This is a genomic window from Achromobacter sp. 01N37, from assembly GCF_056399725.1.
This window is the reverse complement of record NZ_JBFTRX010000024.1, coordinates 1-57,671: the sequence shown is the minus strand read 5'-3', so window position 1 is coordinate 57,671 and position 57,671 is coordinate 1. Positions and strand designations below refer to the sequence as shown.

42 protein-coding genes (1 of these 42 running past the window's edge) are annotated in these 57,671 nt (G+C 64.8%); 30 read left to right on the top strand and 12 right to left on the bottom strand.

The window, feature by feature from the left end; genetic code table 11:
• The 3 genes from AC1DSJ_RS29250 to AC1DSJ_RS29240 form a co-directional block, all read left to right on the top strand.
• Nucleotides 1-1,191, top strand: part of the annotated coding region (locus tag AC1DSJ_RS29250; RefSeq protein ID WP_441372470.1) for a DUF2345 domain-containing protein (this coding region is incomplete at its 5' end). Its footprint begins 15 nt before the window's first position; 1,191 of its 1,206 annotated nt are in view.
• The gene (locus AC1DSJ_RS29245; protein ID WP_441372469.1) at nt 1,188-2,990 is read left to right on the top strand and encodes an esterase/lipase family protein; all 1,803 of its coding nucleotides are present in this window, start codon (nt 1,188-1,190) and stop codon (nt 2,988-2,990) included. The genes AC1DSJ_RS29250 and AC1DSJ_RS29245, both read left to right, overlap by 4 nt.
• Nucleotides 2,987-4,225 carry a hypothetical protein gene (locus tag AC1DSJ_RS29240; RefSeq protein ID WP_441372468.1) on the top strand — a complete coding sequence of 413 codons (1,239 nt, stop codon included), beginning with the start codon at nt 2,987-2,989 and terminating at the stop codon, nt 4,223-4,225. The genes AC1DSJ_RS29245 and AC1DSJ_RS29240 overlap by 4 nt, the downstream gene beginning before the upstream one ends.
• 18 nt (nt 4,226-4,243) lie before the next feature.
• Here the strand turns inward: AC1DSJ_RS29240 and AC1DSJ_RS29235 are convergent, their stop codons facing one another.
• The 8 genes from AC1DSJ_RS29235 to AC1DSJ_RS29200 all read right to left on the bottom strand — a co-directional run bounded on the left by AC1DSJ_RS29235 (nt 4,244) and on the right by AC1DSJ_RS29200 (nt 13,715).
• A complete protein-coding gene (locus tag AC1DSJ_RS29235) occupies nt 4,244-4,711 on the bottom strand; it encodes a YybH family protein (RefSeq protein WP_006225881.1) in 468 nt (155 codons plus the stop codon).
• A gap of 26 nt (nt 4,712-4,737) precedes the next feature.
• Nucleotides 4,738-5,736, bottom strand: a complete 999-nt coding sequence (locus AC1DSJ_RS29230; RefSeq protein ID WP_441372467.1) for an ABC transporter ATP-binding protein — start codon at nt 5,734-5,736, stop codon at nt 4,738-4,740.
• Entirely contained in the window at nt 5,733-6,722 is a 990-nt protein-coding gene (locus AC1DSJ_RS29225) for an ABC transporter ATP-binding protein (RefSeq protein WP_441372466.1), read from the bottom strand. The genes AC1DSJ_RS29230 and AC1DSJ_RS29225 overlap by 4 nt, the downstream gene beginning before the upstream one ends.
• Complete coding sequence (locus tag AC1DSJ_RS29220; RefSeq protein ID WP_441372465.1) at nt 6,719-7,663, bottom strand: ABC transporter permease; 945 nt, start codon at nt 7,661-7,663, stop codon at nt 6,719-6,721. Before AC1DSJ_RS29220 ends, AC1DSJ_RS29225 begins: the two co-directional genes overlap by 4 nt.
• Nucleotides 7,660-8,607: an ABC transporter permease gene (locus AC1DSJ_RS29215; protein WP_245636445.1), complete on the bottom strand. Its 948-nt coding sequence runs from the start codon at nt 8,605-8,607 to the stop codon at nt 7,660-7,662. The genes AC1DSJ_RS29220 and AC1DSJ_RS29215 overlap by 4 nt, the downstream gene beginning before the upstream one ends.
• Nucleotides 8,594-10,078, bottom strand: coding sequence for an ABC transporter substrate-binding protein (locus AC1DSJ_RS29210; protein ID WP_441372464.1), 1,485 nt, complete (start codon nt 10,076-10,078; stop codon nt 8,594-8,596). Before AC1DSJ_RS29210 ends, AC1DSJ_RS29215 begins: the two co-directional genes overlap by 14 nt.
• 145 nt (nt 10,079-10,223) lie before the next feature.
• Nucleotides 10,224-12,530, bottom strand: coding sequence for a molybdopterin-dependent oxidoreductase (locus AC1DSJ_RS29205; protein WP_441372463.1), 2,307 nt, complete (start codon nt 12,528-12,530; stop codon nt 10,224-10,226).
• A gap of 12 nt (nt 12,531-12,542) precedes the next feature.
• A complete protein-coding gene (locus tag AC1DSJ_RS29200; RefSeq protein ID WP_427946758.1) occupies nt 12,543-13,715 on the bottom strand; it encodes a M20 aminoacylase family protein in 1,173 nt (390 codons plus the stop codon).
• 193 nt (nt 13,716-13,908) lie between these two features.
• Here AC1DSJ_RS29200 and AC1DSJ_RS29195 point away from each other — a divergent pair, with 193 nt between their 5' ends.
• The 5 genes from AC1DSJ_RS29195 to AC1DSJ_RS29175 are packed head-to-tail and all read left to right on the top strand — an operon-like array spanning nt 13,909 to nt 18,984.
• Complete coding sequence (locus tag AC1DSJ_RS29195) at nt 13,909-15,438, top strand: ABC transporter substrate-binding protein (RefSeq protein WP_175168712.1); 1,530 nt, start codon at nt 13,909-13,911, stop codon at nt 15,436-15,438.
• Between the two features lie 6 nt (nt 15,439-15,444).
• The gene (locus AC1DSJ_RS29190) at nt 15,445-16,368 is read left to right on the top strand and encodes an ABC transporter permease (protein WP_054426809.1); all 924 of its coding nucleotides are present in this window, start codon (nt 15,445-15,447) and stop codon (nt 16,366-16,368) included.
• Nucleotides 16,368-17,183 carry an ABC transporter permease gene (locus tag AC1DSJ_RS29185; RefSeq protein WP_054426810.1) on the top strand — a complete coding sequence of 272 codons (816 nt, stop codon included), beginning with the start codon at nt 16,368-16,370 and terminating at the stop codon, nt 17,181-17,183. The genes AC1DSJ_RS29190 and AC1DSJ_RS29185 overlap by 1 nt, the downstream gene beginning before the upstream one ends.
• Nucleotides 17,180-18,178, top strand: coding sequence for an ABC transporter ATP-binding protein (locus AC1DSJ_RS29180; RefSeq protein ID WP_441372462.1), 999 nt, complete (start codon nt 17,180-17,182; stop codon nt 18,176-18,178). Before AC1DSJ_RS29185 ends, AC1DSJ_RS29180 begins: the two co-directional genes overlap by 4 nt.
• Complete coding sequence (locus AC1DSJ_RS29175; protein ID WP_054426812.1) at nt 18,175-18,984, top strand: ABC transporter ATP-binding protein; 810 nt, start codon at nt 18,175-18,177, stop codon at nt 18,982-18,984. Before AC1DSJ_RS29180 ends, AC1DSJ_RS29175 begins: the two co-directional genes overlap by 4 nt.
• Here AC1DSJ_RS29175 and AC1DSJ_RS29170 read toward each other — a convergent pair.
• The 3 genes from AC1DSJ_RS29170 to pgi all read right to left on the bottom strand — a co-directional run bounded on the left by AC1DSJ_RS29170 (nt 18,958) and on the right by pgi (nt 22,288).
• On the bottom strand, nt 18,958-19,689 hold the full coding sequence (locus AC1DSJ_RS29170; RefSeq protein WP_441372461.1) for a Crp/Fnr family transcriptional regulator: 732 nt from the start codon (nt 19,687-19,689) through the stop codon (nt 18,958-18,960). The genes AC1DSJ_RS29175 and AC1DSJ_RS29170 overlap by 27 nt on opposite strands.
• Nucleotides 19,690-19,727: 38 nt before the next feature.
• The gene (locus tag AC1DSJ_RS29165) at nt 19,728-20,444 is read right to left on the bottom strand and encodes a Crp/Fnr family transcriptional regulator (protein ID WP_175168709.1); all 717 of its coding nucleotides are present in this window, start codon (nt 20,442-20,444) and stop codon (nt 19,728-19,730) included.
• Between the two features lie 185 nt (nt 20,445-20,629).
• Nucleotides 20,630-22,288 carry a glucose-6-phosphate isomerase gene (gene pgi / locus AC1DSJ_RS29160; protein ID WP_441372460.1) on the bottom strand — a complete coding sequence of 553 codons (1,659 nt, stop codon included), beginning with the start codon at nt 22,286-22,288 and terminating at the stop codon, nt 20,630-20,632.
• 206 nt (nt 22,289-22,494) lie between these two features.
• On the opposite strand from pgi, the gene AC1DSJ_RS29155 reads away from it, so the two are divergent.
• From AC1DSJ_RS29155 to AC1DSJ_RS29075, 17 genes are all read left to right on the top strand, one after another.
• A complete protein-coding gene (locus AC1DSJ_RS29155; protein WP_441372459.1) occupies nt 22,495-31,251 on the top strand; it encodes a glycoside hydrolase family 94 protein in 8,757 nt (2,918 codons plus the stop codon).
• Between the two features lie 198 nt (nt 31,252-31,449).
• Nucleotides 31,450-32,181, top strand: a complete 732-nt coding sequence (locus AC1DSJ_RS29150; protein WP_175168706.1) for a FadR/GntR family transcriptional regulator — start codon at nt 31,450-31,452, stop codon at nt 32,179-32,181.
• Nucleotides 32,182-32,402: 221 nt separating this feature from the next.
• Entirely contained in the window at nt 32,403-33,908 is a 1,506-nt protein-coding gene (locus AC1DSJ_RS29145; protein ID WP_441372458.1) for an ABC transporter substrate-binding protein, read from the top strand.
• A gap of 102 nt (nt 33,909-34,010) precedes the next feature.
• On the top strand, nt 34,011-34,928 hold the full coding sequence (locus AC1DSJ_RS29140) for an ABC transporter permease (RefSeq protein WP_054426818.1): 918 nt from the start codon (nt 34,011-34,013) through the stop codon (nt 34,926-34,928).
• Entirely contained in the window at nt 34,925-35,797 is an 873-nt protein-coding gene (locus AC1DSJ_RS29135) for an ABC transporter permease (RefSeq protein ID WP_441372457.1), read from the top strand. The genes AC1DSJ_RS29140 and AC1DSJ_RS29135 overlap by 4 nt, the downstream gene beginning before the upstream one ends.
• Before the next feature lie 4 nt (nt 35,798-35,801).
• The gene (locus AC1DSJ_RS29130; RefSeq protein WP_441372456.1) at nt 35,802-36,812 is read left to right on the top strand and encodes an ABC transporter ATP-binding protein; all 1,011 of its coding nucleotides are present in this window, start codon (nt 35,802-35,804) and stop codon (nt 36,810-36,812) included.
• Complete coding sequence (locus tag AC1DSJ_RS29125) at nt 36,809-37,618, top strand: ATP-binding cassette domain-containing protein (protein WP_441372455.1); 810 nt, start codon at nt 36,809-36,811, stop codon at nt 37,616-37,618. Before AC1DSJ_RS29130 ends, AC1DSJ_RS29125 begins: the two co-directional genes overlap by 4 nt.
• Nucleotides 37,615-38,763 (top strand): YncE family protein, encoded by a 1,149-nt coding sequence (locus AC1DSJ_RS29120; protein ID WP_441372454.1) that lies wholly within the window; start codon nt 37,615-37,617, stop codon nt 38,761-38,763. Before AC1DSJ_RS29125 ends, AC1DSJ_RS29120 begins: the two co-directional genes overlap by 4 nt.
• A 118-nt stretch (nt 38,764-38,881) precedes the next feature.
• Nucleotides 38,882-39,823 carry a TRAP transporter substrate-binding protein gene (locus tag AC1DSJ_RS29115; RefSeq protein WP_425286119.1) on the top strand — a complete coding sequence of 314 codons (942 nt, stop codon included), beginning with the start codon at nt 38,882-38,884 and terminating at the stop codon, nt 39,821-39,823.
• Nucleotides 39,823-40,302, top strand: coding sequence for a TRAP transporter small permease (locus AC1DSJ_RS29110; RefSeq protein ID WP_427216593.1), 480 nt, complete (start codon nt 39,823-39,825; stop codon nt 40,300-40,302). The genes AC1DSJ_RS29115 and AC1DSJ_RS29110 overlap by 1 nt, the downstream gene beginning before the upstream one ends.
• A gap of 4 nt (nt 40,303-40,306) precedes the next feature.
• On the top strand, nt 40,307-41,590 hold the full coding sequence (locus AC1DSJ_RS29105; RefSeq protein ID WP_054426825.1) for a TRAP transporter large permease: 1,284 nt from the start codon (nt 40,307-40,309) through the stop codon (nt 41,588-41,590).
• Nucleotides 41,587-42,516, top strand: a complete 930-nt coding sequence (locus AC1DSJ_RS29100; RefSeq protein WP_175168700.1) for an HpcH/HpaI aldolase/citrate lyase family protein — start codon at nt 41,587-41,589, stop codon at nt 42,514-42,516. The genes AC1DSJ_RS29105 and AC1DSJ_RS29100 overlap by 4 nt, the downstream gene beginning before the upstream one ends.
• On the top strand, nt 42,513-44,234 hold the full coding sequence (locus tag AC1DSJ_RS29095; protein WP_342065549.1) for a thiamine pyrophosphate-binding protein: 1,722 nt from the start codon (nt 42,513-42,515) through the stop codon (nt 44,232-44,234). The genes AC1DSJ_RS29100 and AC1DSJ_RS29095 overlap by 4 nt, the downstream gene beginning before the upstream one ends.
• A gap of 14 nt (nt 44,235-44,248) precedes the next feature.
• Nucleotides 44,249-45,499, top strand: a complete 1,251-nt coding sequence (locus tag AC1DSJ_RS29090) for a Zn-dependent hydrolase (protein WP_342065550.1) — start codon at nt 44,249-44,251, stop codon at nt 45,497-45,499.
• Complete coding sequence (locus AC1DSJ_RS29085) at nt 45,496-46,995, top strand: aldehyde dehydrogenase (RefSeq protein WP_441372453.1); 1,500 nt, start codon at nt 45,496-45,498, stop codon at nt 46,993-46,995. Before AC1DSJ_RS29090 ends, AC1DSJ_RS29085 begins: the two co-directional genes overlap by 4 nt.
• 242 nt (nt 46,996-47,237) lie before the next feature.
• Entirely contained in the window at nt 47,238-48,254 is a 1,017-nt protein-coding gene (locus AC1DSJ_RS29080) for a Bug family tripartite tricarboxylate transporter substrate binding protein (protein WP_441372452.1), read from the top strand.
• A 16-nt stretch (nt 48,255-48,270) separates the two neighbouring features.
• Nucleotides 48,271-49,023, top strand: coding sequence for a class II aldolase/adducin family protein (locus tag AC1DSJ_RS29075; protein ID WP_441372451.1), 753 nt, complete (start codon nt 48,271-48,273; stop codon nt 49,021-49,023).
• Between the two features lie 18 nt (nt 49,024-49,041).
• On the opposite strand, the gene AC1DSJ_RS29070 is transcribed toward AC1DSJ_RS29075, so the two are convergent.
• On the bottom strand, nt 49,042-50,745 hold the full coding sequence (locus AC1DSJ_RS29070; protein WP_441372450.1) for a thiamine pyrophosphate-dependent enzyme: 1,704 nt from the start codon (nt 50,743-50,745) through the stop codon (nt 49,042-49,044).
• A 138-nt stretch (nt 50,746-50,883) separates the two neighbouring features.
• On the opposite strand from AC1DSJ_RS29070, the gene AC1DSJ_RS29065 reads away from it, so the two are divergent.
• The 5 genes from AC1DSJ_RS29065 to AC1DSJ_RS29045 all read left to right on the top strand — a co-directional run.
• On the top strand, nt 50,884-51,828 hold the full coding sequence (locus AC1DSJ_RS29065; RefSeq protein ID WP_054426833.1) for a LysR family transcriptional regulator: 945 nt from the start codon (nt 50,884-50,886) through the stop codon (nt 51,826-51,828).
• Between the two features lie 252 nt (nt 51,829-52,080).
• On the top strand, nt 52,081-53,013 hold the full coding sequence (locus tag AC1DSJ_RS29060) for a hypothetical protein (protein ID WP_441372449.1): 933 nt from the start codon (nt 52,081-52,083) through the stop codon (nt 53,011-53,013).
• Nucleotides 53,014-53,023: 10 nt separating this feature from the next.
• Nucleotides 53,024-55,867, top strand: a complete 2,844-nt coding sequence (locus AC1DSJ_RS29055; protein ID WP_441372448.1) for a toxin VasX — start codon at nt 53,024-53,026, stop codon at nt 55,865-55,867.
• Nucleotides 55,854-56,798 (top strand): DUF6708 domain-containing protein, encoded by a 945-nt coding sequence (locus tag AC1DSJ_RS29050; protein WP_175168692.1) that lies wholly within the window; start codon nt 55,854-55,856, stop codon nt 56,796-56,798. Before AC1DSJ_RS29055 ends, AC1DSJ_RS29050 begins: the two co-directional genes overlap by 14 nt.
• A 198-nt stretch (nt 56,799-56,996) precedes the next feature.
• A partial coding sequence (locus AC1DSJ_RS29045; RefSeq protein WP_476760446.1) for a DUF6708 domain-containing protein occupies nt 56,997-57,671 on the top strand: 675 nt, incomplete at its 3' end.

Sequence of the window (57,671 nt, the reverse complement as noted above, 5' to 3'; positions counted from 1 at the left end):
TTCCTGAATGGCGATCCAGACCAGCCGCTGATCACCTCGCGGGCATACCGCGCGACCAACCTTCCGCCGTATGAACTGCCCCGTCACAACATCCTGCACACCATCAAGAGCAAGGAACACAAGGGCAACCGGGCGAATGAACTGCGCCTGGATGACACGTCGGCGCAGATCAGCGCGGCGTTGATGAGTGAGCATGGCGCGTCTGAACTGCATCTGGGATATCTGACGCACCCAAGGCCAGCGGGCGGTGAGCCTCGCGGTGAAGGGTTTGAGTTGCGCACAGATGCACATGGCGCGTTACGTGCGGCGCAAGGGTTGCTGCTGACGACCGAGGCGCAGCTGCGTTCCAAGGGCGGTCAGCTGGATCGTTCAGAGATCGTCGGGGTACTGGAAGCCGCGCTGGAACTGGCTCGGAACTTGGGCGACTACGCAGGCAAACATGAAGGCGTGGCACACGACGTTCAGCCCCAACAGTCGCTAACCAACGCCGTGCGCGATCTAGGCCACGGCGCAAATGATCAGTCAGCCGGCGCAGGCCAAGGCGACCACGCCGCGATGGCGCTCAGCGCCCCTGGCGGCATCGCCGCCGCCACACCCGCCAGCCTGACCTTAAGCGCAGGCGAACACCTCGACAGCATCGCCCAGCGCAATCAGCAAATCAGCGCAGGCGAAAAAGTCGTCATCAACGCAGGCGGCGACATGGGGCTGTTCTCTCAAGGCGGCGCCCTGCGCCACATCGCCCACCAAGGCGAAATGATCCTGCAAGCGCAGCACAACGCCATCCGCATCCAGGCTGATCAAAGCGCCGAAATCACGTCCAGCAAACAACACGTACTGATCGCCGCCGACAAACACATCACGCTGCTTTGCGGCGGGGCTTATATCAAGATGGCCGATGGGAACATTGAATTGGGCATGCCGGGCACCTTTACGGTCAAGGCGGCACAGCACAACTTTTCGGGGCCGAACAGTGCGTCGATGGCGCTCAACACGTGGGATGCAGCGCCGTTTGACGACCGCTTCCAAGCCACCCTGTCGGACGGCTCCCCGGCACGCGACCTGGAATACACCCTCATCCGCCGGGATGGCGGACGCGTTACCGGAAAGACCGATAGCGAGGGCTTTCTATCCCTGCAACAAGACATGCGGATGGACGGCGTCCTGATTGAATGGAGGCACGACAACACATGACCAACACCACAAGCCCACCACGCGTCGCCCCGACTCACTATGACGCCCGAGGCCAGCAGTGCTTCACCTGGACGTTGACCGACTGCAAGCTCACCGACCCCGTGCAGCTTCGCATCGGCCCCGATCTGGTTCTGCCCGTGATTTTCATACCGGGGGTGATGGGAAGTAATTTGAAGTCGGTTCCGGAAAACCCGACGCAAAAGCCTATACCGGTGTGGACGCTGAACTACGGCTTCACCGGACAGCCTACCCACTTGCTTTCGCAATGGGGTCTGAAGGAAGCAGGCTTTCGCCAAACGGTCCTGCATCCCGACCGCGTCGAAGTCGACGATCAGGGCGCCGTGCCGCAAGTCGCCTCCGGCATGGTCCAGGAAAACCGGCAACTCCTTCCCGCCGAACGCAAAGCCGCGCTGATGCAACGCTATCGGGAACGCGGCTGGGGCGAGGTCGGCCAAACCAGCTACGAGCGCTTTCTGCTGTGGCTGGAGCACGCGCTCAACTCGCCCACTGTGCCGCGCCACGCGAATTACACGCTAGAGCTTGGAGCAGATCACTGGCTGGACCCTGAGGCGACGTATCCCCGGCTGAAGCCCGGTATGGAAGTCTTCATGCCGGGATTGAACGGCCTGGACCGGGGAGGTCACGAGACGGGCGTCAAACCCTTGACGAGCGATGACTTGATCGCAGGGGCAAGATTCAATATGCCTGTGCATGCGTTTGGGTATAACTGGCTGGCGTCGAACACGGATTCCGCGAAGAAGCTCAGGAACAGGATCAATACCATCCTTGATCAGTATGGAGACCGCTGCAAACAAGTCATATTGCTTACTCACTCCATGGGCGGCTTGATCGCCAGAATGTGCGCCACGCTACCAGGCATGGAAGCCGCGATATGCGGAATCATCCACGGGGTGATGCCGACCAACGGAGCTCCTGTCGCTTACCGGCGTTGCAAAGTTGGGATGGGCGATGAGAGTTTCGGAGCATCACTTGTCATCGGTAGTCGTGGGCAGGACGTGACAGCCGTATTTGCCCAGTCGCCAGGGGCCCTTCAATTACTGCCGACTCGCAGCTATACACCAAACTGGCTCAAGTTGACGCGAACTGATGGCGGCAGCGAAATTCCTGCCGTGTCGCAATGGCCGTCGGCCACGCAATGCCCTTACGAAACGATCTACTTGGAAAGAAAGCGATGGTGGGGGCTAGTGCGCGACTCATGGCTCGCTCCCAAAGCGGGTATTGCCATCGACTGGAAGGACTTTGAGCACAACGTTGGACGCGCAAGGCGCTTCCACGACGCGCTGAATCACTACTACCATCCGAACACGTACGCGTTCTATGGCTCGGATATGAAATACCCGAGCTTTGAATCTATCCGGTGGACGATACGACCCGGACTGCAATCACCAGGGTCAACGGTCGCCGGCCGTTCGATGGAAACCCTTGCGGACATGCACGCAGAAGGCGTTCGATACGACGGCCGCACTCCAGCCTATGTCGGCGGGAAAGCCGCCATTGGCTACGATCCGCGAAATCCCTTCGCTGCTACCGCAAGACCTGTGGAAATTGAGTACAGCGATTGGGAACTCCATTGCGAAATGCAGGATGGGTCCGGCGACGGCACGGTACCCACCAGCTCAGGCCGGGCGCCGATTGCACAGGCCAGAAATGGCCAAGTCCGCGAACAACTGCAAATGCGCGGTTTCGATCACGAAGGTCCCTTCCGCGATTCATTGGTTCAACTGATCACACTGCAATGGATTCTGAAGGTCGCGGCTCAAGCAGAAAAGCCGGCATGAGGTCGATCACCATCGCCGCAGCGCTCGTCTTCTTCCTTATTTCGGGAAGCAGCAGCTCCAATTTTCAAAACAAGGAAATGACCGTGAACGAACCGAACACCATTGCCCGTACCTGGATGTTCGGCCGCCACCTGATTGACCTGCCTTCCGATTGGGTTTTCAACACCGGCAGCACCGTCACGCTGTACTACGGCCTGGACTCCGATTTCAACACCGTCGACGTCAGGGTGCTTGGCATAGAAGTTACGCCTCAACGATTTGCTGAGGCGCTGAAGGACAGGGCGTTGCAGATTCAGCAGGTCGATCATGACGCGGGTGGATCTATGTTGCTGGCCAATATTGCACTGAGTAAGACCCAGGTCCTATTGCGCTTCTTCCGGACGCCGGAACAGAAGAACTATCACACTCACGAACTTCACCTGCTCGTCGACGACGTCTACGTCCTGATCAAAGCCCACTCCTATAAGAACGTCATGGCGCCGGTGGAAGCTCGAATGAAGTCGTTGGCAGAGACCATCACAACCGTCTCCGACCCCTCTCAGGCCGGCCCCGGCTTCGGCCTGGGACCCATCATCATCCGGGACTGGCATGATCAGGAATTCGGCATCGTGAAGTTCTACCCGCCCGCCTCAAACATCGCGCTTGAGGTCTGGATCAGCGCCCTTCAGCCGCAGGAAGACCTGAACATGGCCGAGCAAGAGAAGCGGTTCTTGCACCGCCTTCATTACGCTGTCCTGCGTTCAAAGCCGCTGACGCTTGCTGGCATGAGGTCCGAGCAACGGGGCATCAGCTATCGCAACGGCGATCATCACGCTTTTCTATTTATCGCGCAGAGCTATCGCGACACGCCCAGCTTTGTGCAACCGTCGATCCATCTCCGCTTACGAGGCGGTGGCGCGGTACGGCGACCGCTTGAGCCAGGGCAGTTGCCCGACCTTGTCCGCTGGACCCTTCCCCGCTTCGTTCCCAACAAGCACACCGTGCCGCTCTGGCAACGCCCGCCTCCCCCACCCAACGTAGACGCCACCCTGACCGACGCCGAAGCCGGCGCCGTGTGGGATGCAATGCTGGCCTCGATCCGCCTCCGTCATAACGCCGTGGCGCCCAAACCGCCTTCGGCGTTTGACCGCCCTGGCAATCCCGAAAAGGCGGCGGCGGACAAGCGGGCGTTGGACGAATTTCTCAGCACCGACGACGAAGGCATGCCTTGGTCGCCGCCGGCTGACGACAACTAACGGGCTGGTTCAGCCCCTTCAACTACGCGCCGGCTTGTTCCCATGCGACACGCTCGGGGTATCGCGGAACAAGGACATATGCGTGTGCGTCGCCACCCACGGCTCACCCACGGCTTCGCGTGCGAACGAGACGGTGGCGCGGCCGACGCGGTCGAAGGGTTTGCCGTCCGGGTGATAGCCGGTGGAATCCCACACGGCCAGGCCCACGGCGAACAGGCGGTCGGGCGAGACGAAGCTTTGCACGTCGTCCAGGCGCCAGATGAAGTCGTCGATGGTGAACCAGACGTTGCGCCACTGCGTCTTCTCGGCGTGTTCGCGGCCGCTGACGAAGTTGGTGTAGGTGCCAAACGCCACGAAGTCGTCGGCGAACAGGTGGCGGGCGGCGGCGTAGTCCACGGCCTGCACGTGGTCGGACAGTTCCTTGAACCAGGCGCGCACGGCGGCGGCGTCGGCGGCGTCAACGGGGGCTAAGGCTTGCACGGACATGACGGGTTTCTCCAAAAAGGGATGAGTTAGGGTGTAGCAGGAATGGGGTCGGCAAACCAGCACGCCACGGCATGGCCGGACGCGCGGGTTTCCAGCGGCGGCGCAGCCAGACGGCAGCGCTCGGCGGCCAAGGGGCAGCGCGGGTGGTAGCGGCAGCCGGATGGCGGCGACATCGGGCTGGGCGGCTCGCCCGACGCCACGGTGTACGCGGGCCGGGTATGGCCGCGTTCGGGCTCGGGGACGGCGGCGAGCAGCCCGCGGGTGTAGGGATGCAGCGGACGCTCGTAGATGTCGTCGCGTGCGCCGGTCTCAACCACCTGCCCCGCATACATGATGGCGATGCGGTGCGACACGTGCCGCACCACCGCCAGATCATGCGCAATCAGCAGGAAGGACAGGCCCAGCTCTTGCTGCAAGTCCTGAAACAGGTTGATGATCTGCGCGCGCACCGAGACGTCCAGCGCCGACACGGGCTCGTCCGCCACGATGAGATCGGGCCGGATGGCCAAGGCGCGGGCGATGCCCACGCGTTGGCGCTGGCCGCCCGAGAACGCATGCGGATAGCGTTCCGCCGAATCCGCTGGCAGGCCGACCTGGGCGATCAGTTCACCGACGCGGCGGCGCAAGGCGTCGCGGCCGTCGCTCCAGCCATGCACAATCAACGGTTCGGCGATGGCGTCAAAGACGGTGTGCCGGGGGTTCAGGCTGGTGGACGGGTCCTGAAACACCAGCTGCATGTGGCGGCGCAAGTCACGCAGCTGCGCGCGGCCGGCATGGGTGATGTCTTCGCCTTTGAAATGCAGCGAGCCGCTGGTGAGCGGCGTGCGCCGCAACACGGCGCGGCCCAGCGTGGTTTTACCGGAACCGGATTCGCCGACGAGGCCGAGCGTCTCGCCACGCGCCAGTTCCAGCGATACGCCATCCACGGCGCGCGCCAGCACCGGCTTGCCAAACCAGCCGGCCGAGCGCACGGGGTAATGCACGCGCAGATCGCGCGCCTGCAACAACGGAGTCGCGTCGCTCATGACACTTGGGTCCAAACCGGAGTAAAGGGGCGCACGCAGGCCGCCACCCTGCCCTGGCCGACGTCTCGCAAGGCCGGGCGCTCGGCGCAGGCGGCGTCGGCGCCGGGGCAACGCGGGGCAAAGTCGCAATGGCGGGTGCGGTGGCGCAGGTCGGGCGGGACGCCGTCGATGGCGATCATGCGGCGGCGCGTGTCGGTCAAACGGGGTGTCGCACGCAACAGCCCTGCGGTGTAGGGATGCGCGGGCGCGGCGTACAAGGCGTCGGCGTCCGACAGTTCCACCAGCCGGCCGGCATACATGACCGCGACGCGATCGGCCACCTTGGCGACGACGCCCAGGTCGTGCGTGACCAGCAGCATCGCCAGGCCCAGCCGCTGTTTCAGCTGGGCGAGCAGCTCCAGAATCTGCGCCTGGATGGTGACGTCCAGCGCCGTCGTGGGTTCGTCGGCGATCAGAATTTGCGGATCACAGGCCAGCGCCATGGCGATCAGAATGCGTTGACGCTGGCCGCCCGAAAACTCATGGGGCAGACGGTCCAGCCGTTCGGCGGGTTTGGGAATGCCGACCTGCGCGAGCAGTTCGATGATGCGGGCGCGTCGCTGCGTGGCGGTCAACGGCGTGTGGCGCACCAGCACCTCGTCGATCTGCGTGCCGATGGTCAACAGCGGGTTCAGCGCGCTCATCGGGTCTTGAAACACCATGGCGATGCGGTTGCCGCGCAAGTCTTCCAACACGCGCGGCGGCGCGGCCAGCAGGTCTTGCCCATCGAACCGCACCTGGCCGCCCGCCACGCGGCCGGGCAAGGTGGTCAGCCCCATCAAGGCGAGCGCACAGGCGCTTTTGCCGGAACCGCTTTCACCGACGAGCGCCAGCGTTTCACCGGCATAGAGGTCAAACGACACCCCGTCGACCGCTTTGACGGTGCCTTGACGGGTCAGAAATTCGACGCTCAGGTCGCGCACGCTCAGCAAGGGAGTCGAGTTCATCGGCGCACCTTCGCAATCAGGCGGCGGGCGAAGTCTTTCTCGCGTTCGCGCGGGTCCAGCGCCAGCCGCAGGCGGCTGGCCGCTACGTTCACGATCAACACCGTCAACGCAATGGACAGCCCCGGAAACGTGGCCAGCCACCAGGCGCTGGTCAGATAGTTACGGCCATTGGCCACATCCAGCCCCCACGACACGGCGGGCGGTTGCACGCCCACGCCCAGAAATGACAGCGCGGCCTCCGCCAACACCACCCGCGCAAACTCCAGCACCATCAAGGTGATAAGCGGTGCGGCCAGGTTGGGCAGGATGTGGCGAAACAGGATGCGCCCGGCGCGCGCGCCCGCCATCTCGGCGCTTTCTATATAGGGAAGCTGGCGCACGGACAGCACCACGCTGCGTATCTGGCGCGCATAAACCATCCAGCCGTTCAGGGCCAGCGCCAGGATCACGGTGCCGGGTCCCGGCCCAAGAATCACCAGGATGACCAGCGACAGCAGCAAGCCGGGAAACGCCACGTGCACGTCTACCCAGCGCATCAGCACCGCATCGACCCGGCCGCCAGCAAAACCCGCTATCAGACCAACCAGCACGCCAAACGATGCCGACGCCGCCACCACGGCCGCGCCGATCAGGATGGACAGGCGCGCCCCGTGCAGGATGCGGCTGAAGACGTCGCGGCCCAGGTTGTCGGTGCCCAGCAGATTGGCCCATGAGCCGCGCGCCTCCCAAACAGGCGGGCGCAGGCGTGCCGACAGCTTGATGGCGGCGGGGTCGTAAGGCGCCAGCCACGGCAGCACAATCGCAACGGCTGCCAGCAAGGCCAGCAATGACGCGGCCAGAACCCAGCCACGCTGCCGGTCCGACAGCGCGTGCCAGCCGCGCGGCGCAACGGTTGCGGGCGCAGCGTCGGCCGCGCCCATCCATGCCGGAACGGTGCTCATACCGCGATCCTCCGGTCCAGCAGGCGGTACAGAATGTCCAGACAGAAATTGATGATCACGATCAGGAACGCAATGAAGAAGACAACGGCCTGCAACAGCACCAGGTCCTGGCGCTCGATGGCCTGGACGGCGGTCTGGCCCAGGCCGGGCCAGGCGAATACGGTTTCCACGACGACGGTATGACCGGCCAGCATGCCGGCGAACTCCCAGCCCAGTAGCGCCACCGTGGGCACGGCGGCGTTGCGCAAGGCGTGCACCAGCACGATGCGGCTCGGGCGCAGGCCCTTGGCGCGCGCGGTGCGCACGTATAGCGAATTCAGTTCATCGATCAAGGCGGATCGCAACATCATCGCAATGCGGCCCAGCGCAGGCAGCGCCAAGGTCAGCATGGGCAACACGCTGCTGCCTGGCGCCTCTGAGCCCGACGACGGCAACCAATTCAACGTCACCGCGAACAACAGGATCAGCAGCAAACCCAGCCAGAACTGTGGCAACGACAAGCCGCCCAGGCTCAACAGCACCGACAAGCGATCCGCCCATTGCCCTGGCCGCAACGCCGCGATGATGCCCAGCGGCACGCCCGCCACGATGGCCACGCCCAATGCGCCCACGCACAGCGTCAGCGTGCCGGGCAGGCGTTCCAGCACGATGTCCATCGCGGGACGCTGCTGCCAGATGGAGTTGCCGAAGTCGAACAAAGCGATGTCGCGCAGATAGTGCAGGTATTGCGACCAGATCGGGCCGTCCATACCGAGTGCCTGCGCCAGCACGGCGCGGTCGGCGGCGGAGGCGTCGACCGGCAGCATGGCTTGCACCGGGTCGCCCACCAGCCGCGTCACGATGAACACGATGGTGGTCACACCCAGCACAACCAGCAGCCCCTGCATCAAGCGGCCCAGCAAGAAGCGCGGCAAGCCGCGCCCGGCATGATTATTCGACGACACGAATGTCCTTCACCGGAATCAGGCCATCGACGCGCGGCGCGAAGTCGATCCGCTTGGACAGGCCGAAGATCTCGCCGCCTTCCAGCAGGAACACCAGATAGGCTTCGTCGCGGCCAATCTTCAGCGCCTTGGAGTACAGGGCCTGGCGCTTGGCCGGGTCCGCTTCCTGGCGCGCCTGATCGATCAGGCCCTTGAGGTCGGCGTTGTCATTGGCCGCGGCCACGCCGCCATCGGCGTAATAGGCGCTAAGCGTGCGGTCGGCGTCCAGCAATTGGTTGGAATGGCTGCTGCTGATCTGCGCTTCGGTGGGCACGCGGTTCTTGTTGATGGCGTCCAGGTATTCCGCCCAGGCCAGCACGCGGAAATTCACTTTCAGGCCGGCGGCCTCCCAATAGGCGGCAATGGTCTCGGCCAATTCCTTGTCTTTCAGCCAGCGGCCGGACGGCGCAACCAAGTCAATGGACTTGCCATATGCGCCCGCGGCCTTCAGCAGCTCGGTGGCGCGTGCCGGGTCATACGGATACGGCTGGATGCTGGCGTCATAGCCGAACCAGCCCGGGGCCAGCAACTGGCCGTGGGATACGGCCGCGTAGCCGCCGTACAAGTCCTTGGCCAACGCTTCCTTGTCCACCGCGTAGTTCAGCGCCTGGCGCACGCGCACGTCTTTGGTCAGGCCCTTCAAGGCGTTCAGCGACACAAAGGGCAAGTCGGTGCCTTGCAGCGTCACGGCCTTGGCGACCCGCTTGGTGTCTTCGGGCAACACATTGGTGATGAAGTCGAAGTCGCCCGCCCGCAGGCCCGACAAACGCGTGCCCGGCTCCGCCACGAAGCGGTAGGTGGCGCGGTCCACATTGCCCACGGACGACGGGTTCCAGTAATGGGGGTTTTTCGACAGGACGATGCGTTGGCCCTTGGCCCATTCCGTCAACACATAGGGGCCGCTGCCCACGGGCTTCTGGCCCAGGCTGCCGTCGGCGGCGGCCGTGGGCGACACGATGGTCAGCCACGACAGCCGCGCGGGCAAGGCGGGGTCAGCGCCATTGGTCAGCACGCGCACTGTCGCGGCGTCGACCGCTTCGGCGCGCTTGATGCCCAGGAAGAACGGGCGCTGGCGCGAGGCGGTCTTGGGGTCGACGATGCGGTTGATGCTGGCGGCCACGGCGGCGGCGTCCAGCGCCTGGCCGTCACTGAATTTCAGGTTGGGGCGCAGCGTCACTTCCCAGCTGTCGGCGCCCGTCTGGCGCGGCAGCGCGGTGGCCAGTTGCGGCACCAGCTCACCCTTGGGCGTGCGCGTGATCAGCGTTTCGAAGATGTTGCGCGACACGGCGCGCTCGGAACCGTCTTGCGCCGTTTGCGGGTCGAGCGTGGACGGCTCGGTGCCCAGCGCCAGCGTGATATCGGCCGCGTGGGCGGCGGTGAAAACAGACGCGGACAGAGCCAGGCTCAAGCCCAGGTAGCGTGTACGGTTCATGCGCACTCCGGATCAAAGGACATGCGCAGCGGGGCACGATGTCGCAGTCGGTAAATAAGGAATCCGGAGTTTGCCGCGAGAAATCAGAACGTGCCGTTCTATTCATATGTCTGGGAAATGCTTGACGCGGTGGCCGACTACCGCATCAAGTCATAAGGCGAAGCACGCGATGTGCCGCCTGCACCGCCGGGCTTTCCCACGCGCGATGCGGCGTGGCCGGCCCCGCGTAAGGCTCCACCTGCACCAGCGCCGTCTGCGCGCTGGGCCCTTGCGCCAGACGCGACGTGCCGATGTCCGCCGTCAAGGTATTGGGGTTGCCATGGCGGTCCAGGTCGCCTTCCGGGTCGGACCACGCGCCGGTGGACATCACCACCACGCCCAGCATCAAGCCCGCGTCCAGCTTCACGCCCGCCAGGCACGCCCCGCGCGCATTGAATACCCGGACCACGCCGCCGTCTTGAATGCCGCGCGCGGCGGCATCGTCCGGATGCATGGCGATGGGTTCGCAGCCGTGGATCTTGGCCGAGCGCGACAAGGCGGCGGGGTCCAGCTGGCTGTGCAGGCGGTGCCGCGGCTGGTTCGTCAGCAAGTGCAGCGGCCATTGCCCGGCCGCGTCCGCGCCCAGCCATTCCGACGGCGCCAGCCATACGGGATGCCCCGGGCAATCGGCATAGCCAAAGCCCGCCACCACGTCCGAGGTGAGTTCGATCTTGCCCGAGGGCGTGCGCAGCCGATGCGCGTCGGGGTCGCGGCGGAAGGCTTCGAACAGCACGTACTGCGAGTCGGGCGGCGGGATTTCAGCGTGGCCGCGCGCCCAGAATTCGTCGAACGGCGGCAACACCACGCCCCGTTCTGCGCAGCCGCCACGCATGCCTTCGTAGACGTGCCGGCACCAGCCCATTTCATCGCGCCCGGCCGTGTACGTGTCATGAAAGCCCGCGCGCCGCGCAAGCTCGGCGAAGATATCGAAGTCGTTGCGCGCTTCGCCTTGCGGCGGCACGGCCCGGTGCATGGCGAACACATAAGGGTCGCGCGCGGAACCTCCCACGTCGCAACGCTCAAGCGAGGTCGTCGCCGGCAGCACGATATCGGCGCGGCGGGCCAGCGGCGTCCACCAGGATTCGTGCACGATCACCGTTTCCGGTTTGCGCCACGCGTCGCGCAAGCGGTTTTGGTCCTGATGATGATGGAACGGGTTGCCGCCCGCCCAATAGATCAGCTTGATGTCGGGATACGTGTGGCGCGCGCCATTGAATTCATATTCGGCGCCCGGCGCCAGCAGCATGTCGGTAATGCGCGCCACCGGAATGGCCAGTTGCGCGGGGTTCTTTGGCACAGGCACTTCGGGGCCAGGCACTTGCCTGCGCGGCTGGCCAATGCTGTTCAGCGACGCGTGGCCAAACGCAAAGCCGCCACCGGGCAAGCCGATCTGACCGGCCAACGCCGCCAGACCGATCAACGCCCAATACGGCTGTTCGCCATGCTGCGCGCGCTGCAACGACCACGCCGCCGTCAACAGGCTGCGCTGCGTGGCGATGCTGCGGGCCAAGGCGACGATGGTCTCCGCCGGCACGCCGCAAATCCCTGACGCCCACGCGGCGTCCTTGGCTTGCCCGTCTGCGGCGCCCGTCAGATAGCCGGCCCAGGTATCAACGCCCACGCAGTAGCGCGCCAGGAATGCGGTGTCGTGCAGCCCTTCTGCCAACAGGGTGTGCGCCATGGCCAGCATCAACGCGGTGTCGGTGTTGGGCCGGATGGGAATCCAATCGGCCGCGATGCCGTCGGGAATGTCGGCGCGCGTGGGGCTGATGACAGTGAGCCGGATGCCCGCCGCCTGCGCCCGCGCCAGCCAGCCGGGCAAGTTGTGCAGGCCCGCACCGCCAGAAGTGACCTGGCTGTTCTTGATTGGCATGCCGCCAAACGCCACGATGTGGCGCGTGTGGGCCAGCACGCTTTCCCAGTCGGTCACGTCGCCGCTGACGGGGCTGGTCGTGCCAATCACGTGCGGCAGCAGGAATTGCGCCGCGCCCCAGCTGTAGTTGCCCACCTGATCCACGCAGCCGCCGCCCTGAAACAGGAAGCGGCGGATCAGACTGCGCGCATGGTGCACGCGCCCGGCGGATGACCAGCCATAAGACCCGCCAAAGATGCCCGCCGGCCCGTGTTGCGCGCGCACGCGCGCCAGTTCGCCTGCGACCAGATCCAGCGCATGGTCCCAAGACACTTCAACGTATTCATCGCCTTCGCGGTCGCGGTTGCCGGCAAGCCAGCCCTTGCGCACCGACGGCCGCTGAATACGTAAAGGGGAATGCAGCATCTCGGCGATCGACCCCAGCATGGGGGATGGAGACGGGTCCGGGCCAAAGGGCTCGCAGCCCACGACGCGTTGGTTTTCAACAAGCGCGGTGAAGGCGCCCCAGTGCGCCAGGGACGGGTGACGGGTGCGGCTCATGGCGCGCTCCGTTCAGAGCGCGCCGCGGTCCTGGACCAGCCTGATCCAGAACGCCGCGCCATGGCTGATGGCTTGATCATTGAAATCGTAGTTGGGCGTGTGCAAGCCGAACGACGGGCCGTTGCCGAAGAAGACGAACGCGCCGGGCTTTTCCTGGAGCATAAACGAGAAATCCTCGCCGCCCATCACCGGTTTCATATTGTCGACAACGCGGTCAACGCCAACCAAGTCACGGGCAATGCGCACCGCATGCGCCGTCTGATCCGCATGGTTCAACGTCACCGGGTAGTCGCGCAGATACGTGAGCTTGGCCGTGGCGCCGAAGGTGCCGGCGATGCCCGCGATCACTTCCTTCATGCGCGTTTGCACCGTGTCCTGAATGACCGGGTTGAAGGTGCGCACGGTACCGCGCAACTGCGCCTTCTGCGGAATCACGTTGTCGGTTTCGCCGGCATGGAACATGGTGATCGACACCACCGCGCTTTCGTGCGGATGCACATTGCGCGACACAATCGTCTGCAACGCATTCACGATCTGCGTGCCGACGATGACGGTGTCCACGCCTTCCTGCGGGCGCGACGCATGGCTGCCCCGGCCTTCGATGTCGATGGTGAAGCGGTCAGAGGCGGATGTCACCGGGCCGACGGTCGTGGAGAATTTGCCCAGCGCCAGGTTCGGCATGTTGTGCAGGCCATACACCTCGTCCACGTCAAAGCGCGTGAAGAGACCATCGTCGATCATGGCCTTGCCGCCCGCCCCGCCCTCTTCAGCCGGTTGGAAGATGAAGACGGCCGTGCCTGCGAAGTCGCGGTCTGCCGACAAGTAGCGCGCCGCAGCCAGCAAGGTGGCGCTATGGCCGTCGTGGCCGCAGGCGTGCATGATGCCGGCGTGGCGCGACTTGTGCGCCACGTCGTTGGCTTCATGGATGGGCAAGGCGTCCATGTCCGCACGCAGGCCAATGTTGCGCCCCGGGCCCGCGCGCCGCCCGCGCAGCACCCCCACCACGCCCGTCTTGCCGATGCCCGTTTCAACGCGGTCAAAGCCGAACGCGTGCAGCTTGTCGGCGATGAAGGCGGCGGTGCCGTGCTCTTCATAACGCAGCTCGGGCGCGGCGTGGAATCGGCGGCGCCACTCGCCGGCCTCGGCGACGACCTCGTTCAAGGTGTCTTCTGCTACTGCGTTCATGCGGGTTCCTTCAAGGGCTGCGCGCGCCGTGCCGACGCTCGGTCACGGGCGAAAACAAAGACGCGGATTATGGCAAGAAAGGCCCGCACGCCGGCCGATCGATTCGACATATCGACATAGCAAATACGGCTAAGCGCCGCGTGTTGGCTCCTGTAGCATCGCTCGTCCTGTAAAACCTCAAGCGGTTGGTCTCATGTTCTCGTTTGGCAAGTCGGCAGTTCGTGGTGCGCTCGCAGCGGCGTTCATCCTGGGTCATCCTGCGTATGCAGGCCCGCAAGACAACACCGCCGTCGTGGCGCTGACGGAAGAAATGCCGAGCTTCGACGCGTACCTGAGCACGGCGCGCGAAGGCATCGTGGCCTCGCGCCAGCTGTACGACACGCTGATCGAACGCAATCTGGCAACCGGTGAGTACGAGCCGTCGCTGGCCACCGCGTGGCGCCGCATTGACGACAAGACGTGGGAATTCGACTTGCGCCAAGGCGTCACCTTCCACAATGGCGACGCCTTCACGGCGGACGACGTGGTCTTCACCTTGCAGTACTACGCCCGCCCCGAATCGGGCGCGCGGTCGGCCAACTGGCTGGACTGGATTGCCAGCGTGGAAAAGGTGGATGACCACAAGGTGCGCATTACGTCCAAGGCGCCTTTCCCCGCAGCATTGGAATTCGTGTCCGGGTCGCTGGCGATTTTCCCCAAGGCCTATTTCGAAAAGGTCGGGCAGCAGGCGTTTGGCAAGCAGCCGGTAGGCACCGGCCCCTTCAAGCTGGCCGCCGCACGCGGCAACGAATACGTGTTGGAGAAGAACAAGGCCTATTTTGGCGGCGCCAAGGGCGTGGCGAAACTGGACCGCGTGACCGTGCGCGTCATCCCCGATGAAGCCACGCGCATCGCCGAAGTGATCGGCGGCAGCGTGGACTGGACGTGGAACCTGTCCGCCGACCAGATTCCGGCATTGCAGGCCGTGCCGACGATCCAGGCGCAATTCGGTTCCACGCTGACCATCGCCACCATCCTGCTGGATGCGCGCGGCCGCGCCAGCGGCGAGAACAGCCCGTTGAAAGACGTGCGTGTGCGCCAGGCCATCAACCACGCCATCGACCGCAAGAAAATAGTGGAAACGTTGCTGGGCGGCGAAGGCAAGCAGTTGGCCACACTGTGCCATCCGCTGCAATTCGGTTGCGACGAAGCGGCTGCCGTGGTCTATGACTACAACCCGGCCCGCGCCCGCGAACTGCTGGCGCAGGCCGGCTACCCCAAGGGCTTCAAGGTCAGTCTGTCGTCATTCCGTGACCGTCCGCGCGCCGAAGCCGTGAAGGCGTATCTGGCCGCCGTCGGCATCGACGCAAATCTGGAAATGCTGCAATCGCGCGCCAGCTTCAGCAAGTGGCGGGAAGGCAAGCTGGACCTTTGGTATGGCGACTGGGGCTCGTCGTCGATGTTTGACACGTCGGCATCGCTGTCGGCCTTTTTCAACTTCAGCCCGCAAGACGGCTTCCACGACGCCGAACTGCGCGACATTCTGCAGCGCGCCGACAACGCCATCGACGAAAAAACGCGCCGCGCGGAATACTCGCACGCCATCAAGCTGGCCGCCGAACGCGCCTACTTCGTGCCGATGCACACCATTGTGGTGGGCTACGCCACCGACAAGCGTCTGGCCTATCAGCCGTCGCCCGATGGCATCCCGCGCTTTTATCAGCTGGGCTGGGCCGCCAAGTAAACCGCCATGCTCTCTTTGCTTTTGCGGCGCGCCGGCTTAGGCCTGATGGTGGCGCTGACGGTTTCCTTGTTGTGTTTCGTGTTGTCGAACGTGGCGGTGGACCCCGCGCTGGCGCTGGCAGGCGACAGCGCCACCGAGGCCGACCTGCAAGCGCTGCGCGTGCGGTATGCGTTAGACAAGCCGCTGCCTGAGCGCTACGCCGCGTATCTGGGGCGGCTGCTGGCGGGCGACCTGGGCACGTCGCAACTGACGGGCGAACCCGTGTCGCGCATGTTGGCGGATCGCGTGGGCGTCACCGCCCTGCTGGCGCTGACGGCCATTCTGGTGGCGCTGGCGGTGGCGGTGCCTGCTGGCGTGATGGCGGCCGCCCATCGCGGCGGCTGGGCCGACCGCGTCGTGTCGTTCGTGACCGCCGTCGTGCAGGCCATGCCCAGTTTCTGGGCGGCGCTGCTGCTGATCATCTTCTTCGGCGTGAAGCTGCGCTGGCTGCCGATTTCGGGCAGCGGCACGCTGGCGCATTACGTCATGCCCACGGTAGCGCTCAGCCTGTACGCGCTGCCGGCGCTCACCCGCCTGACCCGCAGCGGCATGGTGCAGGCGCTGGAATCCGACTACATCCGCACCGCGCGCGCCATGGGCTTGCCCACGCGCGTCATCCTGTTCAAGAGCGCGCTGCGCAACGCGCTGTTGCCCGTCGTATCGCTGGGCGCGGTGCAGTTCGGGTTCATGCTGGGCGGCTCCATCGTGATTGAGTCCATCTTCGCCATCCACGGCATTGGTTATCTGGCGTGGCAGTCGATGATCCGCGCCGACATGCCCGTCATCCAGGCCGTCGTCCTGATGATTTCACTGACTTATATTGTGTTGACCTTTCTGTCTGATGTACTGAACACCCTGCTAGACCCCCGGCTGAAGCGGGCGGCCTCGTGATGCCGCGCCGACTGGGGTTTTATTGCGGCGTGGCCATCATCGCCGCGCTGGCGCTGATTGCCGTGTTCGGGCCGATGCTGCTGCCGAATGATCCGTTCACGCAGTCATTGGGCCAGCGCTTGGCGCAACCGTTCTGGCACGACAAGACCTTGCCCGCGCACTGGTTGGGCACGGATCAGCTGGGCCGTGATTATCTGGCGCGGCTGGTCTATGGCGCCCGGATCTCGCTGGCGATCGGTTTTGCGGTGGTGCTGGTGTCGGGCTTCATCGGCATTACCTTGGGGCTGATTGCGGGCTATGCGGGCGGCGTGGCGGATGCCGTCATCAGCTTCATCATCAACACGCGTATCAGCATGCCCATCGTGCTGGCGGCGCTGGCCATTGTGTCGGTGACGGGCAATTCGCTCACCACCGTGATTCTGGTGCTGGGCCTGTTGCTGTGGGATCACTTTGCGGTGGTGGCGCGCAGTGCGGCCATGCAGTTACGCAACGCCGACTACGTGACGGCCGCGCGCGCCATGGGGTGCACGCACTGGCACATCCTGGTGCGCGAAATTCTGCCGAACATCCGCGGGCCGCTGCTGGTGATCGCCACCGTGGAAATGGCGCACGCCATTCTGGTTGAGGCCGCGCTGTCCTTTCTGGGGCTGGGCGTGCCGGCCCCCTATCCGTCTTGGGGGCTGATGCTGTCCGAAGCCAAGTCATTCATGTTCTTCAGCCCCTGGCTGATCGCGCTGCCCGGCGCGGCGCTGTTACTGCTGGTGCTGGGCATCAACCTGACGGGCGACGGCCTGCGCACGCGGCGGGAATCATGATGACGGCTTCCCACACTGCGCCCGTGCTGGATGTTCGGGACCTGCGCATTTCCCTTCCCACCCGCGCGGGGCTGCTGCAAGCGGTACGCGGCATTGACCTGCGCATTGAACGCGGCGCAACGCTGGGGCTGGTTGGCGAAAGCGGCTGCGGCAAATCACTGACGGCGTTGAGCCTATTGCGGCTGCTGCCACGCGGCGCGCGCGTCGACGCCCAACGCATGACGTTTGATGGCGTGGACCTGCTCACCGCCCGCGACCGCCAGATGAATGCGTTGCGCGGCGACCGCATCGCCATGGTGTTCCAGGAACCCATGACGGCGTTGAACCCCACGTTCACCATCGGCCAACAGCTGATGACCGTGTACCGCAGCCATCGCGCGGATGGCGCGGCGGCTGCGCGTACACGTGCGCTGCATCTGCTGGACCGCGTCGGCATTTCCAATGGCCCCGCGCGCCTGGACCAGTACCCGCACGAAGTGTCTGGCGGCATGCGCCAGCGTGTGCTGATCGCGATGGCCTTGATGTGCGAGCCGGAGCTGATCATCGCCGACGAACCCACGACCGCGCTGGACGTCACCATTCAGAAGCAGATCCTGGAATTGCTGAAGACGCTGCAACAGGAAATGGGCCTGGCCGTCTTGCTGATTACGCACGACTTGGGCGTGGTGTCGCACTACACGGACGATGTGTCGGTGATGTACGCCGGCCAGATCGTGGAATCCGGCCCCACGGCGCAGGTGCTGTCGGCCCCTGCGCATCCGTACACGCAGGGCTTGCTGGACAGCATTCCGCAAGTGACGCGGCGGGTCTCGTCCGAACGCCTGGCCATCATTCCCGGCGTGGTGCCGGCGCTAACGCAAACGCCGGACGCCTGTGTGTTCGCGCCCCGCTGCCGTCACGCAGCTGACCTCTGCGCCGGGCCGCCGCCCATGCTGACCGTTTATGACAGCCAGCGCCTGCGCCGCTGCCATGCTCCGTTTGAGGTGCGCCCATGACCACGACCGCTCTGGTTCGGGCTGACGCCCTGACCCGCCGCTACACCCGCCGCACCGCCTTCTGGAAGCCGGCCGACGTCCACACCGCGCTGGACGCCGTGTCGGTCCACATCAACGCGGGCGAAGCGGTGGGCATTGTGGGGGAATCGGGTTCTGGAAAAAGCACGCTGGCGAAACTCCTGCTGGGTCTGGACGCACCCAGCGCGGGCGCTGTCCAGCTCGGTGGCGAGCCGATTGCCGGCTTGTCGCGCCAGCAAATCGCCCGCATCGTGCAGCCGGTGTTTCAAGACCCGTACGGGTCACTGAACCCCAGCTACACGGTCGAACGCCTGCTCGCCCTGCCGCTGCGGCTGCGTGCGGGCCGGGGCGAATCCGTGAACATTGCCACCGAAACCACCCGGCTGCTGGATCAAGTGGGCCTGCCTGCCCGCACGCGCGGCGCGTATCCGCATGCACTGTCGGGCGGCCAGCGACAACGCGTCGCCATCGCCCGCGCACTGGCGTTGCGCCCGCCGCTGTTGATTTGCGATGAACCGACCTCGGCGCTGGACGTGTCGGTGCAGGCGCAGATTCTGAACCTGCTGCAAGACTTGCGGAGGGACTTGGGTTTGGCCTTGCTGTTGATCAGCCACAACCTGGGCGTCGTCGGCCATATGGTTGACCGCCTGTACGTGCTGCAACAAGGCAAAGTGGTGGAAGCCGGCACGACGGCGCAAGTCTTCGATGCGCCGCAACACCCATATACGCAGCGGCTGTTTGCATCCGTGCTTGAGGTGAAGCTACCGGGGCAACGCCGCGCAGTGTAAGTGCAGCGCGTAGCTCAGCAGGTCTGCCGCATAGCAGTCGCACGCGGCGACTTCCAGGCCCACGCGGTCCAGGATGGCGATATGCCCACGGTGGTACGCAATCAGCTTGCGTTGCTGCAAGGCCGAGGCGGCCACGGTGACGCCCACCCGGCGCACGCCCAGCATGTGCGCCAGATACTCGTGCGTCAGGTGGAAGTGGTCGGCGTGCGCGCGGTCTTGCGTCATCAGCAGCCAACGCGCCAGCCGGCCTTCGACCAGATGGGAATGCATGCACGCCGCGGCCTGGGCCAGCTGCTGCAACGTCACCCCGGTGTAGCGGTTGATCAATTCACGCAACGCGTTGCTGGCCGCCATTTCGTGCCGGAAGCGGTTGGACGGCATCCGCAGCGCCACGCCGCTGCCCTGCACCACCGCGCGCAGTTGCGAGACATTGATTCCCAAGGCCACGTCCACGCTCCACATGCCCTCGTTACCGATCAGGCCGACTTCCAGCGCCACCCCGCGCTTGGGCGGCAGGATCAGCGAGATATAACTGCCCGCCGGGAAATAGACATCCGCCATCTGCCCGCCGGGCTGCAACAGGCATTGGCCAAATTCCAGCTCAACGCGGTCGAACCGATCCAGCAAGGGCGTCCGTTCGGCCTCTGGCAATGCGTCCAGCAGCCGATTGGACACGCCTTCAGGCATGGGTGGGAGGTGCGGCACATTCTGCTCCAGGTTCCGAATTCCAGGTCAGGGGCGCATCACGTCAGCGCTTGGCCAAGCAGGCGTTCGTATTCTTGGCGGACGACGGTATAGCACTCGCACACGCGAGCCTCCAGGCCGGGCCGGTCGGTGACGGCGATGTGGCCTCGCCGGTATCGGATCAGGCCGGCTTCCTGCAAATGCCCGGCCGCTTCCGTCACGCCTTCCCGGCGCACACCCAACATGTTGGCGATGAGTTCCTGCGTCATGATGATTTCGTTTGAACGCAGCCGGTCCAGGCTCAGCAGCAACCACCGACATAGCTGCTGGTCCAGCGAGTGATGCCGGTTGCAGACGGCGGTCTGCGCCATTTGCGTCAACAACGCCTGCGTGTAGCGCAACAGCAGATGCTGCATGGGGCCGCCGCGATAGAACTCGTCTTTCAGCACCTGGCCCTTCAGTTGGTAGGCCGACCCGGCGCTTTGCACGATGGCGCGGCTGGGCGTGGTTTCGCCGCCCATGAACAACGAGATGCCGACAATGCCCTCGTTACCGACCACGGCGATTTCGGTGGATGCGCCGTCTTCCATCACGCACAACAGCGACACGATGCAGTCGATGGGAAAGCAAACATGGCGCATGCGTCCGCCGGGTTCGTACAGCGCCTTGCCCAGCGGCATGGCGACCCGTTCTAGCTGCGGGAACAGGCGATCCATTTCATCAGGCGGCAACGCCGCCAGCAGATGATTCTGGGTGGGATGGTGGGTGTCAGGCATGATGGCTCCCTGCAACAAGCCGCATTGCAGCGCCCCGATGCTCGGGACGCCATCCGAAGGGGCTCCGATAGGCCTTACCCGCTCGGCAGGGGTAATCGGCAAGCGCTATGTGCGCTACCGAACGGAGTCATCCCAGGGTAGCGCACTCTTGGCGCGCCATCCCTCCCCCCCTCCTCCTCATCCCTTTAGCCAAGCCGGGCATCCAGGGTTTTCTGCATCAGCGTGCGGGTGGAGCTGTCGTGGTTTTGCATGCCGGTGGTGCCCGCTTCAAGCTCCTGGACAATACGCAAGGCCAGCGTCTTGCCCAATTCCACGCCCCATTGATCGAACGAATCGATGTTCCAGATGACGCCTTGGGTAAAGGCGCTGTGCTCATACAGCGCAACCAGCGCGCCCAGCGTGCGCGGCGTCAGCCGCTTGGCCAACAGGGTGTTGCTGGGACGGTTGCCGGCCACGTGGCGGTGCCGCGCCGCCGGGGCCGCTTCACCGCCGTCGGCCACGGGTTGGCCAAACGCCAGCGCCTCGGCCTGCGCAAACATATTGGCCAGCAGCGCGTCATGCTGCCGGGGCGAGGCCGCAAGCGGCGTCAGAAATCCGATGAAGTCGCACGGCACGCACTGGCTGCCCTGATGCAGCAGCTGGTGAAATGAATGCTGGCCGTTCGTTCCGCTCGCGCCCCAATACACCGGGCTGGTGTGGCCCGCGACATCCGCCCCGTCCTGCGTGACGGATTTACCGTTGCTCTCCATCATCAATTGCTGCACGTACGACGGAAAACGACGCAGATAGTGGTCGTAGGGCAGGATGGCGACGGTTCGCGCGTCCAGGAAATTGTTGTTCCACACGCTCAGCAGCGCGTGCATGACGGGCAGGTTCCGCGCAAGCGGCGCATCGTGAAAGTGCATATCCATCTGATGACAGCCGGCCAGCATGTCATCAAAACCCTCGGGCCCGATCGCGGCCATCAGCGTAAAGCCCATGGCTGAGCACAGCGAGAAACGTCCGTTGACCCAGTCCCAGATGTCGAACACCCGAAAAGGCGCGATTCCCTCTTGAATGGCCGCGCTCGGGTTGCCGGTGACGGCCAGGAAGTGGGCCGCCACAGCGGATTCGTCGTGCATGCTTTCCCGGCACCAGGCGCGCGCGGCGGCCGCGTTGTAGCGGGTTTCGGCGGTGTGCCATGACTTTGAACACAGGACGAACAGGGTTTCGCGCGCATCCAGATCGTGCGTTGCCTGCTGGAAGTCCGCCCCGTCCATGTTGGATACGAAGCGAATATTCAGGCCGGGTTGCGCGTAGTGCTGCAACGCGGCGCAAGCCATCTCCACACCGATGGCCGACCCGCCAATGCCCACGTTGACGATGTTGCGGATGGGTTTACCCGTGCCGCCCAGACAGGTTCCGGCGCGCACGGCGTTGGCCCACTCGGCCATCCGGTTGCGCACCCGCTGCACGGCAGGCGCGACTTCCCGGCCATCGATCTGCATGCTGGCGCCCGCGGGCAGCCGCAGCGCGGTGTGCAGCGCGGACCGATGTTCACTGACATTGATGGCCTCGCCGTTGAACATGGCGTCGATGCGCGCCCGCACGCCGCGTTCGGTGGCCAGCTCTACCAGCCATTGCAGGGTCGCGGGGGTGACGCGTTGTTTGGAGTAATCCAGATACCATCCGGCCGCTTCCAGCGTCAGCCGCTCTCCCCGGTTGGCGTCTTCAAGGAACAAGGCGCGTAGATGCATGGCGCGCATCGCATCCGCCTCGCCCAACAGCGCCGCCCAAGGGGGACCCGCAGGGGTCGCCGGGCTCGTTGCGGCGTCGCCCTGACCCGCAGATGCTTGTCTGTCCATGGCATGCGCACCTCCATTCCGGCCTGCCTGCGTCGCGACGTTGCGCCCGCGCCTAGCCGGGGTTTGGGTCGGTTATGTCACAAGCGGCGCACGCCGTCCGTGCGGTAACGCACAGAGCTCGCGCGCGCGCATGGTCACTCTATGGAGGGGACGCCGCCCGCCCGGGCGGCGCGCTGCCCCGACGGAATCCCCATGGCCACGTATCGATGAAACCCATAGATTGGCCCTCGCTAGAGGCCGCCCCCGAGTGGATAGACTTGTTCGCCCGCAGCAAGCCGACGCTTAGCGCCGCCAAGAGCGAACCTCCCTTGCGCGCCGAACTGTTCAACGCCGCGCAAATGGAAGCGCACGGCCAGGCGCTGGCGCACGAGCACGTGGTGGGCGCCTTCAGCGGGCAAGACAAGTTGCTGCCTCGCCTGACCGAAAACCAGACCTTGCTGGGCGAAGCCTGCGCGCTGCTGATGGAATCCATGCAGCAAAGCCGCCAGATCACGCCCGCCGATGAATGGCTGCTGGACAACTTCTACCTGATCGAAGAGCAGATCCGGCTGGCCAAGCGCCATCTGCCCAAGGGCTACAGCCGCAGCCTGCCCAAGCTGTCAGCGGGGCCGTCACAGGGCTTGCCGCGCGCCTACGACATTGCGTTGGAAATGATCTCGCATAGCGATGCGCGGATCGATGCCGCGGGCATCAACGCATTCGTCAGCGCCTATCAGACGGTGGCGCCGCTGCAATTGGGCGAACTGTGGGCCATCCCCATCATGATGCGGCTGGCCCTGATCGAGAACCTGCGCCGCGTGGCCATCCGCCTGGCCTACGCCAATATGAACCGCGGGCTGGCCGACACCTGGGCCGACGCCATGCGCAAAGCGGCCGAAGAAGACCCCACCAGCCTGATCCTGGTCATCGCCAACATGGCGCGCTCGAATCCGCCCATCGACGGCGCCTTCGTGGCGGAACTGTCCCGGCGGCTGCAAGGGCACGGCCCCGCGCTGGCGCTGCCCTTGACGTGGTTCGAGCAGCGCCTGGCGCAGTCGAATCTGACCATCGAGTACATGGTGGTGGCGGAAAACCAGCAACAGGCAGCGGACCAGGTCTCCATCAGCAACAGCATTGGCAGCCTGCGCGCGCTATCGACGACAAACTGGAACGAGTTTGTTGAAGACGTGAGCCTGGTGGAACGCACGCTGCGCCAGGACCCCGCCGGCGTCTATGCCGACATGGACTTTTCCACGCGGGATCGCTACCGGCACCGCGTGGAGCGCCTGTCCCAGGCTTCCCCCCACACCGAGATCGACATCGCCGAGCTGGCCATTGCGCTGGCGTCAGCGGCGGCCAGTGACCCCAGCCCCGACGCCGATCCTCGCCGCGCGCACGTTGGCTTCTACCTGACGGATCAGGGGCAGCGCGAACTCGTGCAACAGGCGGCCGTGAGACACAGCCTGCGTGCGCAGTTGGCGCGCCTGTCTCCCGCTTGCGCGCTGGCCGGCTACGCGGGCGCCATCGTCCTGCTCACGGCCGCCGCCAGCGCAATATTGGTGGGTATCGCACACGCGGCGGGCGTCGGCCCGTGGGCATTGGCGGCGCTTGCGGTGTTGTCGGTGGTGGCGACCAGCCATCTGGCCGTGGCCATCGTCAACTGGGCGCTGACCTGGCTCGTGCGGCCGCTGCGGCTGCCGCGCATGGACTACGCCAAACGCATTCCGGACGACGCGCGTTGTCTGGTCGCGGTGCCGTCCATGCTGATCGAACCCGATGACGGCGAACAACTGAGCGAAGCCCTGGAGATCCGCTTTCTGGCCAACCCCGGAGACAATCTCAGCTTTTGCCTGCTGACGGATTTCGCCGACGCGCAGACCGAACATCAGCCCGCCGATGCCTTGCTGCTGGAACGCGCCAAAGCGCACATCCAGGCGCTGAACCACAAGTACCGGCAGTTGGGCCGTAGCCCGTTCTTTCTGTTGCATCGGCCGCGCCGCTGGAACGAGCGGGAACAGGTCTGGATGGGCCGCGAACGCAAACGCGGCAAGCTTGCCGACCTGAACGGGCTGCTGCGCGGTCAGGGCGAGGGTGCGTTTTCCTGCCTGGTGGGCGATCTGGGTTGGCTGCCCAGCGTGAAGTACGTCATTACGCTGGACACCGATACCGATCTGCCCCGCGAGAGCGCGTGGAAGCTGGTGGGCACGATGGCGCATCCGCTGAATCAGCCCCGGTTCGATGCGGCCCGGCAACGGGTCACGCGCGGCTACGGCATCCTGCAACCGCGCGTGGCAGTCCGCCTGGCCGACCTGAGCGGCTCCGCCTATGCACGCCTGCATGGCGGGGACGCCGGCATTGATCCCTACACAAACACCGTGTCCGACGTCTATCAGGACATCTTCAAGGAAGGCTCCTTTATCGGTAAGGGCATCTATGAAGTGGACGCGTTCGAAGCGGCGCTGAAAGACCGCTTCCCCGACAACCGGGTGCTTAGCCACGACCTGCTTGAAGGTTGCTACGCGCGCTCGGGTTTGCTCAGTGATGTGCAACTGTTTGAAGGCCACCCTGCGCGCTACGCGTCAGACGTCAGCCGCCGCCACCGCTGGATACGCGGCGACTGGCAACTGCTGGGCTGGCTGTTCGGCCGCCCGCCTGCGACACCCGGCGCGCCTGCCAGCCAGCCGCTGCCGTGGCTGGCCCGCTGCAAGATCCTGGACAATCTGCGGCGCAGTCTGGTCGCCCCTTGCCTGGTGCTGCTGATGGCGCTGGGCTGGACGCTGCTGCCCTATCCGTGGTTGTGGACCACCGCCAGCCTGATGGTGCTGTTTCTGCCGGGCTTGTTCGCGTCGGCGATGGGCGCCGTGCGTAAAGAAGAAGACGTGGTGCTGGCGCAGCATCTGGCCGGCTGGGTGCCCTCGATCTTGCAGCAGCTTGCGCGCACCGCCTTTGCGCTTGCCTGCCTGGCGCACGAAGCGCTGTACAGCCTGGACGCCATCTTGCGCACCCTGTACCGGCTCACAGTATCGGGCCGGCGCCTGCTGGAATGGAAGCCGTCCAGCGTCACCAACCGCGAAGGCACCACGCGGGCCGGACCCCTGCTGTTGTCCATCTGGGGCTCGCCGCTGCTTGCGCTGGCGATCGGCGCCTGCGTCATGCGGTGGAATCCGTCCGCCTGGCCTGCCGCGTTGCCGGTGCTGGCGCTGTGGGCGTTGATGCCGCTGATCGCCCGGCGCCTGAGCCGGCCTCCTGCGGTGGCGAAGGCGGTGTTGGCGCCCGCGCAGGAACAATTCCTGCGGCTGCTGGCGCGCAAGACCTGGTCCTTTTTCGACGGCCACGGTGGCGCCGAAGACAACTGGCTGATCCCGGACAACGTCCAGGACCGCCCGGCGCCCACCACCGCACACCGCACCTCGCCCACCAACCTGGGCCTGGCCCTGCTGGCCAACCTGGCCGCCTACGACTTCGGCTACCTGCAAGCCAGCCGGCTGCTTGAACGCACGCAGGCAACGCTGGGCACCATGGCGACGCTGGACCGCTACCTGGGCCACTTCTATAACTGGTACGACACCCTGACGCTCAAACCGCTGAACCCGCTTTACATCTCTACGGTAGACAGCGGCAATCTGGCGGGTCACCTGCTGACGCTGCGGCCGGGACTGCTGGCGCTGGCCCAGGCGCCGATTCTGCATCCGCGCACCTTCGATGGCCTGGCCGACGCGCTGGGCGTGCTGCGCGAACATGTCGCCGCCGACCGCCATACGCCGTTGGACCGGATGGATCAGGCCCTGAAGGCCCTACACGGTTCAAAAACCTTGACCCAGGCCAAACAAGGCATCGAACGCGTGCGCGAACTGGCCTATGGGCTGCTCGACAGCTACGCCGGCCCCGCCCAGGCCGAAGCCCTGTGGCACTGCCAGGCCCTGCTGCGCCAATGCGAAGAAGCGCGCGACGAGCTGGCCCTGTTCACGCCGTGGCGGGACGCGCCCGCAGGCGTCTCGTGGGGCGGCCTGCCCGCCTTGCAGGCCATCCCCACGTTGCAGCAAGTGGCTAGCCTGCGCGCCACGCTGCTACCGGCGCTGCGAGCGCGCCTGGCCGCAGAAGACACGTCCGATGGCGAGCGCCTTTGGCTGCTTGAAACCGAACAGGCCGTGGCCATGGCGGGCGAACGCGCCGCCGAACGGTGCGCGGTGCTTGAGCGGCTGGCCGCCACCGCGGCCGAGATGGCCGTGGCCGAATATGGCTTTCTGTACGACAAGGGCAGCCGCCTGCTGGCCATCGGCTACAACCTGACGGAACGCCGGCGCGACGAAGGCCTGTACGACCTGCTCGCCTCCGAGGCGCGGCTATGCAGCTTTGTCGCCATCGCCCAAGGCCAGTTGCCCCAGGAAACCTGGTTCGCGCTGGGCCGGCAACTGAACAACTCTTCGGGCGGCCCTGTGCTGCTGTCCTGGAGCGGGTCGATGTTCGAATACCTGATGCCCCGGCTTGTCATGCCGTCCTACCCGCACACGCTGCTGGACCAGACCTGCCAGTCCGCCGTGCGCGCGCAGATCGAATACGGCGACAAGCTGGGCATTCCGTGGGGCATGTCCGAAAGCGCCTACCACCTGTTCGACGCCGCCATGAACTACCAGTACCGCGCGTTCGGCGTGCCCGGCCTGGGGCTCAAGCGCGGCTTGGCCGATGATGTTGTCGTCGCCCCCTATGCGTCGATGCTGGCGCTGATGGTGGCGCCGGATGCCGCCTGCCGCAACCTGCAACGCCTGGCCAAAGACAAAGTGCTTGGCCGCTATGGCCTGTACGAAGCCGTCGACTACACCGCGCGCCGCCAGCCGCCCGGCAAAAGCAGCACCATCATCTATGCCTACATGGCCCATCACCAGGGCATGGGCTTTCTGTCTATGGCAAGCGTGTTGCTGGGGCGCACGATGCAGGCGCGCTTCGAAGCGGACCCCTCGTTTCAGGCCACGATGCTGCTGCTGCAAGAGCGCGTGCCACGGGCGGCGGCCGCCCACTCCAAGGGAGCGGAGCTTGCCGTCATCCGCAGCACGCCCGCTGGGCAAAACGAAGTGTCCGTGCGCGTGCTGGATACCGCCGACACGCCCATCCCCGAAGTGCAGTTGCTGTCCAACGGTCGGTATCACGTCATGGTCACCAACAGCGGCGCGGGCTCCAGCCGCTGGAAAGACCTGGCCGTCACACGGTGGCGCGAAGACAGCACCTGCGACAACTGGGGCACCTTTTGCTATCTGCGCGACACCGTCAGTGGCAAGCTCTGGTCCACGGCTTTCCAACCGACCCTGACACGGCCCGATCACTACGAAGTCATCTTTTCGGAAGGCCGCGCGGAATTCAAGCGCACCGACCACGAGATCGACACGCACACCGAAATCGTCGTTTCCCCGGAAGACGATATTGAATTGCGGCGCGTCCACCTGACCAACCGCAGCCGTGAAACGCGTACGCTGGAAGTCACCTGCTATACCGAAATTGTCATCGCCCCCGCCATGGCCGACGAACTGCACCCCGCCTTCAGCAACCTGTTCGTGCAAACTGAAATTCTGCCGGCCGAGCGCGCCATTCTGAGCACCCGGCGCGCCCGCAATCCCGCCGATAGCCCCCCGTGGATGTTCCAGTTGCTGGCGATCCATGGCGGCAAGCCCGGTGACGCGTCCTATGAAACGGACCGCGCGGTGTTCCTGGGCCGCGGACGCTCCACCGCCAATCCGCGGGCCATGGACGCAAGCGGCCCGCTGTCGGGCAGCGAAGGGCCGGTGCTAGAGCCGGTATCCGCCATCCGCTGCGCCATCACGCTGCAACCGGAACAAACCGTCGTGGTTGATCTGGTGCAAGGCGTGGGCGACAGCCGCAGCGCATGCACCCATTTGATCAGCAAGTATCAAGACCGCCACCTGGCCGACCGTGCGCTGGAACTGGCATGGACGCACGCCCAGGTCATCGTGCGGCAGTTGAACGCAACCGAGGCCGATGCGCAGCTGTACGCCCGCCTGGCCAACGCCATCGTCTATCAGAACCCCGCGCTGCGCGCCGACGCCGCCACGCTGCTGAAGAACCGCCGCGGGCAATCAGGGCTGTGGGGCTACGCGATCTCGGGCGATTTGCCCATTGTGCTGTTGCGCATCAAGGACCCGGCCAACTTTGAGCTGGTCCGTCAATTGGTCCAGGCGCACGCTTACTGGCGGCAAAAAGGCGTGGCGGTGGACCTGGTGATCTGGAACGAAGACACGGGCAGCTACCGTCAAGCCCTGCAAGACCGCATGATGGGCTTGATATCCGCCGGGGTGGAGTCGCACATCATCGACCGTCCGGGCGGCATTTTTGTGCGGCCGGGGGATCAGATTTCGGAAGAAGACCGGACGCTGTTGCTGGCCGTCTCGCGGGTGTCGCTCAGCGATGCGTTGGGGTCCTTGTCGAACCAAGTGAACCGCCTGGCATTGCCCGAAAGCCGTGTCGCGCCCCTGGTTACGTCGACACCGCCCTTGCCGCCCAGCGCCTATGTTCCGCCTGCTGCGGCCCCCGCGGATCTGCTGCACGGCAACGGGCTGGGAGGCTTCACGCCCGACGGCGAGGAATACGTCATCACCACGTCGGACGATCAGCGCACGCCCGCCCCCTGGGTCAACGTCATCGCCAATGCTCAGTTCGGCAGCGTGGTGTCCGAAAGCGGACAAGCCTACAGCTGGAGCGGCAACGCGCACGAATTCCGGCTGACCCCCTGGCGCAACGACGCCGTCACCGACGTCTGCGGCGAAGCCTTCTACCTGCGCGACGAAATCAGCGGCCACGTCTGGTCGGCCGCGCCTTATCCCGCAGGCGGCGCGTCGGCCTATGTCACCCGCCATGGCTTTGGCTACACGGTATTCGAGCATGTGGAAGACGGTATCGAATCCCGGCTGTGCGTGCATGTGGCCCTGGAAGCGCCCGTGAAGTTTTATTCCCTGACCGTGCGCAACCGCTCAGGGCGACGCCGCCGCTTGTCGGTCACGGGGTATGTGGAATGGGTGCTGGGCGACCTGCGCTCCAAGTCGGCCATGCACGTCACGACCGAAGTCGATGCGCAGACCGGCGCACTGTTTGCCCGCAATAGCTTCAACACCGACTTCGCGCGGCACGTAGCGTTCTTCGACACCAGCAGCGCTGCGCGCAGCGTCACCGGCGACCGCAAGGAATTCATTGGCCGCAACGGCACGATGCGCCACCCGCAAGCGCTGCGCCGCAGCGTCTTGTCCGGACGCACCGGCGCCGCGCTGGACCCGTGCGCCGCCATCCAGGTTCCCGTCACGCTGGATGAGGGCGAAGAAGAACAGGTGGTCTTCCATTTGGGCGCGTCGCCGCAAGGCAAGGAACATGCAAGCGAACTCGTGCGCCGCTACCGCGAGGCCGGCGCGGCGGCCAACGAACTGGAAGCCGTGCGGCAGTATTGGCGCGACACGCTGGGCGTTGTGCGCATCCAAACGCCCGACGCCGCCTTGAACACGCTGGCCAACGGCTGGCTGCTCTACCAAACCCTGGCATGCCGCATGTGGGCGCGCAGCGGGCACTATCAGTCGGGCGGCGCGTATGGCTTCCGAGACCAGTTGCAAGACGTGATGGCGCTGGCCACGGCACGCCCGGAACTGACGCGCGAACACCTGTTGCGCAGCGCGGCCCGCCAATTCGTCCAGGGCGACGTGCTGCATTGGTGGCATCCGCCCTCCAATCGCGGCGTGCGCACGCGGTGCTCTGACGATTACCTGTGGCTGCCGTTCGCCGTCAGCCACTATGTCGAACTCACGGGCGATATGGGCGTGCTGACGGAAGACGTGGGCTTTATCGAAGGCCGCGCGCTCAACCCGGGCGAATCATCCAACTACGATCACCCCAAGCCGTCCCGCGAATCCGCCACACTTTACGCCCATTGCACACGCGCGCTGAACCACGCCTTGAGCCAATTTGGCATGCATGGTTTGCCCCTGATCGGGTCTTGCGACTGGAACGACGGCATGGACAAAGTCGGCGATGCCGGCTGCGGCGTCAGCGTCTGGCTGGGATTCTTCCTGCATGACACCCTGAACCGCTTTGCCCGGGTAGCACGCGCGCACGCCGACCTGCCGTTCGCCGCCTATTGTGAATCCGTGGCGCGTCAGCTGGCGCTGGACCTGGAGCAAGCCGGCTGGGACGGCCAGTGGTATCGCCGCGCCTATTTCGACGACGGCACGCCGCTAGGCTCGGCGCAGAACCTGGAATGCCAGATCGATTCCATTTCGCAAAGCTGGGCGGTGCTGTCCGGCGTGGCCCCGCCGGAGCGCGCGCAGTCCGCCATGCAGGCGGTGGCCAACCGGCTGGTCGATGACAAGCTTGGCCTCATCCGGCTGCTGACGCCCTCGTTTGACACCGCCCCGATGAACCCGGGCTACATCCGGGGCTATGTGCCGGGCGTGCGCGAAAACGGCGGCCAATACACCCATGCCGCCATCTGGACCGCCATGGCCTTCTGCACCTTGCGCGACGAGGCCCGCGTCGCGTCGCTTCTGCACATGCTGAACCCCATCCACCATGCGGACTCGCCAGCGGCCGCCGCGCGCTACAAGGTCGAACCCTACGTCATGGCCGCCGACATCTACACCACGCCCGGACAGTTGGGCCGAGGGGGCTGGACCTGGTACACGGGCTCTTCCGGGCTGATGTACCGGCTGATCCTTGAGTCCGTGCTGGGGATGCGGCTACGCGGCGGAACGCTCAGCTTCTTGCCCTGCCTGCCCAGCGACTGGAACACGTTCACGCTCAGCTACCGGCACGGCCGCTCCACCTATACGGTGACCGCGCAACGGGGCGATGGCGAAGGCGATGGCGCCGCGCGCGTCACGCTGGATGGGGTGATCCAGGAAGACGGCATCATCACGCTGGAAGACGATGGCCAACATCGGCAAGTCCATATCGAGCTTCCGCGCGTGCAGACTCGGCTGCTGGCTGAACATGGCTAGTGGTTTTCCCTGAAAACCACCAAAAACAGCCGTTAACGGATTCCCAAGCCCCACGCCGTCCGGTACATTTCGTCCAGTGGCCTGACCACTGGACCATCAGGCAGCCAAACAGAAATCAGGGCCTTGCCCCGTCGCAGAAGACATCCCCGCCCCAGACCTATTACCCTCTAGCCCCCGAACCCTTCAACGCATCCCACGATGACTTCCCTTCAGGCCGTAGCCTCGACCCGCCTTTACCGCATGATTGCCGACCAGATCGCCGCGCGCATCAAGGCTGGCGACTTTCCCGCGGGGGGCCGTTTGCCCGCCGAGCGCGAGCTGGCCGAGCAACTGCAAGTGAGCCGGGCGTCGGTGCGCGAGGCCCTGATTGCGCTGGAAATCGAAGGCTATGTGGATGTGCGCGTGGGCACCGGCGTCTTTGTCTGCCCGCCGCGCGAAGACGGCAAGTACCAGGAAGCCGCCCAGCCCGCAGCGGCCGACAGTGTCGAAGCGACCGACATCGGCCCCTTCGACCTGCTCGAAACGCGGCTGCTGATCGAACCCGAATGCGCCGCGCTGGCCGCGCAAAAGGCCTCGCCCGCGCAAATTGCCGCTATTCGCGCCGCGCACGACGGCATGTCGCTGACCGAATCGCCCAGCGTGCACGACCGCGCGTTCCATAGCGCCATTGGCGCGGCTTGCGGCAACGCCGCGCTGGCCGCCGCCATTTCGCACATCTGGCACTTGAGCACATTGAGCCCGGTGTTTCACCGGCTGGAAGAACACTTCGTGACCACCAAGGTGTGGAGCGAAGCGCAGAAAGAACACGAACGCATCCTCGCGGCCATCGTCGACCGCGATCCCATCCGCGCCCGCCACGCCATGCACGACCACCTGGTCGGCATCCTGGCGCGCTTGCGCGAAGACTTCGGCAACGTTGGGATTCGATGATTTGATGACCCGCTAACGTCAACGGCCTGACGCCCAGGCCGCCCCCCTTACCGACCGTGTGCATGCACCGCCGGCGCGAAAAGCGCTGCTTGCGGCAAGGGGATCGGCTTGTCTGTTGAAACGCGAATTTGCAAGACCGTGCAAGACCCGCAAGACCAGTAAATCCAGCAAGACCCGTACTACCCGTAGTCCAAATACTTAAAACATATCAAGGTGAAAACATGCAGCTGACCCGTACCGTGAAGCTAGTGAGCGCGGCGCTATTGGCGCTAGGCGCCCATGCCGCCCAGGCCAACAAGGCTGACAACTCCCTCAACATCGCCTTCGACGCGGCGCCCGCCACGCTGGACGCGTACAAGGAATCGGACCGTCCCGGCCTGGCGCTGGCGCGCATGGTCTTCTCGGGGCTGCTGCAAAAGAATCAGGACACGGGCGAGTTCGGCCCGGCCATCGCCACGGGCTACAAGTTCGTGGACGACACCACCATTGAACTGCCCATCCGCCGCGATGTGAAGTTTCACGACGGTTCGCTGCTGACCATCGACGACGTGCTGTACACGTTGAACCTGGTGTCGTCCGACGCCTTCAAGGCGCGCTTCCAGAACCAGGTGGCGTGGATTGCCAAAGCGGAAAAAGTCGGCGACGACACCGTGCGCATCAAGATGAAGACGCCCTACCCGCTGGCGCTGGAAATGCTGTCGGAAAACCTGCCGATCTACCCGCGCAAGTACTACGAAGCCAATCAGTCCGATATGGGCGCCAAGCCCATTGGCACCGGCCCCTACCGCCTGACCGACAGCCAGCCCGGCAGCCGCTACGTGTACGAACGCTTTGACGGCTACTTCGGCGCCAAGCCCGCCGTGCAAAAGCTGGTGGTGCGCGTGCTGCCCGATGCCAATACGCAATACGCCGAACTGCTGTCCGGCGGCCTGGACTGGATCTGGCGCGTGCCGCCGGACGTGGCCAAGCGCATGGAGAAGACGCCGTCCGTCACGGTGAAAAGCAGCAGCATCATGCGCATCAGCTATATCTCGCTGAACCCGCGCATGGACGACGGCAAGTCGCCGCTGGCCAAGCAGGAAGTGCGCCAGGCCATCAACTACGCCATCGACCGCGAAGCCATCCGCCGCGCGCTCGTTGGCGGCGCGTCCAAGGTCATCAACGCGGCCTGCAACCCGGCCCAATTCGGTTGCTCGGCCGACGTGCAAACCTACAAGTTCGACCCCGCCCGCGCCAAGCAATTGCTGGCGTCGGCCGGCTACCCCCACGGCATCACGCTGGATCTGGTGATCTCGGCGCCGCCGCGCAGCATTCTGGATGCGGCCGCCGCGCAAATGGCGCAAGCCGGCATCAAGGTGAACCTGGTTGAACAGCAATACGGCACCGCCATGACCAACTGGCGCGACGGCAAGATCGCCATGCTGTCGTCCAACTGGGGCTCGTACGGCATTGCCGATGCGGCGCTGTCCACCAGCAACTTCTTCCGCGGCGGCCCGGACGATCAGGCCCGCAACCCGGAAGTCATCAAGTTGCTGGAAGCGGCCGATACGTCGGTCGACCGCGACCTGCGCGCGAAGAACTACGCCGCCGCGCAGAAGATCGTGGCCGAGCAGGCGTACTGGGTGCCGCTGTGGAACCACTCGCTGAACGCCGTGCAGGCCAAGGACCTGAATTTCTCGGTGGACGGCGACGAATTCCCGCGCTTCTACAAGGCCACCTGGAACTGATCCGGGCGGCAAACGCACCAGCCGCTGTGCCAGTCTGGTCCGGGCGCCGAACGCGCCCGGGCGGGACGGCGCGCGCCGGTGCCCGCCGACAAAGGTTGACCCATGATGACATTCCTGTTTCGCCGATTGCTGGTCGCCGCCTTGCTGGTGGTGTTCGTGTCGCTGATCAGCTTTTCGCTGGTGTTCGCATCCGGCAACCCGGCCGCGCGCCTGGCCGGTGAAGGCAGCGCGGCGGACGCCGCCCGGCTGTCGCAGCAGCACGGCTTTGACGACCCGATCCTGGTGCAGTACGGCCGCTGGCTGACGGGCGTGGTCCGTGGCGACTTTGGCGACAGCCTGTACTTCAGCCGCCCGGTGGCCGAATTGCTGGGCCAGCATTTCCCCGCCACCGCCAAGCTGGGTCTGGCGGCCATGGCCTTTGCGTTGCTGCTGGCCATTCCGCTGGGCGTGCTGGCGGGCTTGCGCAAAGGCTCGCTGATTGATCGCGCCACCATGCTGTTGTCGGCCTGCGCGCAAGCGATGCCGCCGTTCTGTCTGGCGTTTCTCTTGATCATCGTGTTCAGCGTGAACCACCAGTGGCTGCCCGCCTCGGGCTTTGACACCTGGAAGCACTACGTGATGCCGGTCGTCGCCTTAGGGTTGTTCGCCATGCCCGCGATGCTGCGCCTGATGAAATCCGAAATGGAAACCGTGCTGGCCACCGACTACATCCGCACCGCCCGCGCCATGGGCCTGGGCGGCGCCAGCGTGGTGCTGAAGTACGCGCTGCGCAACGCGTTGCGGCCGCTGGTGTCGCTGGCGGCGGCGCAGATGGGCACCTTGCTGGCTGGCTCCGTCGTCATCGAAACCGTGTTCGCCATCAATGGCGCCGGGCTGCTGGCCTGGACGTCCATCCTGCGCGGCGACTTCCCCACGATGCAGGCGCTGATCCTGATCTTTGCGCTGATCTACATCGTCCTCACCCTGGTTGCCGACCTGATCAACGGTTGGCTGGACCCCCGTGTGCGAGCCGCCTCATGAGCACCGCTATCGCTTCTTCCCCCTCTTCTGCCGCTCCGCGCGGCGACCGCCTGGCGCGCGCCGGCCGCCGCTTGGGGTTCATCGTGCTGGGCCTGCTGGTGCTGGCCGGCCTGATCGGCCCTTACCTGATTGCGCACGACCCATATTCGCAAGACCTGCTCGCGCGATTGCAGGAACCCGTATGGGCCGAAGGCGGCGACTGGAACCACATTCTTGGCACCGACCAACTGGGCCGCGACGTGCTGGCGCGCGCGCTGTACGGCGTGCGTGTGTCGGCGCTGATCGGCCTGTCGGTTGCGCTGATGGGCGGATTGATTGGCACCACGTTGGGCGTCATCGCCGGCTACTTCGGCGGCGCGGTCGACCGCGTCGTGTCGTTCTTGATTACCGCGCGTCTGGCGCTGCCGATCATCCTGGTGGCGCTGGCCGTGGTGTCGGTGGTAGGCGCATCGCTGACGGTGGTCGTGCTGGTGCTGGGCCTGCTGCTGTGGGAACGCTACGCGCTGGTTGCGCGCACCATGGCGGCCAGCCTGCGCAACGCCGAATTCGTCACGGCGTCGCGGCTGCAAGGCTGCACGCATTTGCAAATCATCTGGCGCGACATCCTGCCGAACCTGGTGGGTAACCTGCTCATCATCGGCACGGTGGATGCCGCCATGGCCATCACGCTGGAAGCCTCGCTGTCATTCCTGGGCCTGGGCGTGCCGGCGCCGATGCCATCGCTGGGCCTGATGATTGCCGAGGGCAAGGAAAACATGCTGTTCCAGCCGTCGCTGGTCGTCATCCCCAGCATCGTGCTGTTCGTGCTGGTGCTGTGCGTGAACCGGGCGGGCGAAACGCTGCGCGCCATCCAGATGAAAAAGGGTTGACGCCATGACCGCCACCACCACCGCCATCACCCACCCCCTGTTGCGCGTTGAAAACCTGCACATCGACATCCACACCCCCACGCACACCAAGCATGTGGTGCGCGCGGTGGACTTCAGCCTGGAACGCGGCAAGACGCTGTGCATCGTGGGCGAATCGGGCTGCGGGAAGTCGCTGACGGCGCTGGCGCTGCTTGACCTGCTGCCCGCCGCCGCGCGCCGCCGCATGACGCGACTGGAGTTCGCCGGGCAGGATCTGGCCGCGCTAACCCCGCGCCAACTGGCCGAGCTGCGCGGCGCGCGTATCGCGATGATCTTCCAGGACCCGATGACGTCCTTGAACCCCGTGTTTCAGATTGGCACGCAGCTGATCGACGTGATGCGCCGCCACAAGCGTGTGAGCCGTCGTGCCGCCGCCGAGCGCGCCGAATACCTGCTGCGCCGCGTTGGCATCACGAACCCTGCCGAACGCATGCGCCAGTATCCGTTTGAATTGTCGGGCGGCCTGCGCCAGCGCGTAATGATCGCCATGGCGCTGATGTGCGGGCCCGAACTGCTGATTGCCGACGAACCCACCACCGCACTGGACGTCACCGTGCAGGCCGAACTGCTGGACCTGCTGCGCGACATCCAGGCGGAGTTCGGGCTGGGCATGGTGTTCATCTCGCACGACATGGGGCTGGTGGCGCGCATTGCCGACCACGTCATCGTCATGTACGCGGGCGACATCGTCGAAGGCGGCAGCGTGGCCGAGGTGCTGGCGCATCCCCGCCACCCTTACACCGCCATGCTGCTGAACTGCATTCCCCAACCCGGCCGCACTGCGCCGCGCACCGACCTGCCCACCATTGCCGGCGCCGTGCCGTCGCTGGACACCGCCATCCGCGGCTGCGCGTTCCGCGAACGCTGCCCGGTGGCCGAAGCCCGCTGCGCGCAGCCGTTCCCGGCGCGCGCGCAGGGCGAACACCGCTGCCTGTGCGTGAAACCCGGCGCGCTGCGCCTTGGAGCCCCGGCATGAACGCCCCCACCCTGTCCGCCAGCATCCGGCTGAACGCGCTGTCCTTTCAATACGGCCGCGCCAGCTTGTTCTCGCGCCGCCCGGCCCCGCGCATCCTGCACGATATCGACCTGCATGTGCCTGCGGGCCAGACCATCGGGCTGGTCGGCGAATCCGGCAGCGGCAAATCCACCATCGCCAAGCTGATGCTCGGGCTGCTGGCGCCCACGCAGGGCGAAGCGTTGCTGGACGGCCAGCCGCTTGCGGCCATGCCTGCGCGCGCCCGCGCCCGCCGCATCCAGATGGTGTTCCAGGACCCGTACTCGTCGCTGAACCCGCGCCGCACCATCAACGAAATCCTGACCGCGCCGCTGCGCGTGCATGGCATGGGCAACGCCGCGTCGCAAGCCGCGGCCGTGCGCCGCATGATGGACGCCGTGGGTCTGGTGCCTGCCTTCGCCACCCGCTATCCGCGCGAACTGTCTGGCGGGCAACGCCAGCGCGTGGCGATTGCGCGCGCGCTGATGCTGGAACCGCAGCTACTGATCTGCGACGAACCGACCTCTGCGCTGGACGTGTCCGTGCAGGCGCAGATCCTGAACCTGCTGATGGAACTGCAACGCGATCGCGGCCTGGGCTATCTGTTCATCAGCCACAACCTGGCGGTGGTGCAGCACATTGCCGATGACATCGTGGTGCTGCAAGGCGGCCGCATCGTCGAGCGCGGCGCGGCGGATCAGGTCTATTTTTCGCCTGTCCATCCGTATACGCGGCAACTGATCGGCGCCACGCTGGCCGTGCCGCAAGCGCAGGAGCTGGCTGCATGACGACCGTCACGACAAAGACAGCCGCGCCGCACTTCCTGCTGGTTGGCAACGACGAAAAAGTCACCTGGGACGACGGCCACATCCGCTTTCTGCCGCCCGGCCACGACACGCTTAGCCTGTTCGACGCCGCCGCCAACCCGGCCGCACCCGACTTGGTCGCGACGATCCCCCTGCCCAACTCGCTGTTCGGCCCGCCCGTGAATCTGGCGGTGACGCCGGACCAGCGTCTGGCGCTCGTCGCCGATTCCATGGCGTGGCCCGCGCGCGCTGACGGCACAGGCTGGCAGCCCACGCCCGGCCGAGACCTGTACGTGGTGGACCTGACCGCAACGCCGCCCGCCATTGTGCAGACGCTGCAAGTGGGCTTGCAGCCGTCGGGCCTGTCGATCAACCGCGCAGGCACGCTGGCGCTGGTGGCGAACAAGGCGGGCAAGTCGGTGTCGGTGTTGACGATCAGCCATGGCCGCGTTGAGGTCTGCGGTGAAGTCGACCTGGGCACGGCGGTGGTCGCCGTGTCATTCGCGGCCGATGGCCGCCGCGCCTTTGCCGTCAAGACGGATACGCATCGGCTCGCCGTGCTGCACATCGATGAAAGCGGCCCCACGCCGCGCGTCACGCACGACCCCGCCGAAGACCTGACAACCGGCCTGGTGCCCTTCAACCTGGTGGTGTCGCCCGACGGCGCCCTGGCGCTGGTGGTGGACATGGGCAGCCCCACGGCGTCCGACGGCCACGCGGATTCGATCAGCGTGGTGGATCTTCTGGCGACGCCGCCGCGCGTGATCGACCGCGTGATGGTGGAAGACGGCCCCGAGGGCATCGCCATCAGCCCCGACGGCCGCCACGCCGCGGTCGCCATCGTGCAGGGCTCGAACAACCCTTCTTCCGAATGGTTCCATCACCCCCATGGCCAGATCGTGCTGCTGCGCATCGACGGCAAGCGCGTGACGCGCGCGGGCGCCATCGGCGTTGGCGCCTTGCCCGAAGGCATCGCGTTCAGCCCCGACAGCCGCTATCTGTACGTGGGCAATTTCCTTGACGCAACCCTGCAGGTGCTGGCCGTGGGAGACAACGGCCTGACCGATACCGGCACGCGCATCCCGCTACCCGGCCACCCCGCTTCCATGCGGGCGCAATCCTACTGAGCGGGGCCGCACCCCGCCAATGACCGCTATTCCACCTTCCCCTTTTTGCATCTGGAGTTACCTCATGATCCACGCCCCCAAAACCTTCCGCGCCCTGATCGGCGGCGCGTTTGTTGCCATGGCCGGCCTTGCGCCGCTGTCGGCCCATGCCCTGGACATCAAGCTGGGCCACGTGCTGGCGCCCAGCCATAGCTGGAACAAGGCCGCCGAAGGCTTCGCCGCCGAAGTCAAAGAAAAAACCGCCGGCCGCGTCAACTTCGTGCTGTTCCCCAGCGGCCAGCTGGGCAATGAAAAGACCATGCTGGAAGGCTTGCAGATTGGCAGCCAGGGCGCGGCCATCATCGGCTCGGGTTCGTTGCAGCCCATCGAACCCAAGTTCGGCGTGGTGGAACTGCCGTACACGTGGTCGTCGTCCGCACAGGCCTACAAGGCCTATGACGGCGAGCTGGGCGAGGCGCTGGCCAAGCTGGCCGACAAAAAGAACCTGACCATCATTTCGTGGTGGGAAAACGGCTTCCGCCATGTGACCAACAACCGTGGTGCGGTTGCCAAGCCCGCCGACCTGACCGGACTGAAGACCCGCGTCACGCCGGACAAGATGCGCCTGGACACCTTCACCGCGCTGGGCGCCAACCCGGCCCCGCTGGCCTTTGGCGAGCTGTACTCCGCGCTGCAACAGAAGGTGTTCGACGCGCAAGAGAACCCGCTGTCCATCATCTACACGTCGTCGTTCTTTGAAGTGCAGAAGTATCTGTCGCTTACCGGCCACGTCTGGGGCCCGGCCAACCTGATCATCTCCAAGCCGGTCTGGAACCGCATTTCGGCCGATGACAAGAAGGTGGTGCAAGCCGCCGCCGACAAGTGGCGCGACGCCCAGCGCAAGATGATCACCGATGGCGACCAGCAATTCGTGGCCCAGCTGAAAGAGAAAGGCATGCAGGTCAACGAGGTCGACAAGACCGCCTTCGCCGCCGCCGTGCAGCCGGTGTGGAAGACCTATTCGGTCACCTACGGCCCCGAGCTGATGGCGATTGTGCAGAAGTACCGCGAGGCCCAGTAATGCTCAACCGACTGTCCGCCATTCTGTCGGGCATCAGCAAGGCCTTCGCCGCCGTGGCGGTGGCCTTGCTGGCGATCCTGATTTCTTACGTGGTGTTCGCCCGCTTCGTCACGCACACCACGCCGCATTGGGCCGAGGAATTGCCGCGGCTGGTGCTGGTGTGGTCGGCCTTCATTGGCGGCGTGGCGTGCAGCCATGACCGCTCTCACCTCATGGCCGGCCTCTTGCCCTTCTTCGTGCGCAGCCCGCGCGTGCTGAACGCGGTGGAACGCGTGAACCAGGCGTTGATCATCGTCGGCCTGGCGGCCTTGGGTTATGCCGGCTGGCAACTGGCCGACCTGACCATGGACCAGACGCTGCCCGCGCTGGACGTGTCTGCCGGCACGGTCTATCTGGCGCTGCCGTTTGCGTGCGCGATCACCATCGTCGTGCATGTGGCGCAGCTGTTCTCACCCGCCCCCGCCGTGGCAAAGGATTAACAAGATGTCTTCGGGTGCTCTCTTTCTGATGGGCGTGTTCACGATCACGGTGCTGATCGACATGCCTATCGCCTTTGGCCTGGTGTTGTCGTGCCTGGCGTATCTGGCGGTCTATGACTCCGCGCCAATGATGGTGGCGGCGCAGCAGTACGTGGTGGGGCTGGACAGCTTCACGCTGCTGGCGATTCCGCTGTTCATCCTGGCCGCGCAATTGATGAACGGCGCGGGCCTGACCCAGCGCATCGTGCGCCTGTGCGCCGCCATTGTGGGCGACATCAAGGGCGGCCTGGCCGTGGTGGCCGTGCTGGCCTGCCTGATGTTCGGCGCGTTGTCGGGCTCGGGCGTGGCGGATGTGGTCGCCATCGGCAGCCTGCTGCTGCCCGCCATGGCGCGCAGCGGTTACGACAAGGGCTTTTCGTGCGCGCTGGTGGGCAGCGCGGGCGCCACGTCCACCATCATTCCGCCCAGCATCGTGCTGATCGTGTACGGCACCATCACCGACACGTCGGTGGGCAAGCTGTTCGTGGCCGGCATCATCCCCGGCATTTTGCTGGGCCTGTCGCTGATTGGCGTGGCCATCTGGCAATCGCGCAAGCACAACTGGGCCGGCGGCCAGCCGTTCTCGTGGGGCGAACTGCGCGCCGCCGCCATCGACGCGCTGCCCGCGCTGATGGTGCCCGTGCTGATCATCGGCGGCATCCGCTTTGGCATCTTCACCGCCACCGAAGCCGCCTCCAGCGCCATCGTCTACGCTTTGCTGATCGGCTTCTTCTGGTATCGCACGCTAAGCCTGAAATCGCTGTGGGACAACCTGAAGTCCACCGGCGAAAGCAGCGCGTCCATCCTGCTGATCATCGGCGCATCGGGCCTGTTCGCCTGGGTGCTGGTGGCCGAACAGGTGCCGCAGGCGCTGTCCACCTTGCTCGTCGAGTGGACCGACAGCAAAACGGCCGTGTTGCTGGTGCTGACCGTGGTGTTGCTGCTGCTGGGCACGTTCATGGAAGCCATTCCCGTCATCATCATCGTGGCGCCCGTCGTGATGCCGGTGCTGGCACACTACAACATCGACCCGGTGCATTTCGGCATTCTGCTGTCCATCAACATGGCCATCGGCGCCAATACGCCGCCGGTCGGGGTGGACTTGATGGCCGCTTGCAAGATTGGCGGCATCAACATGATGCAGACGCTGCGCCCGCTGTCGTGGATGATGCTGGCCATGACCGCCGTGATGTTGCTGCTGACCTTTGTTCCTGAACTGGTGCTGTTCCTGCCGAGGCATGTGCAATGACCCACACTTCAACGTTTCGCCGTCCCCCCGCGCTGCGGCGCAGCTGGATGTTCGTGCCGGGCATGGACGCGGCTGCGCAGGCCGCGGGCCTGGCCAGCGGCACGGACGCGCTGGTGGCCGACCTGGAAGAGTTCACCGCGCCCGTCGAACGGCCGGCCGCCCGCCCGCGCATCGCCGCGCTGTTCGCCACCTGCCGTGCGCAGGGCGTGGTGGCGGCTGTGCGCATCAACAAGCTGGAAGACGATGGCCTGGCTGACCTGCGCGGTGTGATGCCCGGCGCGCCGGATGCGGTATTTCTGCCGCACGCCGAAAGCGCCGCGCAGATCGTGGCGCTGGACGCGGCCATCAGCGCGCTCGAATCCGAACTCGGGTTGCCCGCCGGCAGCACCGAAATCGTGCCTACGCTGGAATCGGCGCTGGGGCTGGTGCGCGCCTATGACATCCTGACCGCCAGCCCGCGCGTGTCCGCCTGCCTGCTGGCCGCCGAAGACCTGACGGCCAGCCTGGGTGCCGAGCGCGGCAAGGACGGCATTGAACTGCACGCCGTGCGCGCCCGCTTCCTGGTGGACTGCACCGCCGCCGGCTGCGTGCCGATCGACTGCCCGTTCAACTACCGCGACCTGCCCGCGCTGGAAACCGACCTGCGCTGGGCGCGCCGCCTGGGCCTGAAGTCCAAATGCGCCACGGTGGCCGAGCAGGTGCCGCTGATTCACGCGGTATTCACGCCGTCCGCCGACGACGTGGACGCGGCACGCGACCGCGTGGCCCGCTTCGAGGCCCAGCGCGCCGGCCGCCACGACGCCGAACGCATCGATCCCCCCACTTACAACACCGCGCGCCGCTTGCTGGCGCGCCACGACCAATTCGAACGATGGGCCGCCGAGCGCCGCGCGCAGGCCGTCCCGCAACAAGGAGACTCCGCATGACGTCAGCCGCAATTCCCGAACGCAATGGCGGTCAGATCCTGATGCAGCAATTGCGCATCCATGGCGCGCGCCGCGTGTTCATGATTCCCGGTGAAAGCTATCTGCCCTGCATCGATGCGTTAAACGAGCACACCGACGCCATCGAGCCCATCGTTTGCCGTCAGGAAAGCGGCGCGGCCTATATGGCCGAGGCCTATGGCAAGCTGACGGGCGAGCCCGGCATCTGCTTCGTCACGCGTGGCCCCGGCGCCACCAACGCCAGCATCGGCGTGCACACCGCGTACCAGGATTCCACGCCGATGATCCTGTTCGTGGGCCAGGTCGGCAACGACTTCATGGAGCGCGAAGCCTTCCAGGAAATCGATTACCGCCGCATGTTCGGCCAGATGGCCAAGTGGGTGGCGCAGATCGATCGCACCGACCGCATCCCCGAATTCATTTCGCGCGCCTTTGCTGTCGCCACCAGCGGCCGGCCCGGCCCGGTGGTGCTGGCGCTGCCGGAAGACACGCTGTGGGGCACCGCCCGCGTGGCGGACCTGCCGCGTTACCCGCGCGTGCACAGCCACCCCGGCGCGGCCGACCTTGCGCGCATGACGCAGTTGCTGAACGCCGCCGAACGCCCCTTCCTGCTGCTGGGCGGCAATGGCTGGCATCAAACCGCCATCGACCAGATCGCCGGCTTCGCCGAACGCTTCGAGCTGCCGGTCGGCACCGCCTGGCGCCGGCTGGAATGTTTCGACCAGCGCCATCCCAACGCCGCGGGCCACGTCGGCTGGGCCATGACGCCCGCCTTGCGCCAGCGCCTGCGTGACGCCGACCTCGTCCTGGCCGTAGGCACGCGTCTGGGCGAAGCCACGACCGAAGGCTATACCGTCATTGAAAGCCCGCTGCCGCGCCAAAAGTTGATTCACGTCTACCCGGACGCCGCCGAACTGGGCCGCGTGTTCTCGCCCACGCAGGCCATTGTGGCCGACGTGGCCAGCTTCGCCGCCAGCGTGGCTGACCTGGCGCCCGGCCACGCCACGCCCCGTGCCGAAGCCGTTCGCGCCGCCCATCAGGAACTGGCCGACAGCTTGACGCCGCTGCCCTCGCCCGGCCCCATGAGTCTGGACGCGGCCGCCGCCTATGTCGACGCGCACGTGCCTGCGGACGCCTGCATCACCGTGGGTGCGGGCAACTACGCGCTGTACCCGCACCGCTACCGCCGCTACACCGGCCCCGGCACAAGCCTGACGCCCACGGTGGGTTCGATGGGCTACGGCCTGCCCGCCGCCATTTCCGCCAAGCTGGAAGACCGCGCGCGCACGGTAGTCTGCTACGCAGGCGACGGCTGCTTCCAGATGAACATGCAGGAGCTCGGCGTGGCGTTGCAGTACAAGCTGGGTGTCGTGGTGCTGGTGTTCAACAACGGCATCTGGGGCACGATCCGCGCGCACCAGGAACGCGAGTTCCCCGCACGCACCATCGCGTTGGGTTTTGAGAACCCCGACTTCACGCAAATCATTCGCGGCTACGGCGGCTATGGCGAAGCCGTGGAAAGCACCGACGCGTTCGGCCCCGCCTTTGAACGCGCGCTGGCGTATGCCAATGAAAACAGCCTGCCCGCGCTGCTGGAAATCCGCTACGACGCCAACGGCATCGCGCCGGGCGAAACCCTGATGGGCATCCGCGAAGCCGCGCAGGCGCGCATCGCCCGCAATGACAAACCCGGCCACTGACAGGACCCCACGCCATGACAACGACGATTTCAATCAACGGACAGCGGCTGTGGCAGTCGCTGATGGATCTGGCGCAAATCGGCGCCACCCCCAAGGGCGGCAACTGCCGGTTGGCGCTGACCGCGCTGGACGGCCAGGGCCGCGATCTGGTCACCGGCTGGATGCGCGATGCCGGCATGACGCTGCGGGTGGATCAGGTGGGCAACATCTTCGCCCGCCGCGCCGGCCGCAACAATGACCTGCCGCCCGTCATGACCGGCAGCCATATCGACACCCAGCCCACCGGCGGCAAGTTCGACGGCTGCTACGGCGTACTGGCGGGCCTGGAAGTCATGCGCAGCCTGAACGACCACGGCGTCGTCACCGAGGCGCCGCTGGAAGTGGCCATCTGGACGAACGAGGAAGGCTCGCGCTTTCTGCCCGTGATGATGGGCTCCGGCGTGTTCGCCGGCAAATTCCCGCTGGAAGTGGCGCTGAACGCGCGCGACCACGACGGCAAATCGGTGGCCGACGAGCTGGCCGCCATCGGCTATGCCGGCGCCGACCCGGTCGGCGGCCGCCCGGTAGGCGCGTACTTCGAAGCCCACATCGAGCAAGGCCCCATTCTTGAGCACGAAGAAAAAGTGGTCGGCGTGGTGACGGGTTCCTTGGGGGTGCGCTGGTACGACGTGGTGGTCACCGGCATGGAAATGCATGCCGGCCCCACGCCGATGCCCATCCGCCGCGACGCGCTGTACGCCACCACCTTCCTGCTGCAATCGGTGATTGGCATCGCCAACGACAACCAGCCGCACGGCCGCGGCACGGTGGGCGAAATCCACGCCCACCCCGGCTCACGCAACGTCATCCCGGGCCAAGTGCGTTTTACCGTGGACCTGCGCCACGAAGACGAAGCCACGCTGACGCAGATGGACGCGCGCTGGCTGGCGGCCTGCACGGAAGTCGCCGAACGTCACGGCGTCACTGTGGACGTGAAGCAGGTGCAGTACTTCCCGCCCACGCCGTTTGACACGGACCTGGTCGGCAAGGTGCGCGACGGCGCCACCCGCCGGGGTCTGGCCGCGATGGACATCGTGACGGGCGCCGGCCACGACGCCGTCTACATGGCCAGCGTCACGCCCACCGCCATGATCTTCGTGCCGTGCAAAGACGGCGTGAGCCACAACGAAATCGAAGACGCCAAACCGGCGGACCTGGAAGCTGGCTGCAACGTGCTGCTGGACGCCATGGTCGCGCGCGCCAACCACTTGGGAGCCCCCGCATGAGCCAACACGATTCCGCCTATTGGCACGCCCGTGCCGCCGCCCTGGCCTTCAACGGCCAGGCCTATATCGACGGCGCCTATTGCCACGCGGCCGATGGCGCCACCTTTCCCGCGTCCAGCCCCATCGACGGCCGCAAGCTCGCCGACGTGGCGGCGTGCGGGCAGGCCGATGTGAACCGCGCCGTGGCCGCCGCCCGCCGCGCGTTTGAAGCCGGCGTCTGGAGCCAGCTGGCCCCGCGCGAACGCAAGGCGCGGCTGCTGCGTCTGGCCGCCCTGATCGACCAGCACACCGAGGAATTGGCGCTGCTGGAAACGCTGGACATGGGCAAGCCCATCCGCGACGCGCTGGCCTTTGACGTGCCAGAAACCGCCCGCTGCTACGCCTGGTACGCCGAAGCCATCGACAAGATCTACGACGAGATCGCGCCGACCGGCCCCGACGCGCTGGCCACGATCACCCGCGAACCGTTGGGCGTGGTGGCCGCCGTGGTGCCGTGGAACTACCCGCTGATGATGGCGGCCTGGAAAGTGGCGCCTGCGCTGGCCGCGGGCAACAGCGTCATCTTGAAGCCCGCCGAACAAGCGTCGCTGTCCGCCATCCGTCTGGCCGCGCTGGCCACCGAAGCGGGCATTCCCGCCGGTGTCTTCAACGTGGTGCCGGGCTTGGGCGCGGTGGCCGGGCAAGCGCTGGGCCTGCATCCGGACGTGGACTGCGTGGCCTTCACCGGGTCCACCGCCACGGGCAAGCGCTTCATGACGTATTCCGGCGAATCGAATCTGAAGCGCGTCTGGCTGGAATGCGGCGGCAAGTCGCCCCACATCGTGTTCGACGATTGCCCCGACCTGGACCGCGCTGCCCAAGCCGCAGCGCTTGCCATCTTCTCGAACCAGGGCGAAGTCTGCATCGCCGGCTCGCGCCTGTACGTGCAGGACGGCATCTACGACGCGTTCATGGACAAGGTCGCGACCTTTGCCGCCACGCTGCAACCCGGCGACCCGCTGGACCCGGCCACCGCCATGGGCGCGATGGTTGACGAACGCCAGATGCAAGGCGTGCTGGCTCGCATCGCGGCGGGCCAGGCCGACGGCGCCACGTTGCGCCTGGGCGGCAAGCAGGCCCGCAGCGCCACGGGCGGCTATTACATCGAGCCCACCATCTTCGACTGCGCCAGCCAAGACTCCGCGCTGGTGCGCGAAGAAATCTTCGGCCCGGTCCTGGCGGCGCAACGCTTCACCACCGAAGACGAAGCCATCGAACTGGCCAATGATTCGGTCTACGGCCTGGGCGCAGGGCTATGGACGGCCAACCTGTCGCGCGCGCATCGCTTGTCGCGCCGGCTGCGCGCGGGGCTGGTTTGGGTCAACTGCTATGCCGATGGCGACATCACCGTGCCGTTTGGCGGCGTGAAGCAGTCGGGCTCCGGCCGCGACAAGTCGCTGCATGCGCTGGACAAGTACTCGGACTTGAAGACGACCTGGATCAGTCTGACCGTCTGACGGTGTGATGCGATGCCACAAGGCGGACCTTGAACGTTCAAGGTCCGCCTTGCCATTTCGCGTGATCTGCTTGGCCGTTCAGGCCATTGAAGCCCGCCCGCCCTTGTGCCACCGTAGGCGGCATCGGGGCGGTTAGCAGCAATAAGAGAACCACCAGGAAAGAACCACCAAGAGGAGCCCGCCCCGATGCGGGCTGGCGCCAGCGCTGTCCCGCCATCAGAACAATGATTGGAGACAACACGATGCGCAATCCCTTACAGGCGCTGCTGCTGGCCGCGCCGCTTGCGGTGGCCTTGGCGAGCGCTGTGCAAGCGCAAACCGCAGCCCCAGCGCAACCGCAGGCCCAGGACTCGGCCTACCCCACCAAGCCCGTCACCATCCTGGTGGGCTTTCCGCCCGGCACCGCAACCGACACCGTCGCCCGCATGCTGGCCGAACGCTTGGCCCAACGCATGGGCCAACAGTTCATCGTTGAAAACAAGCCCGGCGCAGGCGGGTCCATCGCGGCGGGCCTGGGCGCGCGCGCCAAGCCCGACGGCTACACGCTGATGATCGGCGCGTCCGCCCCGCAAGCCATCAACCCCCACGTCTACCGCAACCTGAACTACGACGCGCGCACGGACTTTGCGCCCATCGGCCTGATCACGTGGCTGCCGTACCTGTTTGTCGTCAACCCCGACAACCCCGCCCACAACCTGAAGGAATTCCTGGCCGCCGCCAAGGCCAAGCCCGATCAGCTCACCTACGCCACCACGGGCATCGGCACCACCAGCCATCTGGTGACGTCGGTGTTGCTGTCCAAGGCGGGCGCCACGATGGTGCACGTGCCGTACAAGGGCAGCAGCCAGGCGCAGACTGACATTGTCGGCGGCCGCACCACCGCCACCTTCGATACGATGGTGTCGTCGCTGGCAATGGTGAAGTCGGGGCGCCTGAAGGCGCTGGCCGTCAGCACGCCAGAGCGCGTCGCCATGCTGCCCGACGTGCCGACTGTGGCCGAACAGGGCTACCCAGGCTTTGATATGGGCGCCTGGCTGGGCTTGATTGCCCCGGCCGGCATCCCGCCCGCCATCCAGACCCGGCTGTCGCGAGAGATGAATACCGTGCTGGCCGACGCCGCGGTCCGCGACAAGCTTGCCGACCTGGGCGCGCAGGTGCGCACCACGGCCACGCCCGCCGACTTCGGCGTCATGATGAAAAACGAATATGAATCGTGGGGCAATGTGGTCCGCGAATTCAATGTCAAAGCCACCGACTGAACAGGAAACGGCAACGATGCATGCATCCTCCGACATGAGCCCGCAAGAATGGGACACCCGCGTCCAATTGGCCGCCTGCTACCGATTGGTGTCGCACTTTGGCATGAGCGACCTGATCTACAACCACATCACCGCCCGCATCCCCGATACGGATGATCACCTGCTGATCAATCCCTACGGCATGATGTACGACGAAATCACGGCCTCCAATCTGGTCAAGATCGACCTTGCGGGAAACCTATTGGGTGAGTCGTCCACCGGCTACGGCATCAACGCAGCGGGCTATGTGATTCATAGCGCGGTGCACGGCGTGCGCCACGACGTGGGCTGCGTCATCCACACACATACGCGCGCGGGCATGGCGGTGTCGGCGCTTAAGTGCGGCCTGCTGCCGCTGACGCAAACCGCCATGCGCTTCGCCAAGATTCCGTATCACGACTACGAAAGTGTGGCTATCGACCTGGACGAACGCAGCCGCCTGGTGGCGGACCTGGGCGCGTCCGAAGCGATGATCCTGCGCAACCACGGCCTGCTGGCCGTGGGGCCGACCATTGCGCAGGCGTTCAACACGCTGTACTGGCTGGAGATGGCGTGCAAGGCGCAAGTCGATGCACTAAGCGCCAACCGCGAACTGTGCCTGCCGCCGCCGGAAGTGATTGAAAAGACGTGGCATCTATACCAGCCCACCACGCGCCGCCCGTTCGGTGAACTGGAATGGCCGGCGATGCTGCGGCTGATGGATCGCAAGGACCCGGGATACAAGCTGTGATGCGGTGATGCCGCGGACTTACACCAGGCCCGTGCGCGGCGCCAAGTCCACGCCCGCGTCATGACTCACGCCCTTGGGCAGAATCGCCGCCAAGCTGGTCCGCACTTCCACAAAGTACGGGCCGGCAGCCGCCAACCCGCGCGCGATGGCCGCGCTGACTTGATCGCTCTGCGTCACGGTTTCGCTTGCCATGCCAAACGCGCGCGCCATCATGGCGAAGTCCGGGCTGGACAGGTTCGTGCCCACATAGCGGCCCGGGTACGTGCGCGCCTGATGCAGCCGGATCGACCCATAGCAATTGTTGTTCGACACGATGAACAAAATGGGCAGCCCACGCTCGGCGGCGGCCGCCATCTCGTTACCCGTCATCATGAAGCCGCCGTCGCCCACCAGGCACACCACTTTGCGGTCGGGGTGCCGCAACTGCGTGGCGATGGCGGCGGGCGTGCCATAACCCATCGCCCCCGACTGCGACGCCATCAGCCGTTGCGGATACACGAACGGAAAATGCCGGTACACCGGCGCGGCAAAGGTGCCGGCATCCAGGCAGATCGCCACGTCATTGGGCGCCTGCTCCGTCAACGCGCGCACCACCTGCACAAACGGCACGCCGTCTTCCACTTGCGGGTTCGGCCACGCGGCCGTGCGCTGCTGAACGCTGCGCAACGATGCGGCCCAATCGTCACGGGCGTGGCCGTGTTCGCGCGCCGTCGTGGGCAACTGCGCCAGCGCGTGCGCCGTGGCCACCGGGTCCGCCACCAGCCCGACATCGGCGGCAAAGTGCTGGTTCACGATGTGCGGATCGTCATAACAGTGCACCAGCGCCTGCGACGGTTTCGGATAGCCGGGAAACGCATACCCCTGCGTTGTGATGTCGCCCAGCCGCGTGCCCAGCGCCAAAATCAGGTCGCTGGAATTGAAGGCATCGATTTGCGCGGTGGACGTGGCCAGGTCCAGATCCCCCGCGTACAAGGCGTGCGTATTCGGAAAGACGTCATGCTGGCGAAACGACACCACCACCGGAATCGTGTGCCGTTCGGCCAGCCGGCGCAGCGCATCGCGCCCATCCGGGCGATTGAACGCGCCGCCCGCAATGATCAGCGGCCGCCGCGCTTGCGCCAGCAGCGCCTGCACGCGCGCCAAGGTCACGGGCGCCGGTTGGGCGGGGCTGTCAGGCGCGGCCACCCAGCCCGGCTGCGGCACCGCCGCCTGCTGCACGTCTTCCGGCACCACCATCACCACCGGCCCCGGCGTGCCAGACGTGGCCACGCGTATCGCCTTGAACGCCGCCGCCGCCAGTTCCTCTGGCGTGGAGACCTCAACCACCCACTTGGCCATCGACCCAAACATCTTCTGGTAGTCGATCTCCTGGAAGGCCTCTTTGCGCACGTCCTTCTTTGGCACCTGGCCGATCAACAGAATCATCGGCACTGCATCCTGCTGCGCGGCATGCACGCCAATGGACGCATTCGTTGCCCCCGGCCCGCGCGACACCATGACCACGCCGGGCCGCCCCGTCAGCCGCGCATCGGCACCCGCCATGAACGCGGCGCCACTTTCATGGCGGCACGTCACCACATCCATCTGCGGAAAGTCGTACAACGCATCCAGCACGCCCAGATAGCTTTCACCCGGCACCAGGAAAACGCGGTCGACGCCGTTGGCGGAAAACACCTTCAGCAAGGCGTGGGCGGACGTGTTCGATTCGGCGGAAACAGTCATGGAGGGATCAGAAAATAAGGGTTGGCTCCCGGAAATTCTAGATTGGCAACCCGGGGCCAACTAGGCATACTCTGGCAATCAGATATACAAGAAACGCACACGAGAGACAGCGGCGCCCTCGCCCGCCACGGACCCGGGATGGACTTACGCAAGATCGAAAACCTGATCCACGTTGCCGATCAGGGCAGCTTTTCCAAGGCGGCCTCGGTGCTGGGCATTGCCCAATCGGCGCTGGGCCGGCAAGTCAGAAAGCTCGAAGACGAATGCGGCTGCGCGCTGCTCTACCGCAATGGGCGCGGCGTGTCGCTCACGCCCGATGGCGAAAAACTGCTTGAACGTTTGCGCCCCCTGCTGCGGCAGATGGACCACGTTGTCACCGAATTCCACAACGACCAGAAGTCGCCATCAGGCCAGGTCACGCTGGGCCTCACGCCCACGTTGTCGCACATGGTCGGCGCGCGGCTGGTGGCGGAAGTGTGGAAGCAGCACCCGCGTATCCAGCTCAACATCATCACGGGCTACAGCGGCTACGTGCTTGAATGGCTGACCAATGCCCGCGTCGACATCGCCGTGCTGCACGACGCGCGGCGCTCGCAACACATCGCAGTCGACCCGCTGGCCGAGCTGGACCTGGCGCTGGTGTCGCCCCCGCAAAACCTGTCGCCCGCCGCGCGTGCAATGCGCTCCATCCGTTTCGATCAACTGCGTGACCTGCCGCTGGTGCTGCCCACCCGCAACCACGGCCTGCGCCGCACACTGGAACACGCGGCCACGCAAGCAGACATGCCGCTGAACATCGCATTTGAAATGGACGCGCTTGAGCTGATGAAAGACCTCGTCGCAACCGGCATGGCCCACACCGTGCTGGGCCTGCCCGCCGTCGCCCGCGAAGTCGCAGCCGGCACGCTCGTCATCCGCCGCATCACCCACCCCGGCCTGTCCACCCGCCTGATGCTCGCCACGGCGGCCAGCCGGCCGACGACGCAGGCGGTGAAGATCGTGCAGGGTATGTTGCGGGACGTGCTGGGGGAAATGACAGCGGCGGAGCCGTATTGCGGGGGGATGCGGATGGTGGGCAAGTAAGTCCACCAACAGCGCTCCGCACGGTAAGAAACGGACGTTTGAGATCTATCTCACACACTTATCCGACTGTTCTTATTTACCAGCTCTGGCAGTTGCTTTTAAAAGTGGTCATCGCCAATTGATGCCACGGACGACCGCCAAGGTCCGTCCTCCCCAGAAGCACGCCATGTCTTCACTATCTGACGTCCTGTCCCTCACCATCCAGCGGATACTCGACGCTGCGTTCAACGCTCCAAGCCATACGATAGCGGCATGATGGACACCGCGTCCGATCAACCCGACTGGTCGCGTCAAGTGGTGAATGCACTGCCCGACATGTCCTGGGCCGCGCTGCCACAAGGTGCACGCCCTTGGCTTTGGCTAAGCGGAGCACACAGCGAAACGCTTGAACAAGACCTGCTGAAGATAACCAAGCGTTTTGACTATCGTTGGGTGTGGCGCGACACCCCCTGGGAATATGGTTCTCCAGACTATCGTGAGGGACCGTTGTTGGTGCCCCTTGACGAGCCGCTCTTCACCGTCGCGCTCGATCACTGGCTTCACCAGCACGCGGGATTGATCCTGCTAGGCCCCGATCATGAAGCCAGCCTCATCGCTCATCTTCAGCACTTGCACCAGCTGACGGGAGCTGATGGCTTTCCGGTCGGTTTCAGCCTCCATGCCGCGCGCCCCCTCGAAGAACTCTGTGAAGGGTTGCCAGCGGATCAACTATCAAAGCTGTTCGGCCCCATTCAGCGCTTTATCTGGTGCGCAGGTGATACGCAGTCGGGCGATTGGCTGTTTGCCGATGCCCCGGTATCCGCTCTGACTTCGTGGATAACGGAAGGCCCCATCGCGTTGACCGCGAACGATGAGGCTGCGCTTGGCCAAGCCAGCCTCGCGTGGTTCATGCGCGACTGTGCACGCGACTTTCGTCAACGCTTCCCGGCGTACGGCCGTCCGGAAAATGAATCCGTGCTCTGGCGGCATCTACACCTGTTCGCCCGTGAGGCTACCGATCAACTGGGGCTAGCCACAGAACGCGACGTTCGCCACTACATGGAACTGCGCTTTCGATATTCACAGGAGAGCTTTACCAAGGATGGGGCGTTGCGCGACATCTTGGTCAACCGACAGGTAAAGGGGAAACAGCGGTTGACTGACGCCGAAGCGCGGCTGGCGGCTCTAGCCCCCACCATGCCTTGAGGGAAGATGCATGACCACGACTTACAAAATCGCACTCGGCCCGGATCGTCCCAATGAGAAACAACTGGGTAAAGCTATCTCGCCACCACCGTGTCAGACGTGCATTCCTGTCTACCCATTACGCTACGGCGTCGCGGATAAGGCCCTGGATAAAGGCGTATTCCCCACACTGGGTACTGAGGGCTACCCCGCGCTCACCTCAGGCAAGGCCTACGGCCTGCGTGTGCTGCGTCCAGGCACCTACGTCTACCTCTGCTATTTCGAAAACGACCGCATGTGGACGCAGCACTATCAAGTTACCGAGGACGTACGATTTGCTCGTATCTGGTGGAGCCGTCCCGATGAAACCGACGCGACCCCGGGCCGGCAGGCTCGCCCCGACACCGTGGGCGCCCAGTCCTTCCTGCTAGCACCAGACAGCAAGACCGCAGAGAGCATCTACCTGATGGTAAGTGATACGTTGCTTACGCATCGCACGCTTTGGGATATCGAAACGAACAAGGACGGGCTGCGGGATACGCTGGCCGTCAAGATCAAGCCTGCGGGAGGTGCTGAGCAGAAGCACGCCTTCAATGCCGCGTTGCTTGGCAATGCCACCCCTGAGCTGGTTCCACCCGCGGTGTACGGCACTCCCATGCACTATGGCTGGAGCGAGATTCGGTTCTCAGCGGTAGTTCCAAACCACAACAACATCTTGGGCAATATGTACATCGAACTACGCCCACGTTTGGATATCACGCCTTTGGCGGTTGCGCTGCAAGATCCCATCGGAATGGCAAGTGAACTGCACTATCTCGTCACAGAGGCGGTAGCAAGGAAGACCAAGTATGCCGGGCAAAATGCGCACAAGTTGCAGAGCGGGATGCTCATTACCAACTATTTTGAGGCCATGAAGAAGCAGGCTGCCAGCTCCCCCGATTTGGCCAAGGCCCTGGCCAAGCAAAGAAATCTTGTGAACTATGCCGGCGCGACGTTGTTTCCCGATACCTACTCCAAGAAGATCAAGGAGTTTGAGAAAACCATCGCCACGGCGGTGAACGATTCCATCGCCTGGGTGCAGCTCATCGGCCAAGAGAAGCTGTTGGGCAAGGCGCTGAGTTGCTTTGATCTTGGCGTGATCCACAACGCACGCGACTATGAGAATGCCGTCTTCCAGTGCGTGGGCGGCTTGGTTCATACGAAGGACGGGGCGCAAGTCCTAGGCGACTTGATCGCCAAGCCCGCAGACAAGAGCCCCTATTGGCTCGCACTTGCCAATGGCAGCGAAATCCTGTTGGCCCGGTTGAAGTCCAGTGCCGGTTATATCGCCAAAAACATGTTCGACGTCATGGACAAGTTTTTGGAAGAGCATGTCATCACTCCCGCCACCAATGCGTTAATTGGATTGCTGCAGGTGTTACCGCAGGCAAAGCAAGCGGACGTACTGGTACGACGTCTGCGACACGTGATGGAGATCCGAGCCAACGCAACCATCGTTGTATACGACATAAGTTTGGTGGATTTGCAGCGCGCCGCCTATGAATTCCAAGGCTATCAAACGCTAGGTGCCGAGCGCTCGCAGGGCTGGAAAATTCCGTCTCCGAAAGTCAATCAGACTGACGTGCTTACTCGTGTTTTGGTGTACGACTGGGTCAAGGTTGGTGAGACCACATACCGAGAACTTGATGAGGTGCCGGCTGATCGGGCTGCGTTGCCTGCGCCTCGGGCTATACAGATGGAAGGGAATCCTTTCATCAATATGCTGAACCGGCTGCGAGGGCCTGGCGGGCATCTCTTCACTGGACTGGGGGGCTTTCTGGCGTTGACGGGGCTGAGCAATGCCTGGACGGATTTCAAGCAACTTAAAACATCTGCTGCCAATGCTGGCAGCTTAGGTGGGGCTATCAGTGCCGTAGTCGGGGCTGGTATAGAAATTGGCTCAACCGCTATTGCAATTGGCGCAGGGGGGCGCGGGAATACGGCCTTGGCGACAAGCATGAGAATCCATGCTTCAAAATGGGGGGTTGCCGTCTTCGGAGCAGGAGGGGCTGGACTCGCAGCCATTGCAGACTCAATAAGAGCAATCAGTGCATTTAGTGACAACAATCCGCAACAAGGAGGAATGCTGCTTGGCGCCGCCCTCGCTGGCGGCGCGCTGGCGGTCGCGACCTGGGCTGGCGGTTCGGCCGTAGCAGCAACTATTTCTGGGGGAGGGGCAGCCGTTGCGGTGCTTGGGCTCACTCCGTTGGGCTGGGCAGTTGTTGCAGGTGTCGCCGTCGTACTTGTCATTGGGTTTGCGTTCGGCGCGGATATGGCCAAACACGGTCCCGTGGAAATATGGCTCAAACATAGCGCTTGGGGAGTGGACAGTCGTCACTACACCAATCGCGAGGAGTTGGATGCCGTTCATAGTTTGTACTATCGCCCCAGGCTGACTCCTGAATGGGATCAATCCTTTGGGTATTCGGTGGGAACCCTTCGCATCAGTTGCCAGTTGCCCGGCATCAACGACATGCCTGGGGATAGATTTCAAACCAAGCTGGCCTTAACCCTCCGGGGCAACAAGCTTACGCAAGTCCACGGGCCTATTGCGTATGCCACGGGCACCAGCCCCATCGACTATCGACTTGAATACTTGGTCACTCCGTTAGGCGGTACCGGCAGAGAATGTGGCTGGGCGATTCAAATGCATGAGGACACCCAAGTGGCATTGGAGTATCTGTACTTTCCTGACCCTGAACAACAACCTGGGTTGGCATTGCTTCAACCCCACGCGCCGACGCCATTGGTGTTCACATCAAGTGGCTGGTTCACGAAGCCGATTGATTCAGCCAAGCTAGAACCCGTTGGAGCACCAAATAATGTCCGCGACTAAACGTCTACCAAACAGCCTGCGCTTTGGTGGAACGCCTCTGTATCGAAATCGGCTCACGGGAGAACCCCCTCAACCCGATGGGGTGCGACGGGTTAACGACCGATGTGTCGAACTTGAAACTTATGCAAACTTTACGCAAAGCGGAACAGCAAGTTTTATCGGCATGTCCATCATTGTGAGCATCGCTACATTTCTAGCTAGCTTGTTCGCTGTTGGACTAGCAAACGTTGATGTTGAGGTCATAGTAATTTTGGTCGCCTGGTCTCCAGCCTTGCCATGTATGGCCTTCATCTTTTACCTAGCCAGCGGTGCTCATCGGAGTCGTGGCGCCTTTATTCGCATTCACCGAGGCACCCGCAAACTCTACTTCATCTATCCGCGCCAGAAGCGTCTGCACATACTTGAGTGGGATCAACTGGAAGCCCTGGCAGGGTACGTTCCCATTGTGTCTGCAAGTGGCTATGCCAGCCGACACCCGCTGTACCTTTTTGGCGTGGACTACAACATGGACCCGCCGACCGAGATCTGTGCGGCATGCGGCAATCTCGGTCTATTTGACGGCGACCGTTCGGCCAAGGCCCTCTGGTCCTATTTGCAAGTCTTCATGGAACGAGGCCCAGAGGGCCTGCCCAAGCCCGCGCCGCTGCCACCACGACAAAGCCGCTGGCAAGAGACCCAACAACCCTACCGGGACTGGTATGCAGGCCTGCGCCGCCAACTGGCGAAGCCCTATGGAATGTTCATAGCCCCCCTCATCATTCCGCTCTGGCTGGGCTGGCTGCTCATCAACGCATTTCCGAACAGCGTCGAGGCCTTCATCCAGTACAACGTGCCGTACGCACAGTTCCCAAAGGAAATCGACAAGTTGTGCGGCTTTGACGAGAAGCGCAGACCGGTGATCCGCGTGAACGGGGAGCGCATTGAGCCATGAAGTACCGCCGTGGATAGGACAGACAATGTGATCAAGCGTCTGCCAAACAGCTCGCGCTTTGGTGGAACGCCTCTGTATCGAGATCGGCCCAAGGGAGAACCCCCTCAACCCGATGGGGTGCGACGGGTTAACGACCGATGTGTCGAGCTTGAAACCTATGCAAATTACACGCATAGCGGAGCCGTTGGGTACATTGGCATGTCCATCCTCATTTTCGTCATTGTCTTTGTATTGGGCGTATTAGCCATCGGCCCCGCAACCATTGAGGCTGATACAGTCTTTGGTATGCTCACAGGGCTGCCAGTATCGACGGGTATGGCCTTCATTTTTTACATAGCCAGCGGTGCTCATCGGAGCCGTGGCGCCTTTATTCGTATCCACCGAGGCACCCGCAAACTCTACTTCATCTATCCGCGCCAGAAGCGTCTGCACATACTTGACTGGGATCAACTGGAAGCCCTGGCAGGGTACGTTCCCATTGTGTCTGCAAGTGGCTATGCGAGCCGGCATCCGCTGTATCTCATCGGGGTGGACTACAGCATGGAACCGCCGACAGAAATCTGTGCGGCATGCGGCAATCTCGGTCTATTTGATGGAGACCGTTCGGCCAAGACCCTCTGGTCCTATTTGCAAGTCTTCATGGAACGAGGCCCAGCGGGCCTGCCCAAGCCCCCGCCGCTGCCACCACGACAGAGCCGCTGGCAAGAGACCCAACAACCCTACCGAGACTGGTATGCAGGTCTGCGTCGTACGCTGGCGAAGCCCTACGGCATGTTCAAGGCACCCCTCACCATTCCGCTCTCGTTTGGTTGGCTGCTCATTAATGCATTTCCAGACAGCGTTGAGGCCTTTATCCAGTACAACGTGCCGTAC

Coding starts and splice junctions, on each gene's coding strand:
- AC1DSJ_RS29060 (WP_441372449.1), top strand. CDS start 52,081: ATGATGGACACCGCGTCCGATCAACCCGACTGGTCGCGTCAAGTGGTG.
- AC1DSJ_RS29245 (WP_441372469.1), top strand. CDS start 1,188: ATGACCAACACCACAAGCCCACCACGCGTCGCCCCGACTCACTATGAC.
- AC1DSJ_RS29200 (WP_427946758.1), bottom strand. CDS start 13,715: ATGAACGCAGTAGCAGAAGACACCTTGAACGAGGTCGTCGCCGAGGCC.
- AC1DSJ_RS29120 (WP_441372454.1), top strand. CDS start 37,615: ATGACGACCGTCACGACAAAGACAGCCGCGCCGCACTTCCTGCTGGTT.
- AC1DSJ_RS29100 (WP_175168700.1), top strand. CDS start 41,587: ATGACCCACACTTCAACGTTTCGCCGTCCCCCCGCGCTGCGGCGCAGC.
- AC1DSJ_RS29055 (WP_441372448.1), top strand. CDS start 53,024: ATGACCACGACTTACAAAATCGCACTCGGCCCGGATCGTCCCAATGAG.
- AC1DSJ_RS29225 (WP_441372466.1), bottom strand. CDS start 6,722: ATGAACTCGACTCCCTTGCTGAGCGTGCGCGACCTGAGCGTCGAATTT.
- AC1DSJ_RS29155 (WP_441372459.1), top strand. CDS start 22,495: ATGAAACCCATAGATTGGCCCTCGCTAGAGGCCGCCCCCGAGTGGATA.
- AC1DSJ_RS29180 (WP_441372462.1), top strand. CDS start 17,180: ATGATGACGGCTTCCCACACTGCGCCCGTGCTGGATGTTCGGGACCTG.
- AC1DSJ_RS29235 (WP_006225881.1), bottom strand. CDS start 4,711: ATGTCCGTGCAAGCCTTAGCCCCCGTTGACGCCGCCGACGCCGCCGCC.
- AC1DSJ_RS29150 (WP_175168706.1), top strand. CDS start 31,450: ATGACTTCCCTTCAGGCCGTAGCCTCGACCCGCCTTTACCGCATGATT.
- AC1DSJ_RS29105 (WP_054426825.1), top strand. CDS start 40,307: ATGTCTTCGGGTGCTCTCTTTCTGATGGGCGTGTTCACGATCACGGTG.
- AC1DSJ_RS29135 (WP_441372457.1), top strand. CDS start 34,925: ATGAGCACCGCTATCGCTTCTTCCCCCTCTTCTGCCGCTCCGCGCGGC.
- pgi (WP_441372460.1), bottom strand. CDS start 22,288: ATGGACAGACAAGCATCTGCGGGTCAGGGCGACGCCGCAACGAGCCCG.
- AC1DSJ_RS29110 (WP_427216593.1), top strand. CDS start 39,823: ATGCTCAACCGACTGTCCGCCATTCTGTCGGGCATCAGCAAGGCCTTC.
- AC1DSJ_RS29175 (WP_054426812.1), top strand. CDS start 18,175: ATGACCACGACCGCTCTGGTTCGGGCTGACGCCCTGACCCGCCGCTAC.
- AC1DSJ_RS29075 (WP_441372451.1), top strand. CDS start 48,271: ATGCATGCATCCTCCGACATGAGCCCGCAAGAATGGGACACCCGCGTC.
- AC1DSJ_RS29145 (WP_441372458.1), top strand. CDS start 32,403: ATGCAGCTGACCCGTACCGTGAAGCTAGTGAGCGCGGCGCTATTGGCG.
- AC1DSJ_RS29205 (WP_441372463.1), bottom strand. CDS start 12,530: ATGAGCCGCACCCGTCACCCGTCCCTGGCGCACTGGGGCGCCTTCACC.
- AC1DSJ_RS29125 (WP_441372455.1), top strand. CDS start 36,809: ATGAACGCCCCCACCCTGTCCGCCAGCATCCGGCTGAACGCGCTGTCC.
- AC1DSJ_RS29230 (WP_441372467.1), bottom strand. CDS start 5,736: ATGAGCGACGCGACTCCGTTGTTGCAGGCGCGCGATCTGCGCGTGCAT.
- AC1DSJ_RS29115 (WP_425286119.1), top strand. CDS start 38,882: ATGGCCGGCCTTGCGCCGCTGTCGGCCCATGCCCTGGACATCAAGCTG.
- AC1DSJ_RS29190 (WP_054426809.1), top strand. CDS start 15,445: ATGCTCTCTTTGCTTTTGCGGCGCGCCGGCTTAGGCCTGATGGTGGCG.
- AC1DSJ_RS29130 (WP_441372456.1), top strand. CDS start 35,802: ATGACCGCCACCACCACCGCCATCACCCACCCCCTGTTGCGCGTTGAA.
- AC1DSJ_RS29220 (WP_441372465.1), bottom strand. CDS start 7,663: ATGAGCACCGTTCCGGCATGGATGGGCGCGGCCGACGCTGCGCCCGCA.
- AC1DSJ_RS29140 (WP_054426818.1), top strand. CDS start 34,011: ATGATGACATTCCTGTTTCGCCGATTGCTGGTCGCCGCCTTGCTGGTG.
- AC1DSJ_RS29210 (WP_441372464.1), bottom strand. CDS start 10,078: ATGAACCGTACACGCTACCTGGGCTTGAGCCTGGCTCTGTCCGCGTCT.
- AC1DSJ_RS29050 (WP_175168692.1), top strand. CDS start 55,854: ATGTCCGCGACTAAACGTCTACCAAACAGCCTGCGCTTTGGTGGAACG.
- AC1DSJ_RS29065 (WP_054426833.1), top strand. CDS start 50,884: ATGGACTTACGCAAGATCGAAAACCTGATCCACGTTGCCGATCAGGGC.
- AC1DSJ_RS29070 (WP_441372450.1), bottom strand. CDS start 50,745: ATGACTGTTTCCGCCGAATCGAACACGTCCGCCCACGCCTTGCTGAAG.
- AC1DSJ_RS29240 (WP_441372468.1), top strand. CDS start 2,987: ATGAGGTCGATCACCATCGCCGCAGCGCTCGTCTTCTTCCTTATTTCG.
- AC1DSJ_RS29165 (WP_175168709.1), bottom strand. CDS start 20,444: ATGCCTGACACCCACCATCCCACCCAGAATCATCTGCTGGCGGCGTTG.
- AC1DSJ_RS29085 (WP_441372453.1), top strand. CDS start 45,496: ATGAGCCAACACGATTCCGCCTATTGGCACGCCCGTGCCGCCGCCCTG.
- AC1DSJ_RS29095 (WP_342065549.1), top strand. CDS start 42,513: ATGACGTCAGCCGCAATTCCCGAACGCAATGGCGGTCAGATCCTGATG.
- AC1DSJ_RS29090 (WP_342065550.1), top strand. CDS start 44,249: ATGACAACGACGATTTCAATCAACGGACAGCGGCTGTGGCAGTCGCTG.
- AC1DSJ_RS29185 (WP_054426810.1), top strand. CDS start 16,368: ATGCCGCGCCGACTGGGGTTTTATTGCGGCGTGGCCATCATCGCCGCG.
- AC1DSJ_RS29195 (WP_175168712.1), top strand. CDS start 13,909: ATGTTCTCGTTTGGCAAGTCGGCAGTTCGTGGTGCGCTCGCAGCGGCG.
- AC1DSJ_RS29080 (WP_441372452.1), top strand. CDS start 47,238: ATGCGCAATCCCTTACAGGCGCTGCTGCTGGCCGCGCCGCTTGCGGTG.